Source organism: Devosia sp. P2_G7, from assembly GCF_056403495.1.
In genome coordinates, this window is record NZ_JBFUFI010000002.1 from 330,003 (window position 1) to 383,511 (window position 53,509).

The following is a 53,509-nucleotide window of genomic DNA, read 5'->3' on the forward strand; positions in this document are numbered from 1 at the left end:
GCCGCCGGTGAGCGGGTTGTGGCCGTAGTAGCGCGCGCGAAAACCGGCGACGGCGCGGGCCAACTGGCGCATGCCCAGCGCGAGGGCGTGGAGCAGCATGGGCGGGGCGAAGACGAGGCCGATGTGACCGGCGCCGGGCTCGCCGCGCAGCAGCCGCTGGGCCTCGCGCAGCAGCCGGGCGGCGAGGGCGATCACCGCCGGCTCAGCGGCAAGGCCCGAGGATTTCATCGTGAGGGCCCAGAGCTCATCGGCGAGCGCGCTGATGTGGGGCGCGATGACGAGATAGAGCGCGGCCTTGTCGTGCGTGGTGTGCGGAATGTGCTCGCGCGCCGGACGCTGCAGATGGGGCACGGGGCCGGTGTCGTGGTGCGGCGGATCGATGGGAGGACGGTGCATCGGTGGCTCCTGCTGGGGTGGAAACAGCGGAGTGTGCACGAGGGTGAGGGGGCGGGGATAAAGGGGGAGGCTGGGGCCTGCGGGCTGTGAGCGGACTCTCAGAGACCTGCCGCTGCTTAGGCGCTTCCCGGTTCCTCGTAGATGACGGTTTGGACGCCTGTCGTGGCGTCCTCCACAGAGATGCGCAGGTGCGGTTTGAACATCTGTATCTCACCAGATGACAGGTACTTAATCAGCTTCGCCCAATTCACTCGGTCGGGTAGCGTCAGCGACATTGCGTCTATCGCCGGATGGGAACTCCATTCGATCATAGCATCGGTGGCCGTCAGATCTCGGATCAGCTTTCGTAGATCAGCGAGGGTGGAGAACTGTTCTCCAACAGCCATTGAAATGTTCCGACCGTCGATCATGGTCTCTTCGCCAAATAGCAAAGGTGATGAGGCGACATATGCATTTATGCTTAGGTGGTCAATCGTGAATAGGTGCTTATCCCACTCTCCGTCCTTGCCAATGATCGCGCCAAAAACAAGTAAGGCGAAGACAAGCTCTGTTGGCTTCTGAATGATGCCGACTAGCTTTGCTGCGTCGTAGCGATGTAGGAGGTAATGTAGTCGTTCGGCTGCCGTTGCGTTGTATTTTGCTACTTGTCCGTGTGTACGAAGGACATCAATGAACATCTTATTGATGACAGCACTGATGTGGTCGTTCCATCCGAGTTTCAATGCGGAAACCACAAAGCAAAAGATGCCCGATGCTTGCCGGTCGTCCACGGCAACGAGAACGTTCCTGTAGTTGGTTATTACTATTTCCGAAAGTTGCTTTAGCTCAGAAAGATGTACCTCGTCTAAGGTGCGGTCCGCACAAAACCCTATCCACCCCAGCAGCAAAGCTACGCGCACGGGTAGAAAGAACAGAGATCCGAAGCTCGATCTGCCTTTGACAAGTGCTCGTGGTTCGACAATCAACTCACCCTTAAGGGCGATCAGTCGTTCAACTGACCTCGACACGAGTCGCTTAGACTGAAGGTCGAAGATTGCTTTGACTGCGCCAGAGCTGGCCAATGGAAGTAGCGACTGCGCCAGCATGATCTCTCGGTCCGGTGGGCATTGAGCCCGATCCCTCTCGTAAAACTCTACAGTTTCGGAAAGGCCCAAGAAGACACTAACCTGCTGGTTGTCAGGCAGGGATGAGATCGCCTTTTGGACTGGCCGCAGAAGTTCCGGCTGATAACCCTCCGCTTGCAGGCGATGCAAGAAGTGGCGAACCACCTCAAGTTGCTCGGCAGACAATGGAACGTTGCCTACGAAATACGACTCAGGCGAGGCAACAATCGCCGAGGCCGGATCAAAAACCGGGTTTGCGCACAGCGGGTTGGCGCCCCTGATGTTCATTCCCCAGTATGAAGGGGACTGCGATGCGACATTTGGCAGGCGTGAAATTGCCTCCGCAATCTGTGACATTTCGAAGTAAGGACTCCACCGCTGAATCACTACTGCGCCGCTTAGTATCTCCGTGATCGCAGAGGTTAGCCGCCCTCCTCCTGGGGTTTCCCGCGCGGGCTGATCGGGGCCGGCGCCAGCCAAGATCGAAATGCTGGTCGCGCCGAGCGATTTCTGAGCTCGCTCTCCGAGTACTCGCGCTAGATCGACAGCCAGTCCTCCCGCGTTGCATGCGTCAATAATTACGTTGAGTTGCAGCAAGGACGGAATTTGAACGATCAGATCGAGCAAGTCGCCGGCGCTAATCGAGGTTGCGGGCAGTATGCTGTCCTGTGTATCCCGCAATTTCAGATACAACCGACCATCCCTGCTTTCCGCATGCCCCGCGAAGTACAGGCAGACTTCGGTCGGCGCTCGCTCATACAACTCCGTAACAGCATCGCGAAGTTGTGAGGTAGTGGGGGACAGGAGCACGGTGCTCTTGTCGGTGCGATAATCATATCGGCCAGACCCGATCAACAAGCTGGCGATGCGGCTGGCATCGTGCTCGGCACCGGATAGCGGACGGATGTGATCGTAGGTGTTACATCCAACGGCAATGAGGCTGCGACTCATTTTCTGCGATAGCGCCGTAGACGCTCAGCCTCGCGTCCCATCGCCTCTGCCTCCTTCTGCCTCAGTAACTCGTCCACCCGAATCGCTTCTTCCTCGGTGTCCGGAACTTGCAGGGCGCCAATGATACGTTGATTGCTGGGGTGAATGTGCAACTGCGGATACGATACGGCACCGTACTCGTCGACCCCAAGCTCAAGCTTCTCGAGCAGCGCGCTGAGGCCCCGACGTACCTCCGCGGCGTCCTCGGAGCCGGTTAGCTCGGGGTTCTGCTCGATGTGCGCGACATTACCGACGCTTTCGGCTGCCTCCCCGACCATTTCGTACACAGAACGAGCGAACTGCGCGTGCATCTGTTCAGCCATCTGCTGCACGAAGTCGATAATTACGGACGCGTCATTGTTGAGTATCTTGTCTGTTGATATCGACACTTCAGTGTGATGCTCAACGAACTCTCCGAAGTTCTCTTTTCCGGTGGCAGCGTCCACGTGTGTCCAACTTCGCCCATGCGAATAATTGAAGGTATTTTCGGGATCTATGAGGGTGGCGTTCTTGCGTTTCAGCAACTCTGACACAAGCCGGTATACCTCTTCGTCGATGAGACCAGATTCTTTGTCGAACAAGGCAACCTCTGCAGAATAAATTCATCCGCCGGCCGATGTAGTTAGCGCAAATCATGGGGCGTTGGTAGGCCTGACACGCTGATCAAGTTCTCCTCTCGTTTTTCTAACGTCGACCGCTCGTCTGACCGCCTAGTAATTCGGCTGGAACAGCGTCCTCCACTGCCCGTTCTTCTCCAGCCACACCGTATGCCGGGCGTTGTACAGGTTGGGTTCGCCGGCTTCGATGGTGCGCATGGTGAGCTGGCAGACCAGCATGGTGGCGGTGGCCTTGATGGTGCGCGACTTGGTGATCTTCACGCTGCTCGCCAGGGCGAAGGCGCGGCCGCCGCCGTCGTTGAACTCCAGGCCCTTGGTCGATTCCTTGATGTCGGCGATGGTTTTGGGGTCTTCGCAGCGGGTCTTCGAAAAGCTGCCGTACTTGGCCCAATCGGTTTCGGCGAGGGCGGGCGAAAGCAAAAGCGTGGTGGCGACGGCAATGGCGCCAAGGAAGCGAAGCATGAGTGATCCCCCAAATGTCCGCGGATAGTAGCGCGGTGGCAGCGGTTGGGTAGGGGGCAAGAGCTGAGGCGTCGGAGCGAGGCTCTCCCCCTAGCTTCGCCATGACTGTCGCCTAGCTGCCTACCAGCCATTCGAGCGTAGCTCTCATGGCCTTCTCACCTAAAATCGCTCCACTGGAGCGATTTTGCCTTCGGCACGGCTCGAAGCCCCGCAAGGGGCCAGTGCATGCAGGCTAGCTTGACAGGCGATTCTTGATCGGTCATTTTAAAATGATCAATCAAGAATGGTGGCTGCGAGCATGGGGCGTTCCCGGGAATATGACGAGGATGCGGTGCTGGCCGGCGCGATGGGGGCGTTCCGGCGCCGCGGCTATGGCGCGGTTTCGATCAAGGAGCTGGAACAGGCGACGGGGCTGAAGGGCGGCAGCATCTATCACGGCTATGGCGACAAGGCCGGGCTGTTTGACGCTGCGTTTGCCCATTACAACCGGGCGGTGCTCGGCGGCCGCATCGCGCAATATGCGCCGGAAGCGGCGGGGCTCGGCGGTGTCAGGCAGCTGTTCCTGACGCTGCTGCAGGAGGCCAATGGCGAAGCGTTCGGCTGCCTCATCACCAATGCGGCCATCGAGTTCGGCGGGAGCGGCATGGCGCATCCCGGCGTCGCCGAAGGGCTGCGCATTCTCTCGGACACATTCGCCGATCGACTGGCCACCGCGCATCGCGCCGGGTTGCTGCGCAGCGGCGTGAAGCCGGCAAGCGCGAGCACGAAACTGCTGGCGCTCTATCAGGGCGTTCTCGTCCTGGTCCGGGTCGGCTCGGACAAGGCGGCGCTGGCCGCCATGATCAATGACGAATTCGACAACCTGGAAGGTAAGCAACATGACGCCTGAAACTCTTTGGAGGCGCTACGCCGCGATCTGGTCGCTTGACGCCGAGGCCCGGGGGAGCGAACTGGCCGCATGCCTCGCCGAGGACGTGACTTATTGCGACCCGAACGGGCTGATCGAAGGGCAGGCGGCGCTCTCGGCCTATATGGGCGGGTTCCAGCAGAGCGCGCCGGGCGGCGCGTTCCACATCCGCGCCGTGCTGCACCATCACGGCCGCAGCATCTCGCACTGGACGTTGCAGGGGCCGGATGGCGCGGCGCTGCAGACCGGCACCAGCTTCAGCACGCTGGCGGAGGACGGCAAGTTCCAGGCGATCAGCGGCTTCTTCCACGCATCCGGCGGAGACGAGTTGCGGTGAGCCCGGGATCGGCGCGGGAGCGGGCGCTGGAGCTGGCCGCGCAGATGGTTGGCATCGGCCCGGTCGAGGTCGGCCGGTTCTTCGGCGGCGCCGGGCTCAAGTGCGAGGGGGTGCAGTTCGGGTTCGTGATGAAGGGGACACTGTATCTGCGGGTGGACGATGACACGCGCCCGGCGTTCGAGGCGCTGGACGCGACGGCGTTTGTCTATAGTGGGCGATCGGGGACGGTGACGGTCGCCAGTTACTATGCGCTGCCGGGAGAGATTGCCGATGATCCGGATGAGCTCGTGCGGTGGGCCGAGCGGGCGTATGAGGTTGCGAGGGCGGCGAGGGGGTCGGTGAGGGGCGGCGCGAGGGGCTCCCCCCACCCTAGCTTCGCTACGGCTGGCGCCTAGCTGCGCCACCCTCCCCACTAGGGGGAGGGTGAAGGAAGGGGGCCGGCGCTAGTCCGCGGGGTTGGCGTCGAGGGCGTCGAGTTCCATTTCGCGGAGGCGTTTGACTTCGTCGCGGAGGCGGGCGGCTTTTTCGAATTCGAGGTTGGTGGCGGCTTCGCGCATCTCGCGTTCGAGGTCCTTGATGACCGCGGCGAGGTTTGCCCCGACCTGGATCTTTTCCTTGCCGTCCTTGCCCTTGCCGATCGAGACGGTGACGTGGTCCTGCTCGTAGATCGAGTCGACGATCTCCTTGATGTTCGACTTGACCGACTGCGGGGTGATGCCGTTGGCGACGTTGTAGGCGGTCTGCTTTTCGCGGCGGCGGCTGGTTTCGGCCATGGCACGTTCCATGGAGCCGGTGATGTTGTCGGCGTAGAGGATCACCTTGCCGTCGACGTTACGCGCGGCGCGGCCGATGGTCTGGATCAGCGAGGTCTCGGAGCGCAGGAACCCTTCCTTGTCGGCATCGAGGATGGCGACGAGGGCGCATTCGGGGATGTCGAGGCCTTCGCGGAGCAGGTTGATGCCGACGAGGACGTCGAAGGCGCCGAGGCGGAGATCGCGGATGATCTCGATGCGCTCGATGGTGTCGATGTCGGAGTGCATGTAGCGGACGCGGATGCCCTGCTCGTGCATGTACTCGGTGAGATCCTCGGCCATGCGCTTGGTGAGCACGGTGACGAGGGTGCGGTAGCCGGCCTTCGCCACCTGGCGGATCTCGTCGACGACGTCGTCGACCTGGGTCTTGGCGGGGCGGATCTCGACCGGAGGATCGATGAGGCCGGTGGGGCGGATGACCTGCTCGGCGAAGACGCCGCCGGCCTGCTCCATTTCCCAGGCGCCGGGGGTGGCGGAGACGTAGACGGTCTGGGGGCGCATGGCGTTCCACTCCTCGAAGCGGAGCGGGCGGTTGTCCATCGCGGAGGGCAGGCGGAAGCCGTATTCGGCGAGGGTGGCCTTGCGGCGCAGGTCGCCGCGATACATGGCGCCGAGCTGGCCGACCGTGACGTGGCTTTCGTCGATGAAGACGAGGGCGTTGTCGGGCAGGTATTCGAACAGCGTCGGCGGCGGCTCGCCGGGCTTGCGGCCGGAGAAGTAGCGCGAATAGTTCTCGATGCCGGCGCAGGAGCCGGTGGCTTCCATCATTTCGAGATCGAACAGGGTGCGCTGCTCGAGGCGCTGGGCCTCGAGGAAGCGGCCGGCGCCGTTGAGCTCCTGCAGGCGCGCCGCGAGCTCCTTGCGGATCTCCTTGATGGCGCCGGTGAGGGTGGCGCGTGGCGTGACGTAGTGGCTGTTGGCGAAGATGCGGACGGAGAGCAGGTCGGAGCTCTTCTTGCCGGTGAGCGGGTCGAATTCGGAGATGGACTCGATCTCGTTGCCGAACAGGGTGATACGCCAGGCTGCGTCTTCATAGTGCGCCGGAAATAGCTCCACCGTGTCGCCCCGGACGCGGAAGGTGCCGCGGACGAAGCCGGTGTCGCCGCGCTTGTATTGCAGCTGGGTGAGGGAGCGGAGCAGTTCCTGGTGGTCGACCTTCTGGCCCTTGCGCAGGTCGAAGGTCATGGCGGTGTAGTCTTCGACCGAGCCGATACCGTAGATGCAGGAGACCGAGGCGACGATGATGACGTCGTCGCGTTCGAGCAGGGCGCGCGTCGCCGAGTGGCGCATGCGGTCGATCTGCTCGTTGATGGTCGATTCCTTCTCGATATAGGTGTCGGTGCGCGGGACATAGGCCTCGGGCTGGTAGTAGTCGTAGTAGGAGACGAAGTACTCGACGGCGTTGTCGGGGAAGAACGACTTCATCTCGCCATAGAGCTGGGCGGCCAGTGTCTTGTTGGGCGCGAGGATGAGGGCTGGGCGCTGGGTGCGCATGATGGTCTGCGCGGCGGTAAAAGTCTTGCCGGAGCCGGTGACACCGAGCAGCACCTGGTCGGTCTCGCCGTTCTCGACGCCTTCGACGAGGTCGGCGATGGCGGTGGGCTGGTCGCCGCGGGGCTCGTAGCTGGTGACGAGCTTGAACGGCACGCCGCCTTCGGATTTGTCGCGCGGGGCGGGGCGGTGGGGCTTCCACTCCTTGTTGCCTTCGACCTCCTTGCGGCCGTGGAGGATGATGTCCTCGAGGGCCTTCACGGTGGCGGAGATGCCGACGGTCTGGGCGCCGGCCAGCGACTGGCCGGGCATGTTCTTGGCTTTGACCTTCTTCTTGGAGGTCTCCAGCGCCTCGCGCAGCTGCTCCATGACCTCGGGGTCCTTGGCGGCCTGGCGGGAGATGTCGCGCGCGGTGACGCGGCCGGAGGGCAGGTGGCCGAAGCCGGCCTGGTCGGATTCGCCCATGCCGCCGAAATCCGGGCGATCGACTGAGTTGGCCTTGGATTTTGGCGCCTTGAGCTGCATGCCAGTGGCGGCGCTGCGGGCGGTTTTCTTCGGCTTTTCGACAGGCTGGGGCGTTAGCGGCTGGATGCCGGTGCCGGCGGCTTCGGCGGCGCGGCGGGCGGCGTTGTCCAGGGCGCGCTTGTTCTTCAGCCGCTCCTGGGGGAGGCGCTTGTTGAGCCGCTCATCCTCCGCCTTCTCGATCTCGCCGAGGAAGTCGTCGATGGAAAACTCGGTGGTGGCGGGCTTCTTCTGCGAGGGCATGGCGATCTCGTACAGCTGGCGTCGGCAGCGAGCACCATAGATAGGTGCGCTGTCAGACTCTGTCAGTAGCGGCGTAGCGGAACGCTAGCACGAGAGGAACGGAATGGGAACAGGGGCGGCCGCGGGAGTCAGCTGGCTGGCGTTTCGACGAACTTTGCCAACTGCCCGATGACGGTGCCCCAGCCGTCGTAGAAGCCGAGTTCGGCGTGCTTGTCGCGATGGGCGCGGTCGCTGTGCATGACACGGGCGCTGTACTGGGTGCCGCCGTCGACGGCGTGCAGCGCGATTTCCGCCGTGATGAAGCTGCTGGGGGCGGGGCGCCAGCCGCCGAGCAGGGCGTCGGTGAAGATGAGGCGCTGCTCCGGCTCGACTAGGAGGAAGCAGCCGTTCATGTGCGGCGCGAAGGGCTGGCCGGCTTCGCTGATTTCAGTGACCAGCGGGCCGCCGGGGACCACCTCGAAGCGGACGGCGCGGCATTTGGCAGGCTCCGGAACCCACCATTGCTCGAACTTGCGGGGCTGGGTCCAGGCCTCCCAGATCGCGGATTTTGGCGCGCGGATGAAGCGCTCGATGATGAGGTCGCGTTCCGGGTCGATCGGTTCAGTCACGGCTGCTGTTCCCTGGTGACGAAGGCCTCAAGGCGATCGGTGCGCTTGCTCCACAGCTTGCGCTGGTCGCTCAGCCAGTCCTCGATTGCGTCGAAGGTTGCCTTCTCGATGGTGCAGGTGCGGACCCGGCCGGACTTGGAGGTGCGGATCAGACCGCTCTGCTCGAGGGCGGTGATGTGCTTCATGAACGAGGGCAAGGCCATATCGAATGGTTGCGCCAGTTCGCCCACGCCGGCTGAGCCAGAGCCCAGGCGTCGCAGGATGGCTCGCCGCGTCGGATCGGCGAGGGCCTGGAAGATGCCGTTCAGTTGCTCGGTGCCTGCGTGCATTTCCGACGCCTAGCACCGGGGCATGCTTAGCGCAATGGCTAAGTATTTTAGAGCCTGCATCACTTAGCCGTTGCGCTAACTGTCTTGCGTTGATAGTTAGCCGAAAGGCAAAGTGTTGGAGATCGAAATGAGACTGGTCGTAATGACGTTCGTGTCGCTGGACGGTGTATATCAGGGGCCGGGGAGCCCGGAGGAGGATCGCAGCGACGGCTTTTCTCGCGGTGGCTGGTTCGTGCCGTATCTCGACCAGGTGTTTCTCGACCAGGCGAGGGAGTGGCTGCAGAAGGCGGGAGGCCTGCTGCTTGGCCGCCGGACATACGAGAGTTTCTCGCGGGACTGGCCGGAGATGAACAAGCCGGACGATGCGATCGGCTTGATGATGAACAGCCTGCCGAAATACGTGGCGTCCTCGACGCTCGGGACCACCGCGTGGGGGCCGGCGACCATCTTGCGGGGCGACATCCTCAATGAGGTCGGAAAGCTGAAGGACCGTGAAGGTGGCGAGCTGCAAGTCCACGGTAGCGGAAGCCTTGCTGGGTCGCTGCTGGCGGCCGGGATCGTCGATGAGCTGCGGTTGGTCGTGGCGCCGGTGATCGTTGGTGCGGGCCACAAGCTGTTCGCCGACGGCGGGGTCGCCACGGCGATGCGGGCGTTGCGGAACGACACGACGCCGGGTGGGCTCAATATCCAGGTGTTCGAGCGGGCGGGCGAGGCGGAATATCAGACCTTCCAACGGCCATAGGCTACGCGCCGCGCATGCACTCGGCAAGAAATGCCACGACGGCACTGACGTGGGGAGCGCCGCGGAGGTCGCGGTGGAAGGCGATCCAGGCGTCGCGGCGGAACGATGCAGGGTCGGCTTCGACCAGCTCGGGCCCGATGCTTCGGGCAAGGAAAGTCGGGAGCGCGGCGACGCCGACACCGGCCTGCGCCGCGGCGCATTGCGTGACGAGGTCGTTGCTGCGGAGTAGCAGTGGGCGATCACCGGCGAGCTGCTTCAACCATTGCTGGTTGGGCGCCTCGTCGAGCTCATGGCTGAGGCCGATGAAGCCACGGTCGGCGACGGGGTGCGTGGCGAGGTAGTCCGGCGCGGCATAGGCGCGGTACGTCACCTCGCCGACGCGGCGGACGACAAGCGAGCGATCGTCGGGGCGGGAGAGGCGCAGGACGATGTCTGCCTCACGCCGCGTGAGCGAAGCGGCATGGGTTTCGCCGAGCAGCTGCAGGTGGAGATCGGGATGCGTGGGGCGGAAACGGTCGAGGCGTGGCGCGACGAGGTGGGAGGCGATCACCGGTGGCAGACTGACGGCCACCTCCACTGCAGCGGTCCCGCTTTCGGCGAAGAGCGAGCGCTCGAGCGTGAGCGCTTCCGTCAGCATGCGCCGCGCCGACGCCGCGACGCGCTCGCCGGCCCCCGTGAGGATGTAGCGGCCGGAGCGGCGGTCGACGAGCTTCTGGTTGAGCCCCGATTCCAGCGCCGCAACGCGGCGGGCCACGGTGCCGTGCTCGACGCGCAGGACGCGCGCCGCCCCCAACAGGGTGCCGGCATCAGCCAGGGCGACGAAATGGCGGAGATCCTGCCAGTCGAGCATTGGGAAATTTCTCACAGCCGGTGCACGTAATTGCCAGATTTTGCACATCCGCGGCGCGATGCAAACTGCGCGCATCTACAAAACGGAGACTGCAGAATGACGAAGATCAGGCGCGTGGTGCGGATCGAGGCCAAGCCCGGAGTGGCGGAGCAAATGCGCGAGGCGCTGCTGGCGCTGCAGCAGGCGACGGCGGCTGAGGCGGGCTGCGATGAGTTCGGCTTCTTCCAGGCGCTGGACCGGGCGCACTCGTTCCTGCTGATCGAGGATTTCGCCGACCAGGCGGCGCTGGACCTGCACATGCAGACGCCGCACACGCAGGCCTTCTTCGCGCGGGACCTGGTGGCCGGCATTGCGCCGATCGAGAGGGCGTGGATGTCCTAGGGGCCGACCAGGGCAGCCGCTGCGGGGGCCGGCCGGCGGCGCTTCGTGGTGGGCAAGAAGAGGCGGCCGTACACCAGAGCCGCCTCATCTACTCGCGCGTGGGCGGCTATTCAGCCGGAGTGGGCGCCGAAGATGCTGCCGGCCCACGCCATGACGCCGCCGCCTCCGGCATAGCGGCGGAGCCGTGCTGCCAGGTTGTGGCCGGTGAGCGAGCCCATGTAGTGGCAATCGCAGAGCAGGTGATGGGCGTCCTCGTCAGTCATCTCGAAGTAGTCCATCGCGTCGCCGAGCGTGTTGCCGGTGAGGCCGTCGCCGAGCAGGACAGGGTCGCGGTAGGCGAGGGCGAGCGGGGTGGTATCGCCGCCACGATAGGCGCGGCGCTCGTCCTCGGGCAGATACTCAATGCGATACAGCGCTTCCAGCGGACCGCCGTGCCGATCGAGCAGATCGGCCCAACGGCTGAGGCGCTCGCGACGGGTCATCCTAGTGATGGGATTTGCCGCGACGATGGCGGCAGCTTCGCGCAATTGTTCGGGGGTTTGGTGCTTCATGGGGGCCTCCTCGGGGCTTGCACAGGCGGGGCCGCTGGCCGAATTGCCCCGCTGGTGTCCGTGTGCCCGATGCTAGGCCCGCGAGGCGCCCAACGGCTCGTGCCCTGGCCCTGCTTGCTGGAAGAATAGTGCGCTGCAAAGTCGCCGCAATCACGGCGGGTCCCGAAGATGTGACCGGCATTACGCCGATCGGGAGGTGTCGAGGAAGGGTTGGGGAAGAGGTAAGCGTGGAGGCGCGTTCCATCCGAACGCGCCGCTGTCTTCATGCCGGGATGGCGCCGAAGCTGCGGGTGCGGCTGGTATAGTCGGCGAGGGCAGAGTCGAACTCGGCGGGGCCGAAATCGGGCCAGCGGGTCTTGGTGAAATAGAGCTCGGCCTGGGCGCATTCCCACAGCAGGAAATCGGAAAGGCGCTGGTCGCCGCCGGTACGGATGAGGAAGTCGACGTCCTCGGTGCCGAGCTGCGCGGCAACCGCTTCGGGCGTGAGGCCCTGGCCTGCGGCGGCGAGGATGGCGTCGCGGGCGGAGTAGTCGATGGCGATGCGCAGGTGCAGACCGGTGCAGGCGGCGGTGGTGCGTTCGGCGACGGCGATGGCTTTCACGAGGCCGAGCGGCAGGCGGTCGCGGCGGCCGAGGATGGAAATGCGGACATTGTTGTCGCGGAGCTGGCGGGCTTCGACGAGGAGGAAGTGGCGGAGCAAGGCCATGAGGCCGGCGACTTCGGGCTCGGGGCGGCGCCAGTTGTAGGTGGAGAAGGCGTAGAGGGTGAGGGCGCCGACATCGTTGGCGATGGCGGTGCGGACGGCGGCGCGGACTGCATCGGCGCCGACCTCATGGCCGGCGGGGCGGGGAAGGCCGCGCGCTTCGGCCCAGCGGCCATTGCCGTCCATGATGATGGCGACGTGGAGTTTGTGGTGGGGAGTGGTTTGCATTGTAAACCTCATGAGTGAGCGTTAGGGGTAGGCATGATTTGTGCTCGGTGACGGGGACTGATGGTTGGGTCGCTCCCTCCACCCGCTTCGCCGGTCCTCCTCCCCCGCCACGCGGGGGAGGATCAGAGGGGGCCGTCAGGTTGGGCGGAGCTTTGGTTGAGCATTCGGAGTGCTGGCTCGCGCCGAGGCGTCGCGGACGACGCGTTCAAGGACGCCGAGGTAATCGAGGAAGCGCTGGCGGCCGGCGGGGGTGAGGCGGATTTCGGTGAGCGGGCGGTTACCGGTGTAGCCCTTGTGGATGTCGACGAGGCCGGCTTCCTGCAGTACGGCGAGGTGGCGGCTGAGGTTGCCCTGGGTCAGGCCGCAGAGGCGCAGCAGGTCGTTGAAGGCGAGGCCGTCGGGGCGGCTGATGAGCGAGGTCAGGATGCCGAGGCGGGCCTTTTCGTGGATGACGCGATCGAGCCCGTCATAGGCGAAGGGGGCGTCGGACTCAGCGGACATTGGCGGCCTCCGAGGTACGGTGGACGATGGCGGCGACGAGCAACTGGCCGATGGCGAAGGGCAGGCCCATGTGCCAGGGCGAGAGAGTGTGGTCGGCGGCGGCGAGCATCAGCACGGTGAAGCCGGAGAGCAGGTACCAGGCGCCGGCCAGCGCAATGGCGCGGGGCAGGGAGCGGGCGGCGGCGAAGATGCCGAGGCTGACGAGGATCAGCCACAGGCCGGGCACCAGCCACAGTTGCTCGGGCGCGAAACGGGCGAAGAAGGCGAGGAGCGCGGCGCCGGCGACGCCTGAAGGCACGAAGTTGAGCACGGCTTCGCGGATCATCTGGTCGGCGAGGCCGGCATGATGGCGGCGCGAGCGGCGCAGCATCTCGGCGCCGATGAGGGCGACGGCGAGGATAGCGGTGAGCACCCAGGCGGCGAAGTAGGCGGCGGGTTCGGCGGCGCCGGGGAGGATCGACTGTAGCGCAGCAACCGCGAAGGCGAGGGCGCCGGAGGTGGCGAGGGCAGCGGGACCGAGGCCGAGGAACTCGCTGGATTGCGCGAGGCGGGACTTGATCTCGACGATGTCGGCCAGGGCTTTGTCGAGATCGGACATGGGGCGGGCGCTCGGTTTGCGATGCAAAGTAGATTGGAGTGCAAATTGGGGAGGATTTGTGGCGGGTGACGGGGTGGTAGTTGGCTTGAAGGCGGGGTAGCGTGCGCAGGGGTAAGCTCGGCAACCGCTCGGCGTTGAATGGGTGCTCGACCAGTACAAGGAAAAGACGCCGAAGGACCCGACCATCCGCGAGAGGTTCAACACCTATCGCTTCGCCGATTACAAGGAGAAGGGGATCGACCTGATCGGGCGGGTGACGTGGGTGAGCGTCGAGACGGTGGCGATCACCGAGGCGATGAGATCGGCGAAGCGCTGATCCGATCGCCCCTCTACCACCCCGGCCCCGTTTCGTGACAAACTGCCCTCGCGGCGGGGGAGGGGTTATGGTGGCCACCCGGCTTGGCTATTTCCTGATCGCCGACATCACCGGCTATACCCAGTACCTGGGGGCGTCGGAGTTGGAGCATGCGCAGCAGACGCTGACGGCGCTGCTGAATTTGCTGATCCGGGATACGCGGCCGCCGCTGGTGATCTCGCGGCTCGCGGGGGATGCGGTGATCAGTTATGGGCTCAGCGACAACTTCCTTACCGGGCAGACATTCGCCGAGACGATCGAGGACACGTACGTGGATTTCCGCCGGGCGATCGAGCGGATGGTGCACAACACGACGTGCCCCTGCAATGCGTGCCGGAATATCGGGTCGCTGGACCTGAAGTTCTTCGTGCATCACGGCGAATTCGGGGTGCAGAAGCTCGATGCGCATGACGAGCTGGTGGGCTCGGACGTGATCCTGATCCATCGGCTGCTGAAGAACCATGTGACCGAGGTGACTGGGTTCCGGGCCTATACGCTGTTCACCGATGCGGCGCTCAACAAGCTCGGGCTTGGGACCGAGGGGCTGGTGGTGCATGAGGAGAGCTACGAGAATTTCGGCACCGTGCAGGTCTGGATCGAGGACATGCACCCGGTTTGGGAAGAGAAGCGCCGGCTGACGCGGGTGACGATTCCGCCGGATCGCACGCTGATGCAGGTGAGCGCCGAGATCGACCTGCCGCGCGAGCGGGTGTGGGACTATCTGGTGCAGCCCGAGCACTACATGGTGCTGCTGGCGGCGACTCGCCTGGACGTGAACCGAAAGAGCGGCGGCCGGGTGGCGGTCGGCAGCGTGTTCCAGTGCTACCACGGGGATGCGATCATTCCGCTGACGGTGCTGGAGTGGGAGCCGTTCGAGCAGATGGTGGTGGAGTACATTCCACCGATCCCCATCAAGGGGGTGACGGGGCTGACGGAGTTGCGGCTCGAGGAGACGGCGACGGGGACTCGGCTGACGCAGATCTTCAGCAAATCGAGCGGGCCGCTGGTGGGGCGGATGATGGCGGACGCTGGGTTGAAGTCGTCGGCCAAGGAATTCCAGCACGATATTGATGAGTTCAAGGCACATATCGAGGCGGACTACGCGGAGCATCGCGATGAGATGCCCCCGCCGGTGTTCATTGGCGAGGCGGAAGTGGGCGCGGCGGCGCGGGCCAGCCTCTCGGCGTAGCCAAAAGCTCAGTCGAAGTTCCTCGAACTTCGCAGCTTCTTGACAGCTCCCCGCTGGGTCTTGCCTTCGAGGCGGCGCTGCTTCGAGCCGAAGGTGGGCTTGGTGGGGCGCCGCGGTTTCGGCGGGACGAGGGCGGCGCGAAGCATCTGCGTCAGGCGGTCGATGGCGTCGTCGCGGTTCTGCGGCTGGTTGCGGAAGCGATTGGCGGTGATGACGATGACGCCGTCGGTGGTGAGGCGGCTGCCGGCGAGGGCGGCGGCGCGGTGCTTCAGCGGCTCGGGGAGCGATGGCGAGCCCATGAGGTCAAAGCGGAGCTGGGCGGCGCTGGCCACCTTGTTGACGTTCTGGCCGCCGGGGCCGGGGCTGCGAATGTAGTCGATGCCGATCTCCGCAAGCGGGCGATGCACGGCACCGCCGATGTGGATGGAGTCAGGAATGAGGAGGGCTCCGCTGGATTGGCGGAGACTAGCATGCGGCGCCGGGGATTTTCAGCCCCGGCTCAGACCTCCAGCTCCAGCGGTTTGTTCTTCAGGTATTTCAGCTTGAGGCGGCCGTGGCTCTGTTGCTTGGCCGTGGCGAGTTTCTGCTCGATAGCGGCGAACTGGGCGAGGCACTTGGTCAGCTTATCGGACGGCTTGTTGTTGTTCTTGGCCATGAACGCGGCCTGCTGCTTTTCCAGGTAGGCCGTGCTGCAGTTGAGCCAGATAGTGAAGGGCTGTCCAGCCTCCGGATTGGGCGAGAGCTTGTCGGCCGGGCCGAGGCGCGAGTCGAGCAGAACTTCGAGGACGCGCAGGTCGGGGTTCTCGTGCTCGCCATTGGCGCAGATCAGGTAGTTGTCGGCGGTGATGCGCTTGACGAATGCGCGGTCGAGATTGTTCTCGGAACCGTGGTGCTGGAGCTTCAGCACGTCGACATGCAGGCCCCCGCCATCGGCGAGGCGGCCGTGATGGGTGAGGCCGGAGAGGATATCCTCGGAATGGCCGTCGCCGGTCATGATGACGCGGGTGACGCTGCCGCCGGCCTTGGGTTCCTCGAGCAGCAACATCAGTGAGGCGAGGTTGGGCTCGGTGACGCTCTGGCGGTGGCCCAGTTCGTCGTCGATCGAGACGCCGAAGCCGGGCGGGACCGGGCCTTCGTTGTCCTCGAGCCAGGCTTCGAGCTTGGCGACGCTGCCGGCGTTGCCGGCATCGGCGAGCCAGTTCTTCCAGTATTTGCGGAGGATTTCGAGATCCTTCTTGAATGGGCCGATAATACGGACTTCGAGGGTGCTGCCGGGGGCGAGGCTGATCACCTCCTGGCCGCGCACCATGGCGAGCAAGTGACCAAATTCGCCGTTTAGTGGGATGTTCAACTGGTCGGCGGCGATGCGGCGCGACACCTTGATGGCTTCGGGGATGGAGTTGGCGACGGAGCGGAAGGCGTCGGCGAGGCGAAGCAGGGTCGGGGTGGAAGAACTGGAGAGGCTGTTGGCGCGGGAGGCGAGCACGCTGCCGATGGCCTCGGACTCATCGACCATGGTCTTGAAGGCGTTGTGCCAGATGCGCTTGACCTCGGGCGGCTTCCGGAAGGACGGCTTGGTGGCCGGCAGGCCGTGGCCATGCTTGTGGTCGTAGACGCGCCAGAGCACGGTGTCCTCAAGCAGTTGCAGGACGCCCGCGATATGGTCCTGGTCGACATGCGAGACGTAGACCAGATCCAAATGCTTGCCGGTGTCCTCGGCCCATTTGCCGAGGAAGCCCCGTGCTTCGGCGGCATAGGCGTCGGGCATGCCGCCGTCGGCGAGGATGCTGACGGCGCCGGCTTCGAGCAACAGGCAATCGCCCTTGCCGGAGGGCAGGAGAGTGATCTTCATGACTTGTCCTCGGCGGTCGGGGGGCGGCGGGTTGGAACGGCTTTTGGAGGGGCGTTGCGCCGACGCGCCGGGCCGGCGGCGGCAGCGCCGGCGGCGATGGCCGGCTTTGCCGGAGCCGACTTCTTGAGCTCGATGCGATCCAGTGCGCGTGAGGCCTCGGCGACACAGGCGGCCGGCGAGATGACGCCGAAGCCGAGATCGTTGGCCCATTTGTAGGTGGCGCCGGGCAGCGGGCGGGACGTGGCCTTGATGATGCCGAGGATCTGCGCGGCGGTGAGCGTCGGCTCGGCGGCGAGCATCAGGCCGACGACGCCCGCGACATAGGGACTGGCCATGCTGGTGCCGGTCATCTCGATCCACAGGTTGTCCGGGTCGCCAAAGCCGTTGGCGGCGACGATCCGGGTGCCGGGGGCAGTGATGTCAGGTTTCAGGCGGCCGTCGCGGGTAGGGCCCTGGCTCGAGGTGATGTGGGCGCGACGCTTCAGTTCATCGAGATTTGCGACGGAGACGACGCGCTGGCCGCAGGCGAGGGCGCTGACCGACGAAGTGTCGACATGCGAGGCTTCAGTGAAGAACGAGGGCCAGAAGTAGTTGCCGTCGCCAAGATCGGCCGGATCGTCGCGCTCTATCCAGGCGTGAAAGGCGCCGTCGCGGATGACCCGGCCATGCAGCCTCACCTCCCAGGTGCCTGAGGGGATGCCGACGATCACGTCAGTGCCGAAGAATGGGCTGAGATAAACGGCGATGTAGTTGGCGCCGTTGGTGGGGTGGTGCAGCTCGTTATAGACGCTGATCAGGGTGCGGTCGGGCAGCTGATGGTTCTCGATGAACTCGCCGGGCTGCACCGGGCCGATCCAGTCGCCATCGGGCGGGCGGATGCTGATGGCGAAACGGTCCTGCGGCTCGTACCAGATTTCGAGTTCGTTTTCCGAGGCGTCCTTGATCTTGTCGCCGACCACCTGCCACTCGAGGATATGGTCGAGGCCCTGGGCGTCGATCCTGCCGCTCGCGTGGATGCGGCCCATCATGTAGCCGAGATCGTCGGGTGCCTCGGGTCGTTCCTGGCCGGCATTGCCGGCGGCGATGCAGATGGAGCGGCCCGGTTCCGTGAGCAATGCATCGATCCAGCGATCGAGGATGCTGGATCCGTCATGGGCGTGGCCGTTGGTGCCCAGGCTGATGTTGATCGAGATAGGGCGCTCGCCGGCGAGATCGAGCAGGTAATAGATGGCATCGAGCAGGGTGGTAGAATCGTAGAACGAGGTGCGGCGATCCATCTCGTCCTCGGGCACCGCGATCAGCACCGCCGCGATCTCGGCGCCGCTGCAGATGCCGCTGTTGCCCGCGGCGATCGAGGCGACATGGGTGCCGTGCGATCCGACGACCATCTGGGATTGCGGCTCGAGATCGTGTGGCGAGACGTGGATGGCCTCGGCGTCGGCGAGCGCCGCCTCCATCGCCGCAGCGGTGATGACCCGGCCGCGCTTGAGGCCCTTGCGGTCGCGCCCTTCCTTGGCGCCCTGGTCCCAGATGCTGACGAAGCGGGACTTGCCGTCGGAGATGAAGTCCGGATGGGCCCAGTCGAAGCCCTCGACATCGATGATGCCAATCATCATGCCCTTGCCGTCGCCGAGTTGAGCCGCGGTGGCATCGGGTGCGCGGGCAGCGGGAGCAGTGGCGCCAGCGCTGCCCTTGAACGGGCGCGGCAGCTTCAGCGCGTCGGCCGGCTCGATGAAGATGGTGCTGCCGTCGCGGGCGAGATCATATGCCTCGTCGAGCGACATGCGCCGAGTGCCCATGCCGCGCAGGGTCTGCTGGCCGGCGACCGGCGGCAGCGTGTCGGTCGCACGCACGAAGACGCTGACTTCGACGGCCTCGCGCTGCGCCTGCACATCGACGCCGCTCTTCTTTGCGGTGCCGCGACGCGGCGCGTCGGCGGGCGCTATGGCCGTGGCAACGGGCGGCGTGACCGCGGCCAGTTGCTGGGTCTTTACTCGTAGTGCCGGCTGTACCTCAGATTTGGCGGAACTGACGTCCGGGTCGCAATTAGAGAACATCCGCAGCTTCGGATGCATGTTCCGCAGCACAACATTCTGCCAACTGTCGTTCATCGCATTCGCCCCGTGTCGAATATTCAGATACCAACAGAATAACTGGGGGCGGATGATGTCAGCAGATATTGTCACAAGCAACAGGGTAATGTGTATTTATCGTTGCAGTGGAAATCGCGTGCAGAACGACGGTTTGTTGGCGGTCAATCCGCGTCCATGACCGAGCCGCAGGTGACGTTGAGGATAGCACCGCTGATGGCCGTGGCGCGGTCGGAGGCGGCGAAGGCGGCGGCGTTGGCGATCTCGGCGAGGGTGGTCATGCGGCCGAGGATGGTGCCTGACGACATGTAGGCTTTGAACTCCTTGAACATTTCGGCGTGCTCGGGGGCCACAGGCCAGGTCTCGGGTATGGCCTCGGAGCGGAGGCAGACGACGCGGATGCCGTGCGGGCCGAGCTCGGCGGCAAGGGTGCGGGATGTGACTCGATGGTGGCGCAGGCGGTGCCGAAGCCGCCGGTCGAGTGCTTCATCTGATCGCGGCCCGAGAGATGGGCGCCGGTAGAGGAGAGGGTGACGATGACAGAGGAGCCTTGCTTGACCATGCGGCCGTCGCGGTATTCGGGGGTGGGGAAGGGGGTCCGGTGGAAGTGCTGGGTGGTGCGGCCGGCGACAGAGCAGCATATGGCGGCTGACAAGGCGCTGAACGTCGGCCGCGGAAACCACTCAGTCTTGAGTCGCGGGGCTCGCCGTTCCCGGGAATTCTGCTCCACGGGGCAAAAAAAGCTCTCGAAGCGCGAGATCGGCGCAAAGCCATCAGTCGACAATGTATAGTGATTTAGTAGTTTAATAGACATCGAAGCCGGGCATGGAGCGCGGCACCGGGGACAGATGCCGAAATGACCACCGAGAACAGACAGCTCAAGCTCGGCGCCTTCATCATGGCGACGGGGCACCATATCGCGGCCTGGCGCCATCCGGATGCGGACGCCGATGCCGGGCACAGTATCGACCACTATCGCGGGCTGGCCGAGACGGCGGAAGCCGGCAAGTTCGACCTGGTGTTCGTGGCCGACAGCCCGGCGGGTTGGGATGGCGACAAGGATCCCGAGACCCGCAGCCGGGTCAGCCATTCGGCGCATTTCGAGCCGGTGACGTTGTGGTCGGCGCTGTCGCAGGTGACCAGTCACATCGGGTTCGTGGCGACGGCTTCGACGACGTACGAGGACCCGTACCTCCTGGCGCGCAAGTTCGCCTCGCTGGACCATGTCTCGAAGGGCCGCGGTGCCTGGAACGTGGTGACGACTGGCGCCGATGTGTCGAAGAACTTCTCCATTGCCGGCCACCCGGCGCACGCCAATCGCTATGAGCGCGCCGAGGAAGTCGTCGATCTCGTCCTCGACCTCTGGGACAGCTACGAGGACGATGCGCTGATCCGCGACAAAGAGAGCGGCATCTTTCTCGACCCCAACAAGGTCCACAAGGTCAACCACCACGGCAAGTTCTTCGATGTCGCCGGGCCGCTCAACGTGGCGCGCTCGCCGCAGGGCCGGCCGGTGGTGGTGCAGGCCGGCGCTTCCGAGCCGGGCCGTGAGCTGGCGGCGCGGACGGCGGAGGTGATCTTCACTGCCAACCAGACGCTGGCCGATGCGCAGGAGTTCTATTCCGACGTCAAGGGGCGGCTCGCCAAGTTCGGTCGCCGGCCGGAGCAACTGCTGATCATGCCCGGGATCTTCCCGGTGCTGGGCGGGACGGAGAAGGAAGCGCAGGAGAACTACGAGTTCATCCAGTCGCTGGTGCACCCGACGATCGCCTGGTCGATCCTCAAGCAATACTATGTCGGGGTCGATCTCTCGGGCTATTCGCTCGACGACAAGGCGCCGCCGCTGCCCACCGATACCGAGCTCAACAAGAGCCGGCTGAAGCTGGTGTCGGACCTCGCGGCGCGCGGGCTGACGCTGCGTGAGCTGTATCTGTCGCTCGCCACGGCTCGTGGGCACCGGACAGTGGTCGGGACGCCCGAGCAGGTGGCGGACGCCATCGGCGAGTGGTTCCACGGTGGGGCGGCGGACGGGTTCAACATCATGCCGCCGGTGCTGCCGACGGGACTCACCGACTTCGTCGACCAGGTGGTGCCGGTGCTGCAGAAGCGCGGCTGGTTCCGGACTGAGTACGAAGGCACGACGCTCAGGGAGAACCTGGGTCTCAAGCGGCCGGTCAATCGGTTCGTCGAGCGTGCCGAAACCCTGGAAGAGCGGAGCGCGTGATGACCAACAACCTCAAGATCGTCGGCTTTGCCGGCTCGTCGTCGCAACCCTCGCGTACCCGCAACCTCGTCGAGGCCATAGCCGACGCCGCGGCGAAGCGTTCGAGCGCAGCGGTGTCGATCTATGACCTGACGGAGATCCACCCCTCGCTGGGCTCGACGCTGGACCCGCGGCAGGCGCCGCAGGATCTGCAGGAACTGATCGCGGAGATCACCACCGCGGATGCGCTGATCGTCGGCTCGCCCGTCTACAAGGGCACGTATACCGGGCTGTTCAAGCACCTGTTCGACCTGATCGAACCCAAGGCGCTGAAGGACAAGCCGATCGTGTTGTCGGCGACCGGCGGCAGCGAGCGGCATGCGTTGGTGATCGACCACGGGCTGAGGCCGCTGTTTGCGTTCTTTTCGGCCGACATCATCGCCACTGGGATCTATGCCACCGAGCCGGATTTCGCCGACTACCAGCCGCACAATCCGCTGTTGCTGGGGCGGATCGAGCGGGTGGCGGACGAACTCAACTGGCGGCTGCAAAGCAAGCGCGTCGAGGCGGCCGAGCCGCTGCGCGCCATCGCCTGACTTTTAACAATTCTGATGGAGACGACCATGATCGATCGTAGATCGACACTGAAGCTATTTGCCGCCGCGTCGGCGCTGAGCATCCTGCCGGGCGTGGCACGAGCCCAGGACACGGCCAAGGAATTCCGCATCGGCTGGCAGAAGGGCGGCGTGTTTGCGCTCGCCAAGGCCTCGGGCGATATCGAAAAGCGCCTGGCGCCGCTCGGCATCACGGTGACTTGGGCGGAGTTCACCTCGGGCCCGCCGTTGCTCGAAGCGCTCGGCGCCAACGCCATCGACTTCGGTTCGACCGGCGACATTCCCCCGCTTTTCGCACAGGCGGCGGGTGGTGACCTGGTCTATGTCGCGGCCAGCAAGAGCAGCGTTGCCGGCTCGGCCATCCTCGTCAAAAAGGACTCGCCGATCCAGTCGATCGCCGACCTCAAGGGCAAGAAGGTGGCGTTCAAGCGCGGCTCCAGCGCGCATAACTTTGCGGTGAAGGCGCTGCGCACCGCCGGGCTGACGCTGGCCGACATCGACGCGCTGGACCTGGGCCCGCCCGATGCGGCGCCGGCCTTTGCCAGCAACCAGCTAGACGCCTGGATCATCTGGGATCCCTACTATGCGATCGCCGAACAGGCGCCGGACACGCGCGTGCTGGTGACGACCGAAGGCATCGTCGACTCCTGGGGCTATTACCTGGCCAATGGCGGCTACGCCAAGGCCAACCCGACGATCGTCGCCGAGGTGATCGACGAGCTCGCCAAGGTGGGCAAGGCTGCACAGGCCGATATCGAAGCTACCGTGGGCAAGATCTCCGCGGTGACCGGCGTGCCCGAGCCGATCCAGAAGATCGCCCTCACCCGCAAGGGCGCCGACCTCGGCGCCATCCAGCCGCTCGACGAAACCATCCTCGCCTACCAGCAGGCGCTCGCCGACGAGTTCTTCGGTCTCGGGATCATTCCCAAGAAGCTCTCGATCGCCGACGTCTTCTGGTACGCGCCCGAGCTCTGAGGAGAGGCCAAATGACCCTGGTTGCCGATCTTCCCAAACAGGCCGCCCTGCCGGGCGGGCCAAACCTCCGCCAGGCCGGCCGCTGGATTTCGTCCCGGCTGGGCGGCGCGCTGCCCCTGCTTCTGCCGGCGACCATCGTCGTCGCATGGCAGGTTGCGTCGAGCCTGGGATTGATCGGCAACCGGCTCATGCCGGCGCCGCTCGACGTCCTCCGTGCCTTCTGGGACAAAACGGTCTCGGGTGAACTCGGGGTCAATATCGCGGTCAGCGCGCAGCGGGCGCTATCGGGGCTTTTCGTGGGCGGCTCGATCGGCTTTCTGCTCGGGCTCGCCAATGGTGTCTCGAGCCTGTCGCACCGGCTCACCGATACGACGCTGCAGATGCTCCGCACCATTCCCAACCTGGCGCTGATTCCGCTGGTGATCCTGTGGTTCGGGATCGGCGAGGAGGCGAAGCTGTTCCTCACCTCGCTCGGGGTGTTCTTCCCGATCTATCTCAACACGCTGCACGGGGTGCGGACGGTCGATCCGCAACTGATCGAGATGGGGCGGGTGTACGGGATGAGCGGCTGGACGCTGTTCCGCAAGGTGATCTTCCCGGGCGCGCTGCCCTCGATCTTTGTGGGGCTTCGGTTCTCGCTCGGCATCATGTGGCTGACGTTGATCGTGGCCGAGACGATGAATGCATCGTCGGGCATCGGGCACATGGCGAACTCGGCGCGCGAATTCATGATGACCGACGTGGTGGTGCTGGCGCTGGTGATCTACGCGCTGCTCGGCAAGCTGGCCGACGCCACGGCGCGCTTCCTCGAACGGCGGACGCTGCAATGGCATCCCGCATACCAGACTCCGGCGAAAGGGTGATCCGATGAGCCACATCGAACCAGCACGCAAGTTCAACGCGTGGGGCAAGACGATCGAGCCCGAGTATGGCCCGCGGGCGCCGTCCCCTGCGGTAGAGCGCAGCGGTGCGGTCGGCATCCGCATCGAGGGGCTGGATAAGTCGTTCGGTAATGTCTCGGTGTTGCGCGGCCTGGATCTCGAAGTGCCGGCCGGGCAGTTCCTCGCCATCGTCGGCAAGAGTGGGTGCGGCAAGAGCACCTTGCTGCGGCTGCTGTCTGGGCTCGACGAGCCTACCGCTGGACGGATCAGTTTCATTGGTTCGGCCGGCGAAACGGTGACGCCGAATGCCCGGATCGTATTCCAGGAGCCGCGGCTGCTGCCGTGGGAACGCGTCGCCGGCAATGTGGCGGTGGGACTGGGACCGGGTCAGACCGGCCGCACGGCGCGGGACAAGTCGCTGGCGGCGCTGCGCGAGGTGCAGCTCGACGAGAAGGCAGACGATTGGCCGTCGCAACTATCGGGCGGGCAGCGGCAGCGCGTGGCGCTGGCTCGGGCGCTGGTCAGCCGGCCGGACTTCCTGGCGCTCGACGAGCCGCTTGGAGCGCTCGATGCGCTGACCCGCATCACCATGCAGGGACTGGTCGAGCGGGTGTGGCAGGAGCAGGGGTTTACGGCATTGTTCGTGACGCACGACGTTGCCGAGGCGGTCGCGCTGGCCGATCGGGTGATCGTGCTGGACGAGGGGAAGATTGCGCTCGACATCTTGGTCGAACACGAGCGCCCGCGCTTGCGCGGCGCCGAGGACCTGGCGCGGATCGAGCGGCAGCTGCTCGACGCGATCTTCCGGCGCTAGCACGATGAAAAACGCCGCCCTGTGAGGGGCGGCGTTCGAGGGGGCGAAGCGAGCCGGGTTAGCGGACGCGGATAGAGCTGATTTCGCCGGTGGCGCCACGGAGGTTGCCGACGGTGCGCGAGATGACGATGCAGCGGCCGTTGAAGTTGGGGCGCTCGCAGATGAGAGCCTGGGCATCGCCGCGGACTTCGATGGACGAGATCGTGTCGTCCCAGCGGCCGAGGCGAGCGAGACGCTCGCCCGGGCGGGCGCAGAAGCTGTCGCCGCGCAGGTTTGTGCGCTCGTAGAAGCAGACGCGATCACGGGTGCCGCCCGGACGGCCGGGACGGATGTCGAAGCCGCCGGAGCCGACCTGGAAGTTGAAGCCGGGGACGTCGAAGCCGATGCTGACGTCGACGTCGGGGCGGCCCGGCCCCGGTCGATCAGGAACGATGACGCGGGTATCGATGTCGTCTTCGTCATCGTAGCCCGAACCGTCGTCGTAACCGGAGCCGTCGTCGTAACCGGAATCATCGTCGCTGAGATAGCTGGCGGAGACCCAGCCATCGGGGCCGGACTTGAGCACGTAGCACCACCCGCCGGAACAGCGGTCGATCTCGACCTCCTGGCCGGGGCGGAGCACGTCGACGACGGCGCCACTCACTGGTGCGCTGCGGACGTTGACGGTGCTGGTGGCGACGGCGGCATTGGCTGCGCCGGCGAAAAACAGGGAGCCGAGGAGCAGCGCGGCTGCTCCTGCCAATTTGATGGGGTACATGGGGGGGAGTCCTCTCTTTGTGACGCTCTGGGGCGTTCCTTGGGGGCAGGCTTCGAGTGTTGTCGCCGCGTGGCGAGAACGGCCGGCCGGCAAGGGAGTTCCAATCCTTGGTGGGGAATGCGTCCAAAATGCAAACGCCGCCCCGGAGGGACGAGGCGTCATCCCGGGGGCGGCGTTCAGGCTCAGAGCGTTAGTTAACTTCGAAGGACGAGATGTTGTTGTTGAGCTGGTTAGGCAGCGAAGACTTCGACGAGCTGATGTCGGCGCAGATGCCTTCGAGATCGAAATCGCGGCAGACCAACACGTCGGCATCGCCGAACACCTCGATCGACGAAATCGAGTCGTTCCAGCTGCCGCCGAGGGCGTCATCGCTGTCGCCGGGCTCGACGCAGAAGCTCTGACCGTTGAAGTTGGCGTTCTTGTAGAAGCAGACCTGGTCTTCCTCGACCGGCTCGGGGAGCGGTTGGGGCTTGGGCTGGTTGCCGACGCCGATGGAGATGGACGGCTTGCCGTCACCGCCGACGCCGAAGCTGAAGCTGAACGGCACGTTGGAGGCGGGCTTGCCCTTGTTGAGGCCGCCGAGGCGGTTCTGGCGCACCCAGCCGTCGGGGCCGGGGATCTGGATCAGGCAGACGGTGCCCTGGCAATCGACGACGGTGACCAGCTGGCCGGCCTCGACCGAGTTGACCACCGGTGAGTTGGGGTTGGCGGTCTTGCGGACGTTGGAGTCCTGCAGCACATGGGCGTTGGGGGCGGCGAAGGCAGGCGCGACGGCTAAGCCGGCGAGCGCGGCAAGCGCTGCGGCGGCGACGAGGTGGAGACGCTTCATGATGTGTTCCCTGATTGGCGGGCCGGGTCCGGTTCCGCGGGCGCAGATCGGTGCAGGCAGGTGTGCTGCACGCCAATGCGGCCGAGCACAGGATTATTCGCGATTCGAAAGGAAATCGACTGAATTACAACGGAGAAACGGCCCGCGCCGGGGGGCTGCGGACCATTTGTACTGTAGCGCGAGGCGGATCAGTAGACCCGCATCGAGCTCACGTTGTTGTCGAGGAAGCCGTGCAGTGCGCCTTCGCTGTCGTTGATGCGCTCGCAGTAGCTGTGGAAGTCGCGATCGCGGCAAAGGTCGACCGAGACATCGCCTTCGATGGAAACGGAGGAATAGCGATTGTCGGCATGCAGCAGCAGGAAATCGCGAACGCGGGCGCCCGACTTGGCGCAGAACGCGTCGCCGGTGAAGTTGTGGCCTTCATAGAGGCAGACGAGGCCCGGGCCGCCCGACTTGTAGGGGATAGGGGCGAGTTGCCACGGGTGGCGGATGACCTTGCCGAAGGCGATGTCGTAGAGGCTGGTCCAGCCCGCGACGTGGCCGGAATGGACGCGGCACCACTGCCTGGAGCAGCGATCGACATAGATGCGGACCTTGCCGTCGATCTCGCCGGTGACGTCGTAAGCAGTGCCGGGCCCTTCGAACAGCACCAGGGGACGGACCGACCAGGCCGGGCTGCCGATCGGGGCCGCGGTGGCGGCGAAAGTGCCGAGAACAAGAACGGCCAGTGCAGTCAGGCTCGCCAAGAATTGCTTCATCGAAATGCCCCGAACCGAAAGATCAACTCAGGTGAGCGTAGCGCCCGCGCATGACGGTTGGAAGGGTGGAGCAGCAACAGGGTGGAGGAAAGTTTGGGGGCAGGACGGATGAGGGCCGGAGGGCCCTCACCGCGGGGAGGAAGGGCGCCGCGCGGAATCCCTCGCGCAGCGCCTCCCCCATCATCACCGGGTAGAGGCCACCCATCCCGGGACGTGATGGTGGGCAGATTGCCGCTTCGCGGCTGAACGGGGGCTGAACCGGGCGCTCAGACTGGCGTCGGATCAGCGTGGGATGACGCGCTTTTGTCCGTTTTCGTCGAGCGCCACGTAGACAAAGCGGCCCTCGGTGACCTTCACCCGGTCGGCGAGGCGATTGCGGCGGGCCCAGGACTCGACGTCGATGGTGATCGAGGTGTTCCCGACGCGTTCGACGGTGGTGTACACGCACAGGATGTCGCCGACCTTTACCGGCGCGATGAAGGTCATCGCCTCGACCGCCACGGTGACGACACGGCCACGCGCCACCTCGACTGCAGCGATGGCGCCGGCGATGTCCATCTGGCTCATCACCCAGCCGCCGAAGATGTCGCCGGCCGGATTGGTGTCGGCCGGCATGGCGAGGGTGCGGATAGTGAGCCCGCCGTGCGGCTCGTTATGGTCGGGGCCTTCGGTGGTCATGCGCGAGGTCCTTTCGGGGGCCAGCGGCCGATTTCTTCTTCCCAGTGGCGGCGGCAGAGGGAAACATAGACGGATTTCTCGATCGAGACCTGATTGCCTTCGCGAAGGGCGCCGCCCTCGGCATCGCGGCGCACCACCATGGTGGCCTTACGGCCGCAGAAGCAGATGGTGCGGACTTCGCGCAGCTCGTCAGCGACAGCGAGGAGTTCGGCGGAGCCGGCGAATAGCTTGCCCTGGAAATCGGTGCGCAGGCCATAGCACATCACCGGGACATCGAGCCGGTCGGCGACGCGGGCGAGCTGCCAGACCTGATCTGAGGTGAGGAACTGCGCCTCGTCGACGAAGACGCAATCGACCTTCGATTCCTGCAGGTGATCGTTGACGCGCTGGAACAGATCGTCCTCGCCGCCGAACATCTCGGCGTCGGCGGAGATGCCGAGGCGCGAGGTGATGCGGCCGACATCGCCCTCGGCATAGAGCGAGGAGGTGAAGAGGAGCGTGCGCATGCCGCGCTCGACATAGTTATAGGACGCCTGGAGCAGCAGCGTCGACTTGCCGGCGTTCATCGTGGAGTAGGAGAAGTAGAGCTTGGCCATGCGGGTGTTCATGCCGCAGGCTGGCGGCGGCGGCGAGGCCAATCGGAAGCTCTCAACAAAAAATCGGCCGCCTGGCGGGGGCGGCCGATAAAATGCCGAATTGGGGCTCGGCACAGGACATACGAGTTGGCGGCGATGTCCTGCTCATAAAGACCGTCCAGTTGCCATTATGGCGGGTGCAACTGGGTAGAGGCCGGGGCAATGGGGGACGCCCCGGACACCCGCAAGCTATTGAGGCGACGTGACAAGCAGATGACGACAGACTTTCATAATGGCGACATTTTCAGCCCATAGCGGATAGTCTGCGGGCAGGGCTGCTGGAGAGCTACATGACTGGGTTTCTGAAAGCCGGACTGGGTTTGTTGATGGCGGCGGCGATGGCGACGCCGAGCCTGGCGCAGAGCGCCGACGTGACTGGGATGTGGCATCCGGACAAGAGTTCAGACTGGCTGGCGAGCCTGTGCGGGGACGACAATACGCAGCTGTGCATCACGGTGGTGGGCCTGCGCGACCACATGGACACCGACAAGAACCGGCCGTATCTCAACAAGGTGATCCTCGATCACGCCAAGCTGAACGGCAAGAACCGCTGGAAGGGCAAGCTGCATCTGTTCGGGCAGACCGGCGACGCGTTCATAGCGCTGCGCAGCGCCAACAACCTCGACGTCAAGGTCTGCATTTATGTGGTGCTCTGCAAGGAGTACCCGATGACGCGACAGAAGTAGTGCTAGGCGGGCGCCCGGCGCTGCTGCAGCGCCGGGACAGCTTCCACGATGATGATGGCAAAGAAGATGAGCGCCGCGCCGGCATAGCCGACGGGGGGCAGGCGTTCGCCCAGTAGCAACGCGCCGCCGAGCGCGGCGAACAGGCTTTCGGCCGAGAGGATGATGGCCGCGTTGGCGGCGGGCACGTGCTGCTGGCCGATGGCCTGCAGGGTGTAGGCGATGGCCGTGGACATGATGCCGGCATAGAGGATTTCGAGCCAGCCATTGCCGATGGTGGTGAAATCGGGCGCCTCGAAGCCGAAGGCGACGAGCAGCGACAGCACGCCGACCACGAGGAAACTGAGGGCGGAGAGCACCACCGGCAGGCCGGTCTGGCGGCTCAGGTAGCCGATGAGGAACACCTGCCCGCCCCAGAACGCGGCGCTCAGCACCATCAGCCCATCACCGGCGTTGAAGGCCGCGAGGTGGCCGCCGTTGAGATAGAAGATGCCGATGAGGGCCAGCGGCGCACCGAGATAGATCACCGGGTGCGGTCGGATACGGATGGCGAGCCAAGCGATCAGCGGCACGAACAGCACGTAGAGCGCAGTCAGGAAGCCGGAATTGGTGACGCTGGTGTAGATCAGCCCGTATTGCTGGATGGCGGAGGCGAGGAAGAAGGTCAGCGATAGTGCGCCGATCAGCAGCCATTGCTGGCGGGTGAGGGCGGCGACATTGGCACGCTTGGCGCGGAATTCGAAGATGGCGAAGGGCAGGAGCGCTACGCCGCCGAGCAGGAAGCGGATGCCGGCAAAGGTCATCGGGCCCATATAATCCATCGCGGACTTCTGCGCGACGAAGGCGAAGCCCCAGATGGCAGTGGCGATGAGCAGAAGCAGGACGGCGAGCGGGCGAGACATCGGCGCTGTGTAGCCGGTGCGGCGGGGGCGCGTCGAACGGATTTTGGCGATGAGGACGATCAGGGTTAGTGATGGGGCAGGGTAGCCGGTCTCGGGTCGTGGACGGAGAAAACCAGGAACGACTGGGAGTTCAGCCACCACGGCAGCGCGGTGAAGGGGGCGCTGAAATGCGATTGCAGGTCGAAGGTTCGCTGCATCAGGGCCCGCAGCGCGCGATGCTCGAAGCCCTTGTGTGAGCGTCGGATATCGGAGGCCCGTTGCACCGGATTCCCGATGAAGCCCTGGAGTAGTTCCTGCACCGAATGGTCCGAGGGACGGCGGAACAGCAGTATCCGGTTCAGTTCCTTCAAGGGCAGCGCGAGCCCCTGCATGATCGGTACGGAGAGGATGAGGGCGGCGCCCGGCTTGCAGGCGCGAACTGCGTCGGCGATGAAGCCGGCGACATCCTGATCCGAGAGGTGCTCCAGGACTTCGAACGCCGTAAGGACATCGACGGTCCCGGGCTCGACCTTGGCGAGGTTCGCCAGGTGCGCGAAGCCGGCGTGGTGCACTTGCATGTACGGCTCGATCGCAACGCGCCGCAGATCCGGCCGACGTTCGCCGAGCTGGTGCAACATCTCGCCGGTGCCGGCGCCGAAATCCACGATCAACCCGCCGGGCGGCGAGCGGCTTTCGATCAACGACAGCGAGAGCTGGTGCCGCGAGCGGTGCGCGAAACGGGCCAGAGGGTTGGGGTTGGCGATCGTTTGTTTGGCGTAGGAAACCGACTTAGCCAATGCAGTCTCCAGCGGGTATCAAACAGCGTTCGCGGCCGGTTAGCTTACCTGCCGGTCGTCTCGGCTCTGGTGAGGCGGTAGCCGGCCTCCTCCAGGGCGTGCGTCATGTGTTCGGCGTACCATTGAGGCCAGTTGTCGTCGTAGACGCCGGCCAGTTCCTTTGCCTCGTATGCGCCGTGTGCCTTCGCCGCGCCCTTCAGGGCCTCGAGCAGGACTTCGGTGAGGGTTGGTGCTCCCTGCGTCGATGGTTTGTCAGTCATCTTCCAGGCCCTCGCATCTTCATTACCTGAAGTAACGTGACAGCCTACTTCAGCTCCGCATCCAGCGCTTCGATCAATTGCTGCACTTCGGCCTCGGAGGTGTAGTGGGTGAAGGAGACGCGGAGGACGCCGTGGCCGGGGTTGAGGCCGAGGGCTTCGAGCAGGCGGTAGGCGTAGAAATGGCCGCCCGAGGCCATGACCTTGTGGCGCGACAGGCGATCAGCGGCTTCGACGGCTAGCTCGTTCAGCGCCAGCGAGATGGTGGGCGCGCGCTTGGCTGGATCGCTTGGGCCGATGAGGCGGACGTTGTTGCGGGTGCGGATGAACTCCATCAGCGGGGCGAGGAGGATTTCCTCCTGGCGGCGCATGGCGGCGTGGGCCTTGCGGAACGGATTGGCGCCCTCGACGCTGTCGCCGGCGAGTTCACCGACGCGCTCGAGATAGTCGGCAACACCGGCGGAGGCGGCGATCTGGGCGTGGTCGGGGCCGGCGGGGACGAGGCGCTTGCGCGGCTGGGTGTCGTTGAAGAAATGGCCCTGGTTGGGGAGTTCGGAGGCCAGCGAGGGGCGGATGGCCATGACGCCCTGGTGCGGCCCGTACACCTTGTAAGCGGAGAACAGGTAGATGTCGCAGCCGAGCTCGAGCAGATCGGGCAGGCCGTGCGGGGCGTACGAGACGCCGTCGACGACGGTGACGGCGCCGAAGCTCTTGGCCTTCTGGACGATCTCGTGGACCGGGTTGATTTCGCCGACGATGTTGGAGGCGTGCGGGAAGCAGACGGCGCGGACCTTCGAGTCGAGCAGCTTGTCGAGCGCGGCGGGATCGAGGTGGCCGGTCTCGGGGTCGACCTGCCACTCGCGGATGACGATGCCGCGGTCGGCAAGACGCCGCCAGGCGCCGCCATTGGCCTCGTGATCCTGGTTGGTGACGACGATGGCGTCGCCGGGCTTCAGCCAGCCCGCGAAGGCGTGGCCGAGCGTGTAGGTGTTGCCTGAAGTCGAAGGGCCGAAATGGATCCAGTCCATACCGACATTGAGCGCCTGCGCGATGCGGCGATGCGCGAGGTCCATGGCTCCACCGGCTTCGCGCGAGGCGGGATAGAAGCCGTAGGGCTGCACCTTGGTGGCGCGATAATAGTGATCGAGGCGGGTGAGCACCTGCTGGCTGGTGTAGGAGCCGCCGGCGTTCTCGAAGAAGGCCCAGCCTTCGAGGCTCGGTTCGCGGAAGGCGGGGAACTCGGCACGGATCAGGGCGGTATCGAGGGGCAGGGCGGTCATCGGGGCGCTCGCAGGAGGGAGATCGATGGTTAGCGGAGGGCGATGACGGCGGCAACACGGCGTGTGGAAAAAGGGGGCGGTGCGGCGCGAAAGATAGGCTGGGGTCAGTACGCGCCGATGTCGGCAAGGCAAAAAGAAGCCCCGGCGGGAGGGGACACCGGGGCCTCTCAGGGGACGGCGTCGCGGCCGGTCTTGTTGGGGCTGGGACCGGCGGGGACTGGGGTCAGCCGTCCAAATCGGCGCCGGCGGGCGGGGCGGGGGGATGGGGCAGGTGCTTGCCCGGGTGCTGGAACTCCATGCCCTGCATGATCACGCGGCCGCGTGGGGCGAACTCGCGCTTCTGCTGGTCGGTGAGGCTGGCATAGAAGCTCTTGAACTGCGGCAGCAGTTCGCTCATCGCGGCGAGGCGGGCTTCGTCGAACTTGAGGCGCTGCTCGAGGCGCTGGATCAAGTCCGGGCGCTCGTTCTTGCTGGCGGTGGCGGCGGGACGAATGGTGTCGCACTTGTCGGCGAAATCGGTCTGCGCGGTGAGCGCGGTGGTGCGGAAGTCCTCGAACAACTTCTCCTGGTCCTTGCTCAGCTCGAGCTTGCCGGCCATGCGATCGAGGCGGTGCTCCAGCCGATCGGCGGCCCGGTCGTTGCAGGAGAACTCGGCGAAGCGGAAGGCGTTGCCGCCGGCGTCGCGGCGGAACTCGAGGGTGCGGCCTTCGTCACGGTGGCGATCTGGGCCGGCGGCGAAAGCGGGACTCATGGCGGTGAGGCCGAGGGCGGCGACAAGGGCGGCGAGGACGGTGGCACGGGTCGAGGTCATCGTGGTCTCCCATCGGGTGAGCGGCAATGAGGGGAGGATGCGGTGCGTCGGCTTGCCGGGGCGTTGCGGCAAGGTGAAATCGCGGAAAGGTTGGAAAGGTGGGGTGGGCAAACATCGTGGCCTTGGCACCCCCCTCAGAGCTGCGCTAGGTCGCTTCGCTCCCAAGCTTCGCTTGCCTCCCCCGTCAAGGGGGAGGTGGGCATCGAGGTTGTGGCTGAATCCGGCTGGGTGACGCCGATCGCTACGACGCGATGTATTCTTTCAGCGCGTTGGCTTCCTGCTCGGCTTCTTCGATCTTGCGCTTCACCACGTCGCCGATCGAGACGATGCCCGTGAGCTTGCCGTTTTCGACGATGGGGATGTGGCGGATGCGGTTGCGGGTCATGGTTTCCATGAGGTCCGAGATCGAGCCGGCAGATGTGCAGGTGATGACCTTGGTGGTCATGACGTTTCGCACCGGACCGGCGAGAACCGCGACGGGATCCTTTTCGAGGTGACGGACGATGTCACGCTCGCTGAGGATGCCCGCGACCTTGCCCTTGGCGTCGACGACGACCACGGCACCGATCTTCTTGGAATTGAGAATGCGCAGGGCCTCGGAGAGCGGCGCGCCAGCTTCCACCGTGTGGACGGTGTGGCCCTTGGATTGAAGGATATTCTCGACTTGCATCGGCAGTCCTCCTTTCAGGCCACCATAGTGCGCCTAAGGAGAGGAGGGGACAAGAGTCCTATGTTGCAGGTGCAGAAGATGTGGGGCCGGTGCTTGCGGCGCCCCCTCCCAGCCTCCCCCACAAGGGGGGAGGTGCCGTTCGGTGGGTGTGGAGAGACCAGGCTTACTGCGCCGTAGCCGGGGCCTTGAGGTCGCGCTTCTGGTCCTGGACGGACTCGGTGGGAGTCTCGATGAGGGGGAGCGCGACCGGCTCGCCGCTGGCTTCGGCGACTACGTTGAGCTTGCCGGCGAGGGCGGTCGGATCCTTTTCCGCGGCGGCGAGATCGGCGAGACCGATGCCGGCAGTGTCCTTGGCGGTGATCGTCAGCTTGAGGTGCGAAGCACCGCTGAGGAAGGTGCCGAGCTGCTGGGCCGCAGTCAGGGCTTCGGTGGTGTTGCCGAGGAAGGCGAGGGTCATGCCCTGGGCCATGCCGGCGACGGCGGTGCGGAACGCGGCTTCAGGCTGGCCGGCATCCTTGGCGCCGGCGGCGAAGGCGATGGAGCCGATGCCGCGGTCCTCGACCTCGACGGTGACGTCGAGCAGCGTGAGCAGCATAGCCGCCATGGTGGCCTGGTCGGTGTTATCGGCGAACAGCGCCTCGGTGGCGTTGCCGAAGGTGCCCGAGAGGTTGATGCGGCCGAGCGTGCCCAGGTCGATCAGCACGTCATTGACCTTGATGGTCGAGGTGTCCTTGTCCCAGGCCAGCTTGGTGCCGAGCGAGATATCGAGCTTGTCGATGCCGCGGGCGAGCAGGTCGGCGACCGGGAGGTCAGTCATTTCGGCAGTGATCGGCAGTATGAAGTTGCCGAGGCTGAGTGCGATATCGGCCGGGATGCCGTTGACATAATTGCCGAGCGTCGCGTCGAAGGCGCCGATCGTGCCGGTGATGCGCTTGCCCGAGGATTCCGGATCGGGCACGTCGATGTTGAGGTTGGCGAGGCTCAGGCCGTCGAGATAGGGGACGAGCTTGCGCCAATTGGCGGCGAAATAGGCTTCATCGAGCGTGGTGGCCGCTTCGATCGCCGCGATGGCGGCGGTGAAGTCCATCTTCTTCCAGGTGAAGTTGCCGAAGTTCAGGAAGCCGTCGTTCTCGACGGTCATGTTGAAATCGTTGAGCGAGATCTCGGGGTAGATGGCGGGCTGGAAGCCGCCGACGGTGATCGGGCCGGAGGCGACGGTGAGCGGGTTGCCCTTCTCGTCCTTGCCCGAGCAGCTGAAGCCATCGAAGGTCATCGGCGTCGAGGAGAACGCGGTGAAGATATCGGCATAGAAGCGGACGAGCTTGTCGACGGTCGCCGGCGCGACCTCGGTGCCGGCTTTCTGCGCGGCCTCGGCTTCCATTATGAGGGTATTGATCTCGGCGAAGTTCTGCTTGAGCGGGCGGGCGCTGAAGCTGCCGAGTGCGGCGGTGCCGAACTCGCACTTGAACACGTCGCCACCCGATAGCGTGCCGCCGGAGAACTTGAAGTCGGAATAGACCTCCTTCATCTCGGTGCCGGCAGTGACGGTGGTGGTGAGGCCGTAGAAGGAGAGCAGGCCCGCAAGGTCGAAGCGGCCGATCGACATTTCGCCGAAGGTGCCGGTGGTCTTTTCGGCGCCGGTGAAATCGGCCCCGCCGACATGGGCGGCAGCGGCGACGCCGTCGGTGACGTCGGTGAGGGTGACGTCGCGATAGGTGACGACCATCGGGGCGCCGCCATCGCCATAGCCGGGGTAGGTCATCTTGATTTCGGGGATGGTGACCGACTTGGCGTCGAGGGTGGCCAATGCGTCGAGCGCGCCGGGGGCGCCACTGAACAGGCCACGTACCGCGCCTTCATTGATGTTGCCGTCGATCACTTCGACCGTGGGGACCGAGACCTGGTACATCCCGGCAGCGCCGGCCGACGTGATGCCGGTGACGCTCAGCGTATCGGCGGAGGCGCCGGTGATGGCGAAGCCGGCAAAGATGGTGCCGAGCAGGAGGGTGCGCACCGGGCGCAGGCGGCCAAGCGGAGCGGGAGCGGTACGGATCATGTCGGTTTCCTCAGTCGCAAAATGATTTGACGCCGCGTCCCGCGCTCGCCTTGGGGGCGACGGGGACACAGCGCGGGGTACGGCCCGAAGCGAGCGCCACCGCGGTTCTAGATTACCGTAGCTAACGGGAAGATGAACGGCGTGGCGCTAAACGCGCTGAATCAATGCTTTTCCGACCTGGCCCGTATCAGCTCTCGCCGTGTCCCGGTTTCCAGGCGGAGAGGGGATTGGGCTGGCGTGGCTTGGCCGGCTGCAGCCCTTCGCGGAGGATCGCGCGCACCACCTCGACGAGGATGGCGAAGAGCAGCGCGCAAAGCGGCACGAACAGCAGAACGACGGCGGTATCGATCTCGCCGGCCCCGGTGATGGTGCGCGGGGGGATGAGGCCGAAGAGCAGGGCGAGGCCGGCGCCCACGAAGGTGAGGGAGAACGAAATGGCGGTCGCGGCGCTCAGCGCGTTGCGGAACAGCGGACGGCGCGGCTTGAACCTCGTCTTGCGGGGCTGGGGGAGCTTGGTGGGAGACATGAGGACTCGCTAACTCGGCAGATCACAACGGGGTGAAAAGGCCCCCCGAATGCGAGGATGTTTCGTTGCTAACGCGGTGAAGAGGGTACGATTTGAAGGCGATCCTGTGGCGGGATCGCGGCGCACCTGATGGAGGGAGGCGATGATGAAGCGTTTCGTGACCAGTCTGGCGGGCGTGCTGGCCGCTTTTGTGCTGCTCGTGGCGGCGGTGAACGCGCAGGAGACGACGGCGCCGAGCACGGCGCTCGAACCGTGGCAGAGCGTCATCACCAGCCAGATCGAGGCGTTCCGGGCGAAGGATGCGCCGGGGGCGTTTCAATATGCCGGGGCGGGGTTCCAGGTGGCGTTTCCGTCTGCCGAGGCATTCTTCAGCGCCATTGTCGGGGCGGGCTACGCGCCGATCATGGAGTCGCGCTCGCACAGCTTCGGCAAGTTCGAGAAGATGGGCGACAAGGTGGTGGTGCAGGAGGTGAAGCTGGTGGGCAACGACCAGAGCCTCTACGAGGCGTTCTACCAGCTGGCCGAGGAAAAGGACGGCTGGCGGGTGCAGGGGGTGCAACTGCTGAAGCAGGCGGGAATGGGCATCTGAACGAATTCTGAGCGGTAGATGAACGGCGGTATCAGTCGGCGTTCAAAGCTGCGGCACGACAAGGGCGCCGTCGTTTCCGTTCGTTCTTGTGCAGGATGCTTCCGTTGAAGGCTCTGATCGTTTCCGCCGTACTTGCCGCCATTCTTGTCAGCCTGATGCCCGATGGCGAGCAGGCGATGGAGATCGGCAGCAGCACGGCCCGAGCCGACGGCGGTGCTGTCGCGGTGCCGGTTCGCGTACCGGTCCCGGCGCGCGCCGTTTGACCCCAAGCCTTGTGACCCAAGCCTTGTGACCCAAGCCTTGTGACCAACGTCCCGGTTGTGTGCCGGGGTTTGAGGCCGTAGAGATTTCCGGCCATTTTCCGGGAGATTGTCTTGGCTTTCCTGTCTGAAGCGCTCAGCCGCATCCAGCCGTCCGCCACCGTCGCGATCAACTCCAAAGCCGTGGAGATGAAGCGGCAGGGCGAGGACGTGATCTCGCTGGCAGCCGGCGAGCCGGATTTCGATACGCCCGAGCACGTGCGCGAGGCAGCGATCCGGGCGATCAATTCGGGCAAGACGCGCTACACCGCCGTGGACGGCATCCCCGAACTCAAGGAAGCGGTTGCCGCGAAGTTCAAGCGCGACAACGGACTGGACGTTACGGCGGCGGACTGTTTCGTGTCGTCGGGCGGCAAGCAGATCATCTTCAATGCGTTGATGGCGACGCTGAACCCCGGCGACGAGGTGGTGATCCCGGTGCCGTACTGGGTGAGCTATCCGGAGATCGTGCGGCTGTGCGACGCCGATCCGGTGTTCGCGGTGGCCGATGCCTCGACCGGCTTCAAGCTGAAGCCCGAGGTGCTGGAAGCGGCGATCACGCCCAAGACCAAGTGGCTGATCCTCAACACGCCGTCGAACCCGACTGGGGCTGCCTACACGAGGGATGAACTGCGCGGGTTGGCGGATGTGCTGCTGCGGCATCCGCATGTGCACATTCTTACCGACGATATCTATGAAGTGCTGGTCTATGACGGCGGCACGTTCGCGACTATCGCCGGGGTGGAGCCGCAGCTACGGGAGCGGACGTTGACGATGAACGGCGTGTCGAAGTCGCACGCCATGACCGGCTGGCGCATCGGCTACTGCACCGGGCCGCGGCCGCTGCTCGGGGCGATGAACAAGCTGCAGAGCCAATCGACCACCAACCCGTCGTCGATTTCGCAGTGGGCGGCGGTGGAAGCGCTCAACGGGCCGCAGGGGTTCTTGAAGGGCTGGCGCGAGGTGTTCCAGGGCCGGCGCGACCTGGTGGTGCGCGGGCTCAACGCCAATACCGGGCTTGATTGCCTGACGCCGGAAGGGGCGTTCTATGTGTTCCCTTCGGTGAAGCGGCTGCTCGGGAGGACCTCCGGTGGTGGCCGGGCGCTGGCGACGGATGCGGATTTCGTCTTGGCACTGCTCGAGGAGACCGGCGTGGCGCTGGTACATGGCACGGCGTTCGGGCTCGCCGGGCACATGCGGCTGAGCTATGCGGCGTCGAATGCCCAGCTAGAGGATGCGGTGGCGCGCATCCAGGATTTCTGCGCCAAGGTGAGCTGATGAGTGCGCTCTACCCCATCACCGAGCCCGTCGCGAGCGGTTGGCTCGAGATGGGGGAGGGCAACGCGATCTACTGGGAGGAGGCCGGCAACCCCGAGGGCGTGCCGGCGCTCATCCTGCACGGCGGGCCGGGGTCGGGGTTTTCGCCTTGGATGCGGCGGTTCTTCGACCCGGCGCGATATCGGATCATCGGTTTCGACCAGCGGGGGTGTGGGCGGAGTACGCCGCATGCGTCGGGCGAGGGCGTCGATTTCTCGGTGAACACGACGGCGCACCTGCTGCGCGACATCGACCGGCTGCGGCTGTATTTCGGCGTCGACAAGTGGGTGATCTACGGCATGTCGTGGGGCGTGACGCTGGGCCTCGCCTACGCGCAGCTGCATCCGGACCGGGTTGCCGCGATGGTCTTCGCCGGGGTGACGTCGACGCGGCAGCGGGAGATCGACTGGATGTATCGCGACGTGGCGCCGCTGTTTCCCGAGCAGTGGGAGCGGTTCCGTGCGGGCGTGCCGCCGGACACGCCGCCCGATCGGATGGTCCACGCCTACAACGACCTGATGTTCGACGCCGACCCGGAAGTGCGGGCCAAGGCGGCGCGGGATTTTCATGATTGGGACAACGTGACGGTGTCGGCCAATGTGCAGGCGGGGCGGGCGTCGGACGGCGTGGATCCTGCCCGCATGCTGGCGCGCGGTCGCATCGTCACGCACTACTTCCGGCATTTGGCCTGGCTGGAAGAGGGCCAGCTGCTGCGCGGTGCCGGGGCGCTGAAGGGGATACCGGGCGTGCTGGTGCAGGGCCGGGTGGACCTGCAGGGGCCGCTGCTGACGGCGTGGGAACTCTCCAAGGCCTGGCCCGGCAGCGAGCTGGTGGTGATCGACGGGGCGGGCCACTCCAGCGGCGATGCCGGGATGGGGGAGGCGCTGGTCGCGGCGCTGGACAGGTTTGCGCGGCGGTAGCTGCCGCGAGGACGAGGGGAGTGCCTTCTCCCACAAGGCGAGAAGGCACTGACTGCGCTTTTGGTGGTACCGCCTACAGGTAGTCCATCAGGCTCATCGAGCTGCCACCACTCGCGCCGAATGACGATGACCCCGTGACCTGGCCGAGGATCGAGCCCAGCTTGCTGGCGGTCTGGTAGTTGGAGACGGCGGCGGCGTAGAGGTTTTCGGACCAGCCGGCCGCTGCGCGTTCTTCGCTGCTCATGGCGCCGTAAAGCGAGATGACGTTCTGCGCGAAGGCGGCAGGGTCGCTGTTGCCGGCGGACTTGAGGCTCTGCAGCAGCGCGGCGCCGGAGCGGGAGCGCATTTCCATCGAGGCGGTGCGGACTTCGGTGGGGCTGAATTTGCCGTTCGAGTTCAGCGCGACGGAGGCCAACGAGCGGCTGTCGAACTCGGAGTAGTCGGGCTTGTTGTTGCCGCTGGCCTTGTATTGCGCGTCGAGCGTGGTGCGGGCATCGGCGGCGACGTTGGCGATATCGCGCGGCTTGCCGGTTTCGCCGCCGGCGAGGCGCTCCATGTAGGCGTTGACCGGATCGTTTGCGACGGTGCCGGGCAGGGTGGATGGGTCGGCTGCGAGCTGCTTCAGCATATCCTCGAGCGCGGCGCGCTGGTCGACATAGGCGGCGGAGGCTTTCTCCTCGGGGCCCATGGCGTCGAAGTAGGCGAGGGCGGCGACGTAGAGGCCCTTGACGCTGCCGGTGACGCGACCGACGGCGGTGGGGCCGGCCATTGCCTGGTCGAAGCGGCTCTGCAGCTCGATGGCGGCGGCCTTCTGCTCGTCGGGGGTGAACAGCTGGTTGGAATTGGTGCTCATGGCATAGAGCTCGCGGCGATCGACCTTGCTGAGGTCGAGGGCGAGCTTGCCATCCTTGAGCGGGGTGGTGAGCTTGGCGTCGGCGAGGAGCTTGTCGAGGGTGGCGCGCGCGTCGGTGGTGACGGTGGCGAAATCCTTGATGGTGGTGAGGGCGGCCTTGGCGGCGTCGGACAGGGTGACGTTGGTGGCGCCGGTTTCGGTCGAGGTGGTGGCAGGCGGGTTGGTCAGCGCCTGCTGCTGGGTCTTCTGCGCGTTGGCGATGATCTGCGCGTAGGTCAGGGAACTGGTGCTGGTCGACGTGCCGACGCTGGTCATGATTGCCTCCGGGCGTACGCGCACCACCATGCAGGTGGCGTGCCAGCGTGGAGGGCTGGGATTCCGGGCGTTCGGGCGGAGTAGGATGGGGCAGGCGGCAGGAAATGCCGGGCAAGGACTGCGTGGCGGGAGGCGCCGGGGTTCGGAGCCGCCCACTCCAACGGCTTCGCTGGTCGCCCCTCCCCCGCCACGCGGGGGAGGATCACCGCGAGGCCGGTGGTGGTTCCTCCCAAGAGCCCACGACTTAGATCATATCCAGCGATTGCTTGCGGCGCGGCGGCGGGAAGGCGGCGTCGAGCGTGGCGCGATCGGCTTCGGTGAGCTTGACATCCAGCGCCTCGCGGTTCTCGACCACATGCGCCTGCTGGGTGGCTTTGGGAATGGCGATGACGCCACGCCGGGCGAGGACGAAGGCTAGCGCGATCTGGCCAGGGGTAGCGTCGTGGGCGCGGGCGATGCGCTGCAACTCCGGATGCCGCAACAGGCGGCCGTCGTTGCCGAGCGGCGAGTAGGCCATGATCGGCATGCGGTGGGAGATGGACCAGGGGAGGAGGTCGAACTCGATGCCGCGCGCGTCGAGGTGGTAGAGCACCTGGTTGGTGGCGCAGCGGTTGCCGCCGGGGACGCCGAAGAGCTCCTCCATGTCGTCGACATCGAAATTGGAGACGCCCCATTCCCGAATGGCGCCGGCCTGTTTCAGTTCCTCGAAGGCGGCAACGGTTTCGGCCAGCGGGTGCCGGCCGCGCCAGTGGAGGAGATAGAGATCGAGATGGTCGGTGCCGAGGCGCTTCAGGCTGCGCTCGCAGGCGGCAATGGTGCCAGTGCGGCTGGCGTTGGAAGGGAGCACCTTGCTGACGACCTGGACTTCGCCGCGGCGGCCCTTGATCGCCTCGGCGACGACCAGCTCGGCATCGCCATACATCTCGGCGGTATCGAGCAGTGTCATCCCCAGATCGATGCCGCGCTGCAGAGCGGCAACCTCGTCGGCGTAGTTGCGCCGGTCCTCGCCCATGCGCCAGGTGCCCTGGCCGAGGATCGGCAGGCTGGTGCCCGAGGGCAGGTCGATGGTGGGGACCGGTGATGCCATTGGGATGTCTCGGATGGGCCGGATTTCATCCTAGACAATGCGCTGAATGAAAAAAGGCCCCGCTCGAGGGGATGAGCGGGGCCTTCAAAGGCCGGCTCGCCGAAGCGGGCGACCCATCAGAACGCAGCCAGGGAGGAGGAGCGGCTGCAATTCGTCGGAACAACTATCGGTCGGGGGCGGAGTCGGAACAATCGCCAAGTCGGAACGTCAGCCATGCACTGGGCGCGAGGCGATCGGGTGCGGCAGGCTGCCGCAGGTGGGCATAGATCAGCGCAAGCAAAAAAAGAGGCCCCATCCGAAGATGGGGCCCAATGAAAAGGACCGAAGTCCAAATCTAAAGTGGTGGCAAATGGACGAGGGAGGAGGATACGCCATTTGCCGATGGCCCCAAGTCGAGGGAGGAGGATACGACTTGAAACCGGTGTCGCAGAGCAGGACCGAGGGAGGAGGATACGGTGCGGCTCACATCGACACTCACAATATGCACTTTGACCGTTTGGTCCACAATGCAGAGCTTTACATGCCAGCTATGCAGTTTGCGCAGGTAAAGGTCAGCCATGCTGCCGTGACGTATGCGTCAACTACGGATAGCCCGCGCGAAACGGAATGCGGAAAAAACAAGGCCCCGCTCGAGGGGAGAGCGGGGCCGAGTAGCAGCCATTTCTGGCTACAGGGAGGAACAAACAACGAGCGCGAGGAGGAGGAGGGAGATGCGCTCAGCTGCTGTCGGGCGGGGATATATGGCGTGACTGCTGACCCATCAACCGAAGAGTGCTGAATGAGGGGCATGCGATTTTTGCATGGCTGTTAAGTCGATGAGTTTGCTCGTGTATTGCGGTTTCCGAGGTGCGCCACGGCGTCGCACGCGGATGTGAATGCGGCGCCAAGTGCTTGATTGTGACAGTTTTTTGTCAGTCTCGACGCGCGAATCTTGTGCGTCAGAGCCAGCCGCTGCGCTTGAAGAACAGGTAAGGCACCGCAGCGGAGAGGACCATGAGCCCCAGCGCGAACGGATAGCCCACGGCCCAGTGCAGCTCGGGCATGAACTCGAAGTTCATGCCGTAGATCGAGGCGACGAGGGTGGGCGGCAGGAACACCACGGCGGCGACCGAGAAGATCTTGATGATCTGGTTCTGCTCAAGATTGATCAGCCCGAGGGTGGCGTCGAGCAGGAAGGTGATCTTGTCGGAGAGGAAGGCGGCGTGGTCGCTGAGTGCCGCGGCGTCGCGCAGCAGCACCTTCAGATCCTGCTTCCGGTCGCGGGCGGCCTTCTGGTCTTCCGAGCCGCTCGACTGGTGGAAGCTGACGAGGCGGCTGATGGAGACGAGACTCTCGCGGGCGAGGGTGAGGACGTCGCCCTTCTTGCCGATGCGCTCGATCAGCGATTGCAGATCCCGGGTTTTGCGGGTGGGCTTGGTGGACTTGTTGCCGAACACCTCGCGCGAGATCTGGTCGATGCCGTCGCCGGTGTTCTCGAGCAGTTGCGCCAGGCGATCGATGAAGGATTCGAGCAGGCCGATCATCACGCGCTCGCCGCCGATCTCGCCGGTGGCGGGGCGGGAGACGAGGCGCTCGTAGAGGCGGAACGGCTTGGGGTCGGCATAGCGCACGGTGACCAACTGGTCGTTGCGCAGCACGAAGGTGATGGGGGTCTTTACCGGTTGATCGGTTTCGCTGTCGATCAGCGCGGTAATGGTCATGAACTCGGCGCCGTCCTCGCTGTAGAGGCGGGCGGAGGGCTCGATGTCCTGCATTTCGCGGCGGGTCGGGATATCGATGCCGAGGCAGGACTCGACGAACTTGTCCTCTTCGCGCGTCGGATCGGTCAGGCTGTACCAGACGGCGCCGGCGAGCTGGGTGCCGGTGACGGGATCGAAATCGGTGGGAACGAGGCGGTCGCCTTCGCGGATATAGGCACGCAGCATAGCGGGGCTCCAAGAGATAGCCGCACCGGCGCGCCGGCCCGGGAGGAGCCTAGAGCGCCGGCAAGATCGAAGATCGACTTCGACTGTCGGGGTTCATTTTCAGTCCTTGATGAAGGTCCGGGTGCAAGCGCCCGGAACTGAGCCGCAATGCGCCTTTGGCGGTGGGGCGTCAAGGGGGAGGTACCCCGTGTCGATCAGTTCTCGAAGACGCTGACGAGGACGGTGCGAAGATCGCCTTCCGTGGCATAGGTCAGGTCGTCAATACGCCAGAGCGGCTCGGAGACCATCGGGAATGAGACCAGCCTCAGCTGCAGGTGATCGGTGAAGTTGGCGTCGGGGTATTCGGGGAAGCCATAGGCGATATCGACCGCGGCCTGATCTGCCTCCAGGGTGACTTTGCCGACCTTGCACTCGGCGGCATAGTCGGGGAAGGCCTGCCACGGGATGCCGTCGCCGAGCGGCGGCTTCTCGTCGGGGTGAGCTTTCTGGATGGCGTCGTTCTTGGCTTCGGCTTCGGCGATGGCGGCCTTCAGCTCGACGGTGAGGAGCCCCTCGACCGGCGCCATGTCGTTGCCGATGCGGGAGATACAGAAGATCTCGCCGACCTGTTCGGGGGTGATGGTGATCATCTGCGCGAAGGATGGCGTGGCGAACAGGCAGAGTGCGGCTGCGGCGGCGAAGCGGTTCATGGTGGTCCCCAAGGTTGGCCCGTTCTAGCCGAGGCCGCTGAATTGCCGATGAACGGGAATGGGTTGGGAACTTGCCGGGCCGCGCCGAGAATGGTGAGTGGGGCGCTGGACCCCACTCGAGCTGTGGTCAGGCCGCCATGCGGTTGACGTTGCTTTCGGCGACCTGGGTGAGCTTCTTGTCGGTTGCGACTTCTTCCTTGAGGGTCGCATCGAGCAGGCTGACCGCCTCGTTGAGGCCGAGCTGCTGGGCCCAGGTCTTGAGGGTGCCGTAGCGGGCGATCTCATAGTGCTCGACGGCCTGCGCCGCAGAGACCAGGCCGGCGTCGAGGGCGGACGTGCCCTTGAACTCGTCCATGATGGACTTGCCTTCCTCGATGATGCCGAGGATGGCTTCGCAGGTCTTGCCGCGGGCCGGTTTGCCGATCAGCTCGAAGACCTGTTCCAGGCGTTCGACGTGGCCTTCGCTCTCCTCGAGGTGCTTTTCGAAGCCGGCCTTGAGGTCGGGGGCAGTGGCTGCCTTGGCCATCTTCGGGAGCGTCTTCACGATCTGCTTTTCGGCGTAGTAGATGTCCTTGAGGGTATCAAGGAACAGGTCGTCGAGGGTCTTTTCGGTAGCCATTTGCTTCCTCCGGAGGGGTGTGCGACGCAGGATCGCGTTCGCGCACTCAACCAAGGTGGAGGCTGATGGTTCCGCCGGCTCAGACGATGCCGGCGATGTCCTCTAGAACGACCACTCCCGGGCCTTGCCGACAAGGAAATCGCGGAAGACGCCGACGCGCTTGGAGTTCTTCAGCGCGGGGGGGTAGACGAAGTAGGCTTCGTAGGCCGGCAGTTCGATGCCGGCGAGGACGCGCACCAGCGTGTTCTCGTTTTCGGTGACATAAGCCGGCAGCATGGCGATGCCGATGCCGGCGCGGGCCGCCTGCATCATGCCGTAGATGGCGTTGACCTTCATCGAGGCGCGGCGCGGCGAGGAATCGGGGCGGCCGAGGCGCTCGAGATAGTTGATGTCGCCGAGGTAGGAGGGGACCGGCTCGCCGAAGGAAATGATGCGGTGGCGGTCGAGGTCTTCCACGGCCTGCGGCTCGCCGAACTCTTCGAGATAGCTCTGCGAGGCGTAGAAGTGGTTGTGCACGGTGAACAGCTTGCGCTGGATCATCTCGGACTGGTTCGGCCGGTGCAGGCGGATGGCGACGTCGGCCTCGCGCATGGCGAGGTCGAGCTCGGCGTCGTTGAGCTTAATCTCGATCTGGATTTCCGGATAAAGGATCAGGAACTCGTGGATGCGCGACGACAGCCAGGTCGAGCCGATACCGACGGTCGTGGTGACGAGCAGGGGCCCGGTGGGGACCTCCTGGCTCTCGGACATCTGGGTTTCGACCTGCTGTAGTTCCCAGTGCATGCGGTGCGCAGTGCGGAACAACTGCTCGCCGACTTCGGTCAGCACGAGGCCGCGGGCGTGGCGGATGAAGAGCTTGAGGCCGAGATCTTCCTCGAGCGCCGAAATCTGCCGCGAGACGGCAGACTGGCTCATGTTGAGCTTTTCGGCGGCGTGGGTGAAAGACCCGGATTCAGCAGCGGTGTGGAAGATGCGGAGCTTGTCCCAATCCAGCATCGGCTATTCCGCCGCTTCTGCGAGCTCGAGCGATGCCAGATATTCTTCCGCGTCGAGGGCCGCCATGCAGCCCATGCCCGCAGCTGTCACAGCCTGCCGGTAGACGTCGTCGGTGACGTCGCCGGCGGCGAAGACGCCGCGGATGTTGGTGGCAGTGCTGCCGGGCTGAACCTCGAGGTAGCCGCCGGGCTTCATGTCGAGCTTGCCGGCGAAGATCGAGGTGGCCGGGGAGTGACCGATGGCGATGAACACGCCGTCGACGTTCTTCTCGGTCACGTGGCCGGTCTTGGTGTCGCGGATCTTCACGCCCTTGACCGAGCGGGGCATCTGGTCGCCATAAACCTCTTCGATCTCAGCGTTCCAGATCACTTCGACTTTGGGGTTCTTGAACAGCCGCTGCTGCAGGATGCGCTCGGCGCGGAACTCGCCGCGCCGATGCACGACCGTGACCTTGGAGGCAAAATTGGTGAGGAACAGCGCTTCCTCGACAGCGGTGTTGCCGCCGCCGACGACGATCACTTCCTTGCCGCGATAGAAGAAGCCATCGCAGGTGGCGCAAGCGGAGACGCCAAAGCCCTGGAACTTCTCCTCGGACTCGAGGCCGAGCCAGCGGGCCTGGGCGCCGGTGGCGATGATGACCGAGTCGGCGGTGTAGCGCGTGCCGCCGTCGCCGATGAGGACGAAGGGGCGCTTGTCGAAATCGACCTCGACGATGATGTCGTTGATCATCTTCGTGCCGACATGCTCGGCCTGGGCCTTCATCTGGTCCATGAGCCAGGGGCCCTGGATGACGTCGGCGAAGCCGGGATAGTTCTCGACATCGGTGGTGATGGTGAGCTGACCGCCCGGCTGGATGCCGGCGATCATGACGGGCTCGAGCATGGCGCGCGCCGCATAGATGGCGGCCGTATAGCCGGCCGGACCCGATCCGATGATGACGACTTTGGCGTGCACCTTACGCTCCACTTACTCTGAGACTTAAGCCCTAGACCAAAATAGGAGGTTCGGCGCGCACCTTTCAAGGGCACTGCCATCGTCCTGGGACGATGGAGCGCGCGGAACCACCGAAAAGTCACAGCTTAGGTGACGGGCGGCAAGCCGAAATCGCGTCAGATGAACTTCACGTCGAGGATTTCATAGGTCTTGGCGCCGCCGGGCGCGGTGACTTCGACCGAATCGCCGGCTTCCTTGCCGATCATCGCCCGGGCGATGGGCGACGAGATCGAGATGCGACCCTTGGAGAGATCGGCCTCGGCGTCGCCGACGATCTGGTAGGACTTCTCGGCCTCGGTATCCTCGTCGACGAGCTTGACCGTGGCGCCGAACTTGATGGTCGAGCCGCTCAGCTTGGTGACGTCGATGATGTCGGCGAGCGCCAGCAACGACTCCAGTTCCTTGATACGGCCCTCGTTCAGGCTCTGCTGCTCCTTGGCGGCATGGTACTCGGCGTTTTCGCTGAGGTCGCCGTGGGCGCGCGCTTCCGAAATCGCGGCGATGATGCTCGGCCGGTCCTCGGCTGTGCGGCGACGATATTCCTCCGACAGGGTCTGGTGACCGCTGGGTGTCATCGGAATCTTGTCCATAGCCGTCTCCAACTCAAAGAAAGGCTCCCCTGCCAAAGTCATTCGGCGTCGTCAGCATGCTGACCTGAGGGGGAGCGTGTGCGTAAACTGCCTTCGGCGAAGGCTTCGGTCAAGCGGGGTGGTGTCCGCCCTGCGCGAGCGGTGCATATCGTTGCGGATAGCCCGCTGGTCAAGGGCTGATGCCGACGGCGGCCCAGGCCGCCTCGGCGAGAATGGCGGGGGCATCGGTCGGCTTGGCGTGCCCTGACTTGAGGCGCAGGAAATCATAGGCCGGGCCGAGCATGAGGGCATGTGCGATGGGCCAGGGTAGGTCGCGCACTGCGCCTTCCGCGACGAAGGCGGCATAGCGGGCCATTGCGACATCCTGTCCAGCGGCTAGAACAGCGGCTACAGCCCCAAGTGTCGGGTCGCTCGTTGCGAGTGTCCGGACTTCATCGAGAAAACGCGATGCGTCCGGATTTGCGAGGCCCCAGGCGACCAGTCCGGAGACCGAGGCCTTGATCGACTGCTCGGCCGTCGCGGCGGGATCGCTTGCTTTCGGAGATGCGCCGGACCAGCCGATGACGGCACGCTGGACCAGCGCGAGGGCGAGAGCGCCCTTGTTTTCGAAGAAGTGGTAGATGCTACCTGTGGTGGCGCCGCTCCGCTTGCGGATATCGGCAATGCTGGTCGCGGCGTAACCCTGCTCAAGGAAGCAGGCGAGGGCGGCATCGAGTATCTCGGTGCGGCGGTCGATGGGTTGCGCTGAACTGGCCATGCGGTTGCTATAGACGAAACTAGAACGATGTTCTAGAGGTGATTAGAACGATGTTCTAGGAGGTGTCGGATGAGCCTGGAAGCGGCCAACGTCGGAGTGGTGCGGGAGTACATTGCGGCCATCGAGCGGTTCGACGTGGAGGCGGTGGGGCGGCTGCTGGATCCGGACGTAGTGCAGATCGAGCGGCCCAATAAGCTCTACGCCAAAGGGCAGACTCGCGGTTACTCCGAGATGACCCGCGATCTGCCGCGCGGAGCGAAGGTGCTGCGGCAGCAGAGCTATCCGATCGGCGCGATCTTCGAGGCGGGCGACACGGTGACGGTGGAGACTCGGTGGGAGGGGATTCTGAATGTGCCGCTCGGGTCGCTGCAGCCGGGCGATGCCATGGTGGCGCATATCTGCATGGTCATCACACTGAAGGACGGGCGGATCATCCGCCAGGTCAACTACGACTGCTACGAGGATTTCTCGGGCGGGGTATGAACCTCCGCCGAAAACAGAAGGCGCAGCCCGGAGACTGCGCCTCTGCGATCTACGTCGACGCCTGGATCATGCAAAGAGCATCCGATCCTGGATGCCTGACGGCATCCGGGATCAGGACGCCTGGAGATTGTCGGCGGCGTTCTTGCCGGTCCGCTTGTCCTTGACGATCTCGTACGTCACCTTCTGGCCTTCATCTAGGCCCGAAAGCCCCGAACGCTGGACAGCAGAGATATGCACGAACACATCAGCCCCACCCTCGTCGGGCTGAATGAAGCCGTAGCCCTTCTGGCCGTTGAACCATTTCACAGTGCCGGTAGCCATATATAAGTCCCTTTCGCAGTCTGCCGTGGCAGTTCCCACCCCAATGGAAACTCCGCCAATCGAATTCTTGGTATGACCTCAGCAGGCGCGTTTGAGACGCCAGGCACGAAGTGTCGGCCGCAATATTCGACCATTAACTTGTAGACCGAAATTTTCCGCCTATCAATACGGGCGGCAAAACGACTTTTGCCCGGCGCGCAGGTGGCGCAACGGGTTGAAATTCGATCTGACTAGCAGTCCTCGCGCCCAGGGAGTGGGACACTAAGGCGTAGAGATACCAGGCGACTCAGCCCGGAAGGCGGGGCCCAGCTCGCGCCGGATGCCCATAACGCATTCTATGCCCTGCCAATGTGACAGCAAAGTGGAAATTCCGGCGCTTGCCCATCTTCCCCGCGGCAAGGCGACGCGCTAAACGCATGGCCGTCCCACCCGGTATCAAAACAACTTGCGCGAAATACAGTATTCGTCCGGCGACCTGGTTGCCGATCGCCGTGCGAGCTATGCCGCGGCGCTCGCCGCCGACCGCGCTTTTGCTGAAGCCGCCGACCTCATGGCACAGGCGCTCGAGATGGTGCCGCAATGGGTGGCGGGCTGGAACCTGCTTGGCGGATATCGCGAGGCGGCAGGCGACATTGCCGGAGCAATGGTCGCGTGGACGCAGTTGCTGCAGCTCGATGCCAAGGGGCTGTTCGGGGCAGGGCTGAAGCTCGCGGCGCACGGAGCTGGGACGAGCGGGCCGGCTCCAGCTTATGTCGAGGCGCTGTTCGACGACTACGCGCCGCGCTTCGAAGAGTCGCTGGTGGCGAAGCTGGGGTACCGCATTCCGGAGGCGCTCGCGGCAGCGATCGGTGCCGTCTTGACGGCGCGCGGCGTTCCGAACGTGGCCCGGGCGCTGGATCTCGGTTGCGGCACGGGGCTGATGGGAGTGCAATTCAGGCCGTGGGTTGTGCGGCTGGAGGGCGTCGACCTGTCGGCCAAGATGCTGGCCGAGGCCCGGCGGAAGGGCGTCTACGACCGGCTGGAGAAGCTTGACCTGGTGACGTTCCTCGCCGCCGAGGAGGCGAGCGTCGGATTGATCGTCGCCGCCGATGTGTTCAACTATGTGGGGGCGCTGGACCCGGCGCTGGCAGCGGCCAGCCGGGCGTTGACGCCGGGTGGGCTGCTGGCCTTTTCGCTGGAGACCCATGGCGGCGAGGACGCTGTGCGGCTAGGTACATCGCTGCGGTTCCAGCATGGGGCGGAGCCGACGCTGGCGCTATGCCGGTCACTGGGGCTCGAGATCGCGATGGCCGAGGCGGTTACCATCCGCATGGACCGGGGCGCGCCGGTCGAGGGGCTAATCGTCGTGGCAGTTCGGCCCTAGGCCAGCAGCAGGCGAACGCCGACGACGCTGAGCACGGCGGCGAGCAGCAAGCGCACCACGCTTTCCGGGATTTTTGCGGCAAAGAAACTGGCGATCAGGATGCCAGGGATCGAGCCGACCAGCAGCGAGATCAGCATGCCCCACTCGACATTGCCGATGGCCCAGTGGCCAAGGCCGGCCACGAGAGTGAGCGGCACGGCATGGGCGATGTCGCTGGCGACGATGCGGACGAGCGAGAGCCGCGGATAGAGCAGCATCAGCACGGTGACGCCGATGGCGCCGGCACCGACGGACGAGATGGATACCAGCACGCCGAGCAGCGCGCCGAAGCCGATGGTGACGGCGGTTTGCAGCCGCGGGGAGAGTTCGCGGTGGCGGCGGGCGAAGCCGAACAGGCGGTTGCGGAAGATCAGTGACAGCGCGGTCAGCACCAGCATCACGCCGAGCACGACGGCGAGGACGCGGGCGACGGCGGGATCGGAGCCGCCGAGCTGCGACAGCACGTAGAGGGTGATCGCGGCGGAGGTGACGCTACCGAGGGCGAGCTTGCCGACGATCAGCCAGTCGACATGGCGGTTGAAACCATGGACGGCGGTGCCGGCGGTCTTGGTGGCGGCTGCGAACAGCAGGTCGGTGCCGACGGCGGTAGCCGGGTGAACGTTGAAGAGCAGGATGAGCAGCGGGGTCATCAGGGAGCCGCCGCCGACGCCGGTGAACCCGACGATGAGCCCCACGAAGAAGCCCGACAGCGAATAGAGCGGATCAATGCCCCAGATCAAATGCACGCCCCCGCGCCAATGGTGGCGCAAACTAACGGGGCGTCACAGCGGCGACCACCGTTGTGGGGAGCAGGATTTGGCGTGACGACGGGCGCGGCGGCAAAATCCGACTAGCAAATCGGGCGGCGGCGCATCGGTTTGGTTTGTCGAGTGCAGGGGCCGGCGTGGCGCCGGCCCCTGCGATGGTCAGGCGATGGCCTGGCGGATGGCGCGTTCCACCGGGGAATAGTCGCCGTCGGCGCGGTCGAGGCTCAGTGGCTCGCGTGGCATCAGCGGGGGCTGGGCCATGAAACGCGGCACCGTGCCGTGGTGCGGCTGAGCGGCATGCACGAGGAACGGATGACAGAGGTAGACCGTGCCCGGACCTCCGGTGGCGAGGACCTCGGGAAGGTGTGCCGTCTCCGCGAAGCCGTTGGCGGCCAGCTCACGCAGCGACAGGCCCGCGTCGCCCGCCGGCGCGAGCTGGCGGGCGATGTCGAGATGCGAGCCGACGCGGATGCGGGTCGGGGCATCCTCTTCGCTGACTTCGGAGAAGAGGAACAGCATCAGCAGGGCCCGGCCCTTCGAGCTGACATTGGCGCGCCAGGCCATGAAGTCGGTCGGGTGTTCGTCCCAACCGAAGCTGACATCGATATGCCAGCCGGCATCGCCGGGATCGTCGGGCGAGGGGAAGCGGATCGGGAAAGTGCCGAGGCTGCCGCGCGGCAGCCAGCGCCCCGGACCTACCAACTGATCGAAGGCAGAGTGCAGCACGGGGGTGTTGGCCGCCTCGCGGAACGGTGCGGCTGGGTTGTCGCCGAGGCGAATGACCGGCTGGGTCCAGGTGGCGGGGTTGTTCCGATCGAGGCCGGTGAGCATCCAGAGGATATCGCGGCCTTTTGCGGCTACGTCCTCGGGAAAGGCATGGTCGATGCGGACGAAGCCATCGGTGATGAAGGCGTCGATCTGCGCTGCGGTGAGCGCGGCAATGTTGGCAGGCATGGTTGTTTCCGAATTCGCATGGGCCAGCGGGACGAACAACCTGTCGCGACGGAGTCGACGAGCATTTGCTCGGGACGAGCTGGCAGGGCGCCCTGGGGCGCGGCGGTGTTGCCTTATGGCTCGCTCAGGCGAGGAGGAACACCGATGCGAAATTGCGGATCATCATCATGATGCGTGGGAACATAGCGGACGGGGCGGCGAGGTCAACCCGTTGGTGGCTCAGGTTGCCGGCTTGGCCCGGCGCCTGCGATCGGCCGCGACGAGGGCGAGCGCGACGCCCCCGAGAATTCCGATGGAGGCGACGACGAGGCGGACGGTCAGCGGCTCTGCAATCAGCAGCACGCCGCCGGCGGCGGCAATGGCCGGGACGGTGAGCTGGACGATGGCCGCCTGGGTTCGGGCGAGGCTGGGGAGGACCGCGTACCAGATGGCGTAGCCGAGGCCGGACGCCACCGCGCCCGAAGCGGCGGCGTAGGCTGCTGCGGCAGGATCGACCGGGTGGAGCACAAGGCCGGCGATGATGATGGCCACGGCAACGGGGAGGCAGCGGATGAAGTTGCCGGCGGTATCGACGAGCGGCGCTTTGGAGCCGCGGCCGAGCAAGGTATAGGCGGCCCAGCACAGGCCTGAGCCGATCATCAGCAGCGTGCCGAGCGGATGCGGGGCGACGAGGCCGGGGGAGACGAGGTAGGCGAAAGCGGCAAGGGCGACGGCGAGGCCGAGCCACTCGAGCGTGCCCGGCCGATCGCCCCGGTAGACTGCCCAGCCGAGGATGCCGATCTGCACGCTGGCGAAGAGGATCAGTGCGCCGGTGCCGGCGCCAAGCAGGATGTAGGCGATCGAGAAGGCAAAGGCGTAGCCGAAGAGGGCGGCGGCACCAGCCCAGCTGCCGCCGACAGTGAACGGCGCACCCGGTGTTCGGCGCAGCGCCAGCAATCCGCCCAGCACGACGGCGCCCGAGGCGAGGCGGATGCCGGTGTAGCTCAGCGGCTCGGCATTGGCGGTGGCGAAGGCCAGGCGGGCCAGCACCGAGTTGGCGGCGAAAGCCAGCATCGCAACAGCGGTGAGGACGGCGATCTTCACGGAGATGGTTCCGCGGGGCGGTGGCGCCACTATGCGCCTGTCGGGGTTACCAGTCGATGCTGCGGGTTGGGAGCGCCCGTTGCAGGTTCTTGCGGGTGGCGGTTTCGAAGGCGTGGGGCCAGTGTACGCCCAAAGATGCACAGAGGGTTTTGGCGCGCGGGATGAAGGCGCGGGCGAGGGCGAGATTGGACTCGATGGCGGACTCGACGGTGAGCTGGGGCAGGGGCACTGCGGCAAGCACCGCCATGCGGGTGGGATCGAGGACGCGGCTCAGATGCAGCATGCCGCCAGGGATGCGCGGGTTGGCCTCGATGGTCAAGAGGTCGGTGAGGAAGCGGCGGAGGAAGGTGTTGCCGACGGTCATCAACTCGACCTCGCCGCGGCCGAGCGCCACCGGGGTCAGGCCGAGGATGCGGATGAACTCGCCGACCATCCAGCCGAGACGGCCGGGGTTGCGTGCCGGGACAGGTGTTTCGGGGCGGAGCGTGGCGTAGAGGTCGGCAGGATCGACGAGCGGTTTCAGGCTGTCCTGCGCGGTGTGATCGAGGTGATCGCGATTGGCGATGTGGAGGTCGACGCGCAGCCAGT

General features: G+C 65.3%; 62 protein-coding genes (2 of these 62 only partly in view). 19 read left to right on the forward strand and 43 right to left on the reverse strand.

What is annotated here, in order from left to right; translation table 11 throughout:
* From AC1DWU_RS04840 to AC1DWU_RS04855, 4 genes are all read right to left on the reverse strand, one after another.
* Positions 1-396, reverse strand: partial view of a hypothetical protein gene (locus AC1DWU_RS04840; RefSeq protein ID WP_477148835.1) — the 5' portion only. 339 nt of this gene lie to the left of the window's left edge; the window shows 396 of its 735 coding nt (coding positions 1-396); the start codon lies at positions 394-396; its stop codon lies beyond the left edge, outside the window.
* Between the two features lie 116 nt (positions 397-512).
* Positions 513-2,450 carry a caspase family protein gene (locus AC1DWU_RS04845; protein WP_477148836.1) on the reverse strand — a complete coding sequence of 646 codons (1,938 nt, stop codon included), beginning with the start codon at positions 2,448-2,450 and terminating at the stop codon, positions 513-515.
* On the reverse strand, positions 2,447-3,070 hold the full coding sequence (locus AC1DWU_RS04850; protein WP_477148837.1) for a hypothetical protein: 624 nt from the start codon (positions 3,068-3,070) through the stop codon (positions 2,447-2,449). The genes AC1DWU_RS04845 and AC1DWU_RS04850 overlap by 4 nt, the downstream gene beginning before the upstream one ends.
* 129 nt (positions 3,071-3,199) lie before the next feature.
* Entirely contained in the window at positions 3,200-3,568 is a 369-nt protein-coding gene (locus AC1DWU_RS04855; RefSeq protein WP_477148838.1) for a hypothetical protein, read from the reverse strand.
* A gap of 298 nt (positions 3,569-3,866) precedes the next feature.
* On the opposite strand from AC1DWU_RS04855, the gene AC1DWU_RS04860 reads away from it, so the two are divergent.
* From AC1DWU_RS04860 to AC1DWU_RS04870, 3 genes are read left to right on the forward strand one after another with little or no spacing between them, the layout of a single operon-like run.
* Positions 3,867-4,457 (forward strand): TetR/AcrR family transcriptional regulator, encoded by a 591-nt coding sequence (locus tag AC1DWU_RS04860; RefSeq protein ID WP_477149061.1) that lies wholly within the window; start codon positions 3,867-3,869, stop codon positions 4,455-4,457.
* Positions 4,447-4,812, forward strand: a complete 366-nt coding sequence (locus AC1DWU_RS04865) for a nuclear transport factor 2 family protein (protein WP_477148839.1) — start codon at positions 4,447-4,449, stop codon at positions 4,810-4,812. The genes AC1DWU_RS04860 and AC1DWU_RS04865 overlap by 11 nt, the downstream gene beginning before the upstream one ends.
* Before the next feature lie 44 nt (positions 4,813-4,856).
* Positions 4,857-5,207: a TfoX/Sxy family protein gene (locus tag AC1DWU_RS04870; RefSeq protein ID WP_477148840.1), complete on the forward strand. Its 351-nt coding sequence runs from the start codon at positions 4,857-4,859 to the stop codon at positions 5,205-5,207.
* 48 nt (positions 5,208-5,255) lie between these two features.
* On the opposite strand, the gene uvrB is transcribed toward AC1DWU_RS04870, so the two are convergent.
* The 3 genes from uvrB to AC1DWU_RS04885 form a co-directional block, all read right to left on the reverse strand.
* Entirely contained in the window at positions 5,256-7,640 is a 2,385-nt protein-coding gene (uvrB, locus tag AC1DWU_RS04875) for an excinuclease ABC subunit UvrB (protein ID WP_477149062.1), read from the reverse strand.
* A gap of 368 nt (positions 7,641-8,008) precedes the next feature.
* On the reverse strand, positions 8,009-8,488 hold the full coding sequence (locus AC1DWU_RS04880) for an SRPBCC domain-containing protein (protein WP_477148841.1): 480 nt from the start codon (positions 8,486-8,488) through the stop codon (positions 8,009-8,011).
* The gene (locus AC1DWU_RS04885) at positions 8,485-8,817 is read right to left on the reverse strand and encodes an ArsR/SmtB family transcription factor (protein WP_477148842.1); all 333 of its coding nucleotides are present in this window, start codon (positions 8,815-8,817) and stop codon (positions 8,485-8,487) included. Before AC1DWU_RS04885 ends, AC1DWU_RS04880 begins: the two co-directional genes overlap by 4 nt.
* Before the next feature lie 127 nt (positions 8,818-8,944).
* Here AC1DWU_RS04885 and AC1DWU_RS04890 point away from each other — a divergent pair, with 127 nt between their 5' ends.
* Positions 8,945-9,559, forward strand: coding sequence for a dihydrofolate reductase family protein (locus tag AC1DWU_RS04890; protein ID WP_477148843.1), 615 nt, complete (start codon positions 8,945-8,947; stop codon positions 9,557-9,559).
* 1 nt (position 9,560) lies between these two features.
* Here AC1DWU_RS04890 and AC1DWU_RS04895 read toward each other — a convergent pair whose 3' ends face one another.
* On the reverse strand, positions 9,561-10,409 hold the full coding sequence (locus AC1DWU_RS04895; RefSeq protein WP_477148844.1) for a LysR family transcriptional regulator: 849 nt from the start codon (positions 10,407-10,409) through the stop codon (positions 9,561-9,563).
* 96 nt (positions 10,410-10,505) lie between these two features.
* On the opposite strand from AC1DWU_RS04895, the gene AC1DWU_RS04900 reads away from it, so the two are divergent.
* Positions 10,506-10,790, forward strand: a complete 285-nt coding sequence (locus AC1DWU_RS04900) for a putative quinol monooxygenase (RefSeq protein ID WP_477148845.1) — start codon at positions 10,506-10,508, stop codon at positions 10,788-10,790.
* Between the two features lie 110 nt (positions 10,791-10,900).
* Here the strand turns inward: AC1DWU_RS04900 and AC1DWU_RS04905 are convergent, their stop codons facing one another.
* The 4 genes from AC1DWU_RS04905 to AC1DWU_RS04920 all read right to left on the reverse strand — a co-directional run bounded on the left by AC1DWU_RS04905 (position 10,901) and on the right by AC1DWU_RS04920 (position 13,371).
* On the reverse strand, positions 10,901-11,341 hold the full coding sequence (locus tag AC1DWU_RS04905) for a hypothetical protein (RefSeq protein ID WP_477148846.1): 441 nt from the start codon (positions 11,339-11,341) through the stop codon (positions 10,901-10,903).
* 262 nt (positions 11,342-11,603) lie between these two features.
* On the reverse strand, positions 11,604-12,272 hold the full coding sequence (gene uppS / locus AC1DWU_RS04910) for a polyprenyl diphosphate synthase (protein ID WP_477148847.1): 669 nt from the start codon (positions 12,270-12,272) through the stop codon (positions 11,604-11,606).
* A 135-nt stretch (positions 12,273-12,407) separates the two neighbouring features.
* Complete coding sequence (locus tag AC1DWU_RS04915) at positions 12,408-12,773, reverse strand: transcriptional regulator (protein ID WP_477148848.1); 366 nt, start codon at positions 12,771-12,773, stop codon at positions 12,408-12,410.
* Positions 12,763-13,371 (reverse strand): hypothetical protein, encoded by a 609-nt coding sequence (locus AC1DWU_RS04920; protein ID WP_477148849.1) that lies wholly within the window; start codon positions 13,369-13,371, stop codon positions 12,763-12,765. The genes AC1DWU_RS04915 and AC1DWU_RS04920 overlap by 11 nt, the downstream gene beginning before the upstream one ends.
* A gap of 142 nt (positions 13,372-13,513) precedes the next feature.
* Between AC1DWU_RS04920 and AC1DWU_RS04925 the strand changes: the two genes are divergently transcribed.
* The gene (locus AC1DWU_RS04925; RefSeq protein WP_477148850.1) at positions 13,514-13,687 is read left to right on the forward strand and encodes a hypothetical protein; all 174 of its coding nucleotides are present in this window, start codon (positions 13,514-13,516) and stop codon (positions 13,685-13,687) included.
* 70 nt (positions 13,688-13,757) lie between these two features.
* On the forward strand, positions 13,758-14,915 hold the full coding sequence (locus tag AC1DWU_RS04930; protein ID WP_477148851.1) for a DUF2652 domain-containing protein: 1,158 nt from the start codon (positions 13,758-13,760) through the stop codon (positions 14,913-14,915).
* An 8-nt stretch (positions 14,916-14,923) separates the two neighbouring features.
* Here the strand turns inward: AC1DWU_RS04930 and arfB are convergent, their stop codons facing one another.
* From arfB to AC1DWU_RS04950, 4 genes are all read right to left on the reverse strand, one after another.
* Positions 14,924-15,352 (reverse strand): alternative ribosome rescue aminoacyl-tRNA hydrolase ArfB, encoded by a 429-nt coding sequence (gene arfB / locus AC1DWU_RS04935; RefSeq protein ID WP_477149063.1) that lies wholly within the window; start codon positions 15,350-15,352, stop codon positions 14,924-14,926.
* A gap of 62 nt (positions 15,353-15,414) precedes the next feature.
* Positions 15,415-16,767 (reverse strand): MBL fold metallo-hydrolase, encoded by a 1,353-nt coding sequence (locus AC1DWU_RS04940; protein ID WP_477148852.1) that lies wholly within the window; start codon positions 16,765-16,767, stop codon positions 15,415-15,417.
* Positions 16,764-18,878 (reverse strand): S8 family serine peptidase, encoded by a 2,115-nt coding sequence (locus tag AC1DWU_RS04945; RefSeq protein WP_477148853.1) that lies wholly within the window; start codon positions 18,876-18,878, stop codon positions 16,764-16,766. Before AC1DWU_RS04945 ends, AC1DWU_RS04940 begins: the two co-directional genes overlap by 4 nt.
* A gap of 143 nt (positions 18,879-19,021) precedes the next feature.
* Positions 19,022-19,498 carry an SDR family oxidoreductase gene (locus tag AC1DWU_RS04950; protein ID WP_477149064.1) on the reverse strand — a complete coding sequence of 159 codons (477 nt, stop codon included), beginning with the start codon at positions 19,496-19,498 and terminating at the stop codon, positions 19,022-19,024.
* 215 nt (positions 19,499-19,713) lie between these two features.
* Here AC1DWU_RS04950 and AC1DWU_RS04955 point away from each other — a divergent pair, with 215 nt between their 5' ends.
* From AC1DWU_RS04955 to AC1DWU_RS04975, 5 genes are read left to right on the forward strand one after another with little or no spacing between them, the layout of a single operon-like run.
* The gene (locus AC1DWU_RS04955) at positions 19,714-21,081 is read left to right on the forward strand and encodes an LLM class flavin-dependent oxidoreductase (protein WP_477148854.1); all 1,368 of its coding nucleotides are present in this window, start codon (positions 19,714-19,716) and stop codon (positions 21,079-21,081) included.
* Entirely contained in the window at positions 21,081-21,656 is a 576-nt protein-coding gene (gene msuE / locus AC1DWU_RS04960; protein WP_477148855.1) for an FMN reductase, read from the forward strand. The genes AC1DWU_RS04955 and msuE overlap by 1 nt, the downstream gene beginning before the upstream one ends.
* 27 nt (positions 21,657-21,683) lie before the next feature.
* On the forward strand, positions 21,684-22,649 hold the full coding sequence (locus AC1DWU_RS04965) for an aliphatic sulfonate ABC transporter substrate-binding protein (protein WP_477148856.1): 966 nt from the start codon (positions 21,684-21,686) through the stop codon (positions 22,647-22,649).
* Between the two features lie 11 nt (positions 22,650-22,660).
* A complete protein-coding gene (locus tag AC1DWU_RS04970) occupies positions 22,661-23,512 on the forward strand; it encodes an ABC transporter permease subunit (protein WP_477148857.1) in 852 nt (283 codons plus the stop codon).
* A 4-nt stretch (positions 23,513-23,516) separates the two neighbouring features.
* Positions 23,517-24,344, forward strand: coding sequence for an ABC transporter ATP-binding protein (locus AC1DWU_RS04975; RefSeq protein ID WP_477148858.1), 828 nt, complete (start codon positions 23,517-23,519; stop codon positions 24,342-24,344).
* 58 nt (positions 24,345-24,402) lie between these two features.
* On the opposite strand, the gene AC1DWU_RS04980 is transcribed toward AC1DWU_RS04975, so the two are convergent.
* The 5 genes from AC1DWU_RS04980 to AC1DWU_RS05000 all read right to left on the reverse strand — a co-directional run bounded on the left by AC1DWU_RS04980 (position 24,403) and on the right by AC1DWU_RS05000 (position 27,962).
* Entirely contained in the window at positions 24,403-25,101 is a 699-nt protein-coding gene (locus AC1DWU_RS04980) for an SH3 domain-containing protein (RefSeq protein WP_477148859.1), read from the reverse strand.
* A 190-nt stretch (positions 25,102-25,291) separates the two neighbouring features.
* Positions 25,292-25,930, reverse strand: a complete 639-nt coding sequence (locus AC1DWU_RS04985) for a peptidase inhibitor family I36 protein (RefSeq protein ID WP_477148860.1) — start codon at positions 25,928-25,930, stop codon at positions 25,292-25,294.
* Between the two features lie 188 nt (positions 25,931-26,118).
* Complete coding sequence (locus tag AC1DWU_RS04990; RefSeq protein WP_477148861.1) at positions 26,119-26,688, reverse strand: peptidase inhibitor family I36 protein; 570 nt, start codon at positions 26,686-26,688, stop codon at positions 26,119-26,121.
* 282 nt (positions 26,689-26,970) lie between these two features.
* A complete protein-coding gene (locus AC1DWU_RS04995; RefSeq protein ID WP_477148862.1) occupies positions 26,971-27,366 on the reverse strand; it encodes an acyl-CoA thioesterase in 396 nt (131 codons plus the stop codon).
* On the reverse strand, positions 27,363-27,962 hold the full coding sequence (locus AC1DWU_RS05000; RefSeq protein WP_477148863.1) for a thymidine kinase: 600 nt from the start codon (positions 27,960-27,962) through the stop codon (positions 27,363-27,365). The genes AC1DWU_RS04995 and AC1DWU_RS05000 overlap by 4 nt, the downstream gene beginning before the upstream one ends.
* A gap of 329 nt (positions 27,963-28,291) precedes the next feature.
* Between AC1DWU_RS05000 and AC1DWU_RS05005 the strand changes: the two genes are divergently transcribed.
* Positions 28,292-28,687: a DUF2147 domain-containing protein gene (locus AC1DWU_RS05005; protein WP_477148864.1), complete on the forward strand. Its 396-nt coding sequence runs from the start codon at positions 28,292-28,294 to the stop codon at positions 28,685-28,687.
* A gap of 2 nt (positions 28,688-28,689) precedes the next feature.
* Here AC1DWU_RS05005 and AC1DWU_RS05010 read toward each other — a convergent pair whose 3' ends face one another.
* From AC1DWU_RS05010 to AC1DWU_RS05045, 8 genes are all read right to left on the reverse strand, one after another.
* Positions 28,690-29,586 (reverse strand): DMT family transporter, encoded by an 897-nt coding sequence (locus AC1DWU_RS05010; protein WP_477148865.1) that lies wholly within the window; start codon positions 29,584-29,586, stop codon positions 28,690-28,692.
* 65 nt (positions 29,587-29,651) lie between these two features.
* Complete coding sequence (locus AC1DWU_RS05015) at positions 29,652-30,362, reverse strand: class I SAM-dependent methyltransferase (RefSeq protein ID WP_477148866.1); 711 nt, start codon at positions 30,360-30,362, stop codon at positions 29,652-29,654.
* Positions 30,363-30,406: 44 nt separating this feature from the next.
* Complete coding sequence (locus AC1DWU_RS05020; protein WP_477148867.1) at positions 30,407-30,622, reverse strand: hypothetical protein; 216 nt, start codon at positions 30,620-30,622, stop codon at positions 30,407-30,409.
* Positions 30,623-30,666: 44 nt separating this feature from the next.
* A complete protein-coding gene (locus AC1DWU_RS05025; RefSeq protein WP_477148868.1) occupies positions 30,667-31,899 on the reverse strand; it encodes an aminotransferase class V-fold PLP-dependent enzyme in 1,233 nt (410 codons plus the stop codon).
* A 223-nt stretch (positions 31,900-32,122) separates the two neighbouring features.
* Positions 32,123-32,710, reverse strand: coding sequence for a Spy/CpxP family protein refolding chaperone (locus AC1DWU_RS05030; protein WP_477148869.1), 588 nt, complete (start codon positions 32,708-32,710; stop codon positions 32,123-32,125).
* Between the two features lie 241 nt (positions 32,711-32,951).
* Positions 32,952-33,380 (reverse strand): CBS domain-containing protein, encoded by a 429-nt coding sequence (locus AC1DWU_RS05035; protein WP_477148870.1) that lies wholly within the window; start codon positions 33,378-33,380, stop codon positions 32,952-32,954.
* A gap of 163 nt (positions 33,381-33,543) precedes the next feature.
* Positions 33,544-35,436, reverse strand: coding sequence for a hypothetical protein (locus tag AC1DWU_RS05040; protein WP_477148871.1), 1,893 nt, complete (start codon positions 35,434-35,436; stop codon positions 33,544-33,546).
* 187 nt (positions 35,437-35,623) lie between these two features.
* On the reverse strand, positions 35,624-35,962 hold the full coding sequence (locus AC1DWU_RS05045) for a hypothetical protein (RefSeq protein ID WP_477148872.1): 339 nt from the start codon (positions 35,960-35,962) through the stop codon (positions 35,624-35,626).
* A gap of 142 nt (positions 35,963-36,104) precedes the next feature.
* Here AC1DWU_RS05045 and AC1DWU_RS05050 point away from each other — a divergent pair, with 142 nt between their 5' ends.
* The 4 genes from AC1DWU_RS05050 (at position 36,105) to pip (ending at position 39,087) form a co-directional block, all read left to right on the forward strand.
* A complete protein-coding gene (locus AC1DWU_RS05050; RefSeq protein WP_477148873.1) occupies positions 36,105-36,551 on the forward strand; it encodes a DUF4864 domain-containing protein in 447 nt (148 codons plus the stop codon).
* Between the two features lie 104 nt (positions 36,552-36,655).
* Entirely contained in the window at positions 36,656-36,814 is a 159-nt protein-coding gene (locus AC1DWU_RS05055) for a hypothetical protein (protein ID WP_477148874.1), read from the forward strand.
* 111 nt (positions 36,815-36,925) lie between these two features.
* Positions 36,926-38,128: a pyridoxal phosphate-dependent aminotransferase gene (locus AC1DWU_RS05060; protein WP_477148875.1), complete on the forward strand. Its 1,203-nt coding sequence runs from the start codon at positions 36,926-36,928 to the stop codon at positions 38,126-38,128.
* Positions 38,128-39,087, forward strand: a complete 960-nt coding sequence (gene pip, locus AC1DWU_RS05065) for a prolyl aminopeptidase (RefSeq protein WP_477148876.1) — start codon at positions 38,128-38,130, stop codon at positions 39,085-39,087. The genes AC1DWU_RS05060 and pip overlap by 1 nt, the downstream gene beginning before the upstream one ends.
* Positions 39,088-39,160: 73 nt before the next feature.
* On the opposite strand, the gene AC1DWU_RS05070 is transcribed toward pip, so the two are convergent.
* The 9 genes from AC1DWU_RS05070 to AC1DWU_RS05110 form a co-directional block, all read right to left on the reverse strand.
* Positions 39,161-40,255, reverse strand: a complete 1,095-nt coding sequence (locus AC1DWU_RS05070) for a hypothetical protein (protein ID WP_477148877.1) — start codon at positions 40,253-40,255, stop codon at positions 39,161-39,163.
* 244 nt (positions 40,256-40,499) lie between these two features.
* Entirely contained in the window at positions 40,500-41,342 is an 843-nt protein-coding gene (locus AC1DWU_RS05075; RefSeq protein ID WP_477148878.1) for an aldo/keto reductase, read from the reverse strand.
* A 938-nt stretch (positions 41,343-42,280) separates the two neighbouring features.
* Positions 42,281-43,267: a magnesium/cobalt transporter CorA gene (corA, locus tag AC1DWU_RS05080; RefSeq protein ID WP_477148879.1), complete on the reverse strand. Its 987-nt coding sequence runs from the start codon at positions 43,265-43,267 to the stop codon at positions 42,281-42,283.
* Positions 43,268-43,461: 194 nt separating this feature from the next.
* The gene (locus AC1DWU_RS05085) at positions 43,462-43,956 is read right to left on the reverse strand and encodes a hypothetical protein (protein ID WP_477148880.1); all 495 of its coding nucleotides are present in this window, start codon (positions 43,954-43,956) and stop codon (positions 43,462-43,464) included.
* 127 nt (positions 43,957-44,083) lie between these two features.
* On the reverse strand, positions 44,084-44,575 hold the full coding sequence (locus AC1DWU_RS05090; protein WP_477148881.1) for a YciE/YciF ferroxidase family protein: 492 nt from the start codon (positions 44,573-44,575) through the stop codon (positions 44,084-44,086).
* 102 nt (positions 44,576-44,677) lie between these two features.
* Positions 44,678-45,571, reverse strand: a complete 894-nt coding sequence (locus AC1DWU_RS05095; RefSeq protein ID WP_477148882.1) for a LysR family transcriptional regulator — start codon at positions 45,569-45,571, stop codon at positions 44,678-44,680.
* A gap of 3 nt (positions 45,572-45,574) precedes the next feature.
* Positions 45,575-46,537, reverse strand: a complete 963-nt coding sequence (gene trxB / locus AC1DWU_RS05100) for a thioredoxin-disulfide reductase (protein ID WP_477148883.1) — start codon at positions 46,535-46,537, stop codon at positions 45,575-45,577.
* A gap of 143 nt (positions 46,538-46,680) precedes the next feature.
* Positions 46,681-47,154 carry a transcription elongation factor GreA gene (gene greA, locus AC1DWU_RS05105; RefSeq protein WP_477148884.1) on the reverse strand — a complete coding sequence of 158 codons (474 nt, stop codon included), beginning with the start codon at positions 47,152-47,154 and terminating at the stop codon, positions 46,681-46,683.
* Positions 47,155-47,323: 169 nt separating this feature from the next.
* The gene (locus AC1DWU_RS05110; RefSeq protein ID WP_477148885.1) at positions 47,324-47,911 is read right to left on the reverse strand and encodes a TetR/AcrR family transcriptional regulator; all 588 of its coding nucleotides are present in this window, start codon (positions 47,909-47,911) and stop codon (positions 47,324-47,326) included.
* Between the two features lie 69 nt (positions 47,912-47,980).
* Here AC1DWU_RS05110 and AC1DWU_RS05115 point away from each other — a divergent pair, with 69 nt between their 5' ends.
* Positions 47,981-48,394 (forward strand): nuclear transport factor 2 family protein, encoded by a 414-nt coding sequence (locus AC1DWU_RS05115; RefSeq protein ID WP_477148886.1) that lies wholly within the window; start codon positions 47,981-47,983, stop codon positions 48,392-48,394.
* A 111-nt stretch (positions 48,395-48,505) separates the two neighbouring features.
* Here the strand turns inward: AC1DWU_RS05115 and AC1DWU_RS05120 are convergent, their stop codons facing one another.
* Positions 48,506-48,715: a cold-shock protein gene (locus tag AC1DWU_RS05120; RefSeq protein WP_055045318.1), complete on the reverse strand. Its 210-nt coding sequence runs from the start codon at positions 48,713-48,715 to the stop codon at positions 48,506-48,508.
* Positions 48,716-49,160: 445 nt separating this feature from the next.
* On the opposite strand from AC1DWU_RS05120, the gene AC1DWU_RS05125 reads away from it, so the two are divergent.
* Entirely contained in the window at positions 49,161-50,078 is a 918-nt protein-coding gene (locus AC1DWU_RS05125; RefSeq protein ID WP_477148887.1) for a class I SAM-dependent DNA methyltransferase, read from the forward strand.
* On the opposite strand, the gene AC1DWU_RS05130 is transcribed toward AC1DWU_RS05125, so the two are convergent.
* The 4 genes from AC1DWU_RS05130 to AC1DWU_RS05145 form a co-directional block, all read right to left on the reverse strand.
* The gene (locus AC1DWU_RS05130; protein WP_477148888.1) at positions 50,075-50,863 is read right to left on the reverse strand and encodes a sulfite exporter TauE/SafE family protein; all 789 of its coding nucleotides are present in this window, start codon (positions 50,861-50,863) and stop codon (positions 50,075-50,077) included. The two genes, AC1DWU_RS05125 and AC1DWU_RS05130, sit on opposite strands and share 4 nt — an antisense overlap.
* Before the next feature lie 180 nt (positions 50,864-51,043).
* Complete coding sequence (locus AC1DWU_RS05135; protein WP_477148889.1) at positions 51,044-51,838, reverse strand: phytanoyl-CoA dioxygenase family protein; 795 nt, start codon at positions 51,836-51,838, stop codon at positions 51,044-51,046.
* Between the two features lie 219 nt (positions 51,839-52,057).
* Positions 52,058-52,921, reverse strand: coding sequence for a DMT family transporter (locus AC1DWU_RS05140; protein WP_477148890.1), 864 nt, complete (start codon positions 52,919-52,921; stop codon positions 52,058-52,060).
* Between the two features lie 46 nt (positions 52,922-52,967).
* Positions 52,968-53,509, reverse strand: partial view of a nucleotidyltransferase domain-containing protein gene (locus AC1DWU_RS05145; protein WP_477148891.1) — the 3' portion only. The gene runs 256 nt beyond the window's last position; only the last 542 of its 798 coding nucleotides appear in the window; its start codon lies beyond the right edge, outside the window; it ends in the stop codon at positions 52,968-52,970.

Excerpts from the sequence above, each read along its gene's own strand:
- AC1DWU_RS04845 (WP_477148836.1), bottom strand. The coding sequence starts at position 2,450 with ATGAGTCGCAGCCTCATTGCCGTTGGATGTAACACCTACGATCACATC.
- AC1DWU_RS04855 (WP_477148838.1), bottom strand. The coding sequence starts at position 3,568 with ATGCTTCGCTTCCTTGGCGCCATTGCCGTCGCCACCACGCTTTTGCTT.
- AC1DWU_RS04860 (WP_477149061.1), top strand. The coding sequence starts at position 3,867 with ATGGGGCGTTCCCGGGAATATGACGAGGATGCGGTGCTGGCCGGCGCG.
- AC1DWU_RS04865 (WP_477148839.1), top strand. The coding sequence starts at position 4,447 with ATGACGCCTGAAACTCTTTGGAGGCGCTACGCCGCGATCTGGTCGCTT.
- AC1DWU_RS04870 (WP_477148840.1), top strand. The coding sequence starts at position 4,857 with ATGGTTGGCATCGGCCCGGTCGAGGTCGGCCGGTTCTTCGGCGGCGCC.
- uvrB (WP_477149062.1), bottom strand. The coding sequence starts at position 7,640 with ATGCAGCTCAAGGCGCCAAAATCCAAGGCCAACTCAGTCGATCGCCCG.
- AC1DWU_RS04885 (WP_477148842.1), bottom strand. The coding sequence starts at position 8,817 with ATGCACGCAGGCACCGAGCAACTGAACGGCATCTTCCAGGCCCTCGCC.
- AC1DWU_RS04890 (WP_477148843.1), top strand. The coding sequence starts at position 8,945 with ATGAGACTGGTCGTAATGACGTTCGTGTCGCTGGACGGTGTATATCAG.
- AC1DWU_RS04895 (WP_477148844.1), bottom strand. The coding sequence starts at position 10,409 with ATGCTCGACTGGCAGGATCTCCGCCATTTCGTCGCCCTGGCTGATGCC.
- AC1DWU_RS04900 (WP_477148845.1), top strand. The coding sequence starts at position 10,506 with ATGACGAAGATCAGGCGCGTGGTGCGGATCGAGGCCAAGCCCGGAGTG.
- AC1DWU_RS04905 (WP_477148846.1), bottom strand. The coding sequence starts at position 11,341 with ATGAAGCACCAAACCCCCGAACAATTGCGCGAAGCTGCCGCCATCGTC.
- uppS (WP_477148847.1), bottom strand. The coding sequence starts at position 12,272 with ATGCAAACCACTCCCCACCACAAACTCCACGTCGCCATCATCATGGAC.
- AC1DWU_RS04915 (WP_477148848.1), bottom strand. The coding sequence starts at position 12,773 with ATGTCCGCTGAGTCCGACGCCCCCTTCGCCTATGACGGGCTCGATCGC.
- AC1DWU_RS04920 (WP_477148849.1), bottom strand. The coding sequence starts at position 13,371 with ATGTCCGATCTCGACAAAGCCCTGGCCGACATCGTCGAGATCAAGTCC.
- AC1DWU_RS04940 (WP_477148852.1), bottom strand. The coding sequence starts at position 16,767 with ATGAAGATCACTCTCCTGCCCTCCGGCAAGGGCGATTGCCTGTTGCTC.
- AC1DWU_RS04945 (WP_477148853.1), bottom strand. The coding sequence starts at position 18,878 with ATGAACGACAGTTGGCAGAATGTTGTGCTGCGGAACATGCATCCGAAG.
- AC1DWU_RS04950 (WP_477149064.1), bottom strand. The coding sequence starts at position 19,498 with ATGCTGCTCTGTCGCCGGCCGCACCACCCAGCACTTCCACCGGACCCC.
- AC1DWU_RS04955 (WP_477148854.1), top strand. The coding sequence starts at position 19,714 with ATGACCACCGAGAACAGACAGCTCAAGCTCGGCGCCTTCATCATGGCG.
- msuE (WP_477148855.1), top strand. The coding sequence starts at position 21,081 with ATGACCAACAACCTCAAGATCGTCGGCTTTGCCGGCTCGTCGTCGCAA.
- AC1DWU_RS04965 (WP_477148856.1), top strand. The coding sequence starts at position 21,684 with ATGATCGATCGTAGATCGACACTGAAGCTATTTGCCGCCGCGTCGGCG.
- AC1DWU_RS04970 (WP_477148857.1), top strand. The coding sequence starts at position 22,661 with ATGACCCTGGTTGCCGATCTTCCCAAACAGGCCGCCCTGCCGGGCGGG.
- AC1DWU_RS04975 (WP_477148858.1), top strand. The coding sequence starts at position 23,517 with ATGAGCCACATCGAACCAGCACGCAAGTTCAACGCGTGGGGCAAGACG.
- AC1DWU_RS04980 (WP_477148859.1), bottom strand. The coding sequence starts at position 25,101 with ATGTACCCCATCAAATTGGCAGGAGCAGCCGCGCTGCTCCTCGGCTCC.
- AC1DWU_RS04985 (WP_477148860.1), bottom strand. The coding sequence starts at position 25,930 with ATGAAGCGTCTCCACCTCGTCGCCGCCGCAGCGCTTGCCGCGCTCGCC.
- AC1DWU_RS04990 (WP_477148861.1), bottom strand. The coding sequence starts at position 26,688 with ATGAAGCAATTCTTGGCGAGCCTGACTGCACTGGCCGTTCTTGTTCTC.
- AC1DWU_RS04995 (WP_477148862.1), bottom strand. The coding sequence starts at position 27,366 with ATGACCACCGAAGGCCCCGACCATAACGAGCCGCACGGCGGGCTCACT.
- AC1DWU_RS05000 (WP_477148863.1), bottom strand. The coding sequence starts at position 27,962 with ATGGCCAAGCTCTACTTCTCCTACTCCACGATGAACGCCGGCAAGTCG.
- AC1DWU_RS05005 (WP_477148864.1), top strand. The coding sequence starts at position 28,292 with ATGACTGGGTTTCTGAAAGCCGGACTGGGTTTGTTGATGGCGGCGGCG.
- AC1DWU_RS05010 (WP_477148865.1), bottom strand. The coding sequence starts at position 29,586 with ATGTCTCGCCCGCTCGCCGTCCTGCTTCTGCTCATCGCCACTGCCATC.
- AC1DWU_RS05020 (WP_477148867.1), bottom strand. The coding sequence starts at position 30,622 with ATGACTGACAAACCATCGACGCAGGGAGCACCAACCCTCACCGAAGTC.
- AC1DWU_RS05025 (WP_477148868.1), bottom strand. The coding sequence starts at position 31,899 with ATGACCGCCCTGCCCCTCGATACCGCCCTGATCCGTGCCGAGTTCCCC.
- AC1DWU_RS05030 (WP_477148869.1), bottom strand. The coding sequence starts at position 32,710 with ATGACCTCGACCCGTGCCACCGTCCTCGCCGCCCTTGTCGCCGCCCTC.
- AC1DWU_RS05035 (WP_477148870.1), bottom strand. The coding sequence starts at position 33,380 with ATGCAAGTCGAGAATATCCTTCAATCCAAGGGCCACACCGTCCACACG.
- AC1DWU_RS05040 (WP_477148871.1), bottom strand. The coding sequence starts at position 35,436 with ATGATCCGTACCGCTCCCGCTCCGCTTGGCCGCCTGCGCCCGGTGCGC.
- AC1DWU_RS05045 (WP_477148872.1), bottom strand. The coding sequence starts at position 35,962 with ATGTCTCCCACCAAGCTCCCCCAGCCCCGCAAGACGAGGTTCAAGCCG.
- AC1DWU_RS05050 (WP_477148873.1), top strand. The coding sequence starts at position 36,105 with ATGATGAAGCGTTTCGTGACCAGTCTGGCGGGCGTGCTGGCCGCTTTT.
- pip (WP_477148876.1), top strand. The coding sequence starts at position 38,128 with ATGAGTGCGCTCTACCCCATCACCGAGCCCGTCGCGAGCGGTTGGCTC.
- AC1DWU_RS05070 (WP_477148877.1), bottom strand. The coding sequence starts at position 40,255 with ATGACCAGCGTCGGCACGTCGACCAGCACCAGTTCCCTGACCTACGCG.
- AC1DWU_RS05075 (WP_477148878.1), bottom strand. The coding sequence starts at position 41,342 with ATGGCATCACCGGTCCCCACCATCGACCTGCCCTCGGGCACCAGCCTG.
- corA (WP_477148879.1), bottom strand. The coding sequence starts at position 43,267 with ATGCTGCGTGCCTATATCCGCGAAGGCGACCGCCTCGTTCCCACCGAT.
- AC1DWU_RS05085 (WP_477148880.1), bottom strand. The coding sequence starts at position 43,956 with ATGAACCGCTTCGCCGCCGCAGCCGCACTCTGCCTGTTCGCCACGCCA.
- AC1DWU_RS05090 (WP_477148881.1), bottom strand. The coding sequence starts at position 44,575 with ATGGCTACCGAAAAGACCCTCGACGACCTGTTCCTTGATACCCTCAAG.
- AC1DWU_RS05095 (WP_477148882.1), bottom strand. The coding sequence starts at position 45,571 with ATGCTGGATTGGGACAAGCTCCGCATCTTCCACACCGCTGCTGAATCC.
- greA (WP_477148884.1), bottom strand. The coding sequence starts at position 47,154 with ATGGACAAGATTCCGATGACACCCAGCGGTCACCAGACCCTGTCGGAG.
- AC1DWU_RS05110 (WP_477148885.1), bottom strand. The coding sequence starts at position 47,911 with ATGGCCAGTTCAGCGCAACCCATCGACCGCCGCACCGAGATACTCGAT.
- AC1DWU_RS05115 (WP_477148886.1), top strand. The coding sequence starts at position 47,981 with ATGAGCCTGGAAGCGGCCAACGTCGGAGTGGTGCGGGAGTACATTGCG.
- AC1DWU_RS05120 (WP_055045318.1), bottom strand. The coding sequence starts at position 48,715 with ATGGCTACCGGCACTGTGAAATGGTTCAACGGCCAGAAGGGCTACGGC.
- AC1DWU_RS05135 (WP_477148889.1), bottom strand. The coding sequence starts at position 51,838 with ATGCCTGCCAACATTGCCGCGCTCACCGCAGCGCAGATCGACGCCTTC.